32 protein-coding genes and 1 pseudogene (1 of these 33 only partly in view) are annotated in these 57,671 nt (G+C 72.3%); 11 read left to right on the top strand and 22 right to left on the bottom strand.

The annotated features are described in order from the left end of the window. Positions 1–83 precede the first annotated feature (83 nt). The 4 genes from N5I75_RS15750 to N5I75_RS15765 form a co-directional block, all read right to left on the bottom strand. Positions 84–1,712 (bottom strand): Na+/H+ antiporter subunit D, encoded by a 1,629-nt coding sequence (locus N5I75_RS15750; protein WP_476678012.1) that lies wholly within the window; start codon positions 1,710–1,712, stop codon positions 84–86. Further along, complete coding sequence (locus N5I75_RS15755) at positions 1,709–2,284, bottom strand: Na(+)/H(+) antiporter subunit C (RefSeq protein ID WP_476678013.1); 576 nt, start codon at positions 2,282–2,284, stop codon at positions 1,709–1,711. The genes N5I75_RS15750 and N5I75_RS15755 overlap by 4 nt, the downstream gene beginning before the upstream one ends. Beyond that, positions 2,281–5,172 (bottom strand): Na+/H+ antiporter subunit A, encoded by a 2,892-nt coding sequence (locus N5I75_RS15760; protein ID WP_476678015.1) that lies wholly within the window; start codon positions 5,170–5,172, stop codon positions 2,281–2,283. The genes N5I75_RS15755 and N5I75_RS15760 overlap by 4 nt, the downstream gene beginning before the upstream one ends. Positions 5,173–5,358: 186 nt before the next feature. Further along, a complete protein-coding gene (locus tag N5I75_RS15765) occupies positions 5,359–6,600 on the bottom strand; it encodes a ricin-type beta-trefoil lectin domain protein (RefSeq protein WP_476678016.1) in 1,242 nt (413 codons plus the stop codon). Positions 6,601–6,932: 332 nt separating this feature from the next. On the opposite strand from N5I75_RS15765, the gene N5I75_RS15770 reads away from it, so the two are divergent. Next, on the top strand, positions 6,933–8,153 hold the full coding sequence (locus N5I75_RS15770; protein ID WP_476678018.1) for an oxygenase MpaB family protein: 1,221 nt from the start codon (positions 6,933–6,935) through the stop codon (positions 8,151–8,153). A 132-nt stretch (positions 8,154–8,285) separates the two neighbouring features. Here the strand turns inward: N5I75_RS15770 and N5I75_RS15775 are convergent, their stop codons facing one another. Continuing rightward, a complete protein-coding gene (locus N5I75_RS15775; protein ID WP_476678019.1) occupies positions 8,286–8,630 on the bottom strand; it encodes a hypothetical protein in 345 nt (114 codons plus the stop codon). 324 nt (positions 8,631–8,954) lie between these two features. Here N5I75_RS15775 and N5I75_RS15780 point away from each other — a divergent pair, with 324 nt between their 5' ends. Beyond that, positions 8,955–9,587 (top strand): histidine phosphatase family protein, encoded by a 633-nt coding sequence (locus N5I75_RS15780; RefSeq protein WP_476678021.1) that lies wholly within the window; start codon positions 8,955–8,957, stop codon positions 9,585–9,587. 185 nt (positions 9,588–9,772) lie between these two features. Here N5I75_RS15780 and N5I75_RS15785 read toward each other — a convergent pair whose 3' ends face one another. From N5I75_RS15785 to N5I75_RS15810, 6 genes are all read right to left on the bottom strand, one after another. Continuing rightward, positions 9,773–10,462 carry a type 1 glutamine amidotransferase domain-containing protein gene (locus tag N5I75_RS15785; protein ID WP_476678023.1) on the bottom strand — a complete coding sequence of 230 codons (690 nt, stop codon included), beginning with the start codon at positions 10,460–10,462 and terminating at the stop codon, positions 9,773–9,775. Positions 10,463–10,553: 91 nt separating this feature from the next. Beyond that, complete coding sequence (locus N5I75_RS15790; protein WP_476678024.1) at positions 10,554–11,150, bottom strand: TetR/AcrR family transcriptional regulator; 597 nt, start codon at positions 11,148–11,150, stop codon at positions 10,554–10,556. Between the two features lie 69 nt (positions 11,151–11,219). After that, a complete protein-coding gene (locus N5I75_RS15795; protein WP_476678026.1) occupies positions 11,220–11,849 on the bottom strand; it encodes a 4'-phosphopantetheinyl transferase family protein in 630 nt (209 codons plus the stop codon). A 100-nt stretch (positions 11,850–11,949) separates the two neighbouring features. Beyond that, complete coding sequence (gene metK, locus N5I75_RS15800; protein WP_476678028.1) at positions 11,950–13,185, bottom strand: methionine adenosyltransferase; 1,236 nt, start codon at positions 13,183–13,185, stop codon at positions 11,950–11,952. Positions 13,186–13,275: 90 nt separating this feature from the next. Next, the gene (locus tag N5I75_RS15805) at positions 13,276–13,884 is read right to left on the bottom strand and encodes a nucleosidase (RefSeq protein WP_476678029.1); all 609 of its coding nucleotides are present in this window, start codon (positions 13,882–13,884) and stop codon (positions 13,276–13,278) included. A gap of 68 nt (positions 13,885–13,952) precedes the next feature. Beyond that, positions 13,953–14,303 (bottom strand): DoxX family protein, encoded by a 351-nt coding sequence (locus N5I75_RS15810; protein ID WP_476678030.1) that lies wholly within the window; start codon positions 14,301–14,303, stop codon positions 13,953–13,955. A gap of 184 nt (positions 14,304–14,487) precedes the next feature. Between N5I75_RS15810 and N5I75_RS15815 the strand changes: the two genes are divergently transcribed. Next, entirely contained in the window at positions 14,488–15,108 is a 621-nt protein-coding gene (locus tag N5I75_RS15815) for an HAD family hydrolase (protein ID WP_476678032.1), read from the top strand. Between the two features lie 39 nt (positions 15,109–15,147). On the opposite strand, the gene N5I75_RS15820 is transcribed toward N5I75_RS15815, so the two are convergent. Then, complete coding sequence (locus tag N5I75_RS15820) at positions 15,148–16,512, bottom strand: acyltransferase (RefSeq protein WP_476678034.1); 1,365 nt, start codon at positions 16,510–16,512, stop codon at positions 15,148–15,150. A gap of 325 nt (positions 16,513–16,837) precedes the next feature. Between N5I75_RS15820 and rfbH the strand changes: the two genes are divergently transcribed. Continuing rightward, entirely contained in the window at positions 16,838–18,139 is a 1,302-nt protein-coding gene (rfbH, locus tag N5I75_RS15825) for a lipopolysaccharide biosynthesis protein RfbH (RefSeq protein WP_476678036.1), read from the top strand. Between the two features lie 61 nt (positions 18,140–18,200). Here the strand turns inward: rfbH and N5I75_RS15830 are convergent, their stop codons facing one another. After that, positions 18,201–19,406, bottom strand: a complete 1,206-nt coding sequence (locus N5I75_RS15830) for a macrolide family glycosyltransferase (protein WP_476678038.1) — start codon at positions 19,404–19,406, stop codon at positions 18,201–18,203. Positions 19,407–19,458: 52 nt separating this feature from the next. Next, a complete protein-coding gene (locus N5I75_RS15835) occupies positions 19,459–20,055 on the bottom strand; it encodes a dTDP-4-dehydrorhamnose 3,5-epimerase family protein (protein WP_476678040.1) in 597 nt (198 codons plus the stop codon). A gap of 205 nt (positions 20,056–20,260) precedes the next feature. Here N5I75_RS15835 and N5I75_RS15840 point away from each other — a divergent pair, with 205 nt between their 5' ends. Next, positions 20,261–21,265, top strand: a complete 1,005-nt coding sequence (locus tag N5I75_RS15840; RefSeq protein ID WP_476678041.1) for an NAD-dependent epimerase/dehydratase family protein — start codon at positions 20,261–20,263, stop codon at positions 21,263–21,265. A 38-nt stretch (positions 21,266–21,303) separates the two neighbouring features. On the opposite strand, the gene N5I75_RS15845 is transcribed toward N5I75_RS15840, so the two are convergent. The 4 genes from N5I75_RS15845 to N5I75_RS15860 all read right to left on the bottom strand — a co-directional run bounded on the left by N5I75_RS15845 (position 21,304) and on the right by N5I75_RS15860 (position 24,672). Then, positions 21,304–22,095: an AfsR/SARP family transcriptional regulator gene (locus tag N5I75_RS15845; protein WP_476678043.1), complete on the bottom strand. Its 792-nt coding sequence runs from the start codon at positions 22,093–22,095 to the stop codon at positions 21,304–21,306. Beyond that, on the bottom strand, positions 22,089–23,096 hold the full coding sequence (rfbB, locus tag N5I75_RS15850) for a dTDP-glucose 4,6-dehydratase (RefSeq protein ID WP_476678045.1): 1,008 nt from the start codon (positions 23,094–23,096) through the stop codon (positions 22,089–22,091). The genes N5I75_RS15845 and rfbB overlap by 7 nt, the downstream gene beginning before the upstream one ends. Before the next feature lie 71 nt (positions 23,097–23,167). Further along, the gene (locus tag N5I75_RS15855; RefSeq protein ID WP_476678046.1) at positions 23,168–24,415 is read right to left on the bottom strand and encodes an activator-dependent family glycosyltransferase; all 1,248 of its coding nucleotides are present in this window, start codon (positions 24,413–24,415) and stop codon (positions 23,168–23,170) included. A gap of 11 nt (positions 24,416–24,426) precedes the next feature. After that, the gene (locus tag N5I75_RS15860) at positions 24,427–24,672 is read right to left on the bottom strand and encodes a ferredoxin (protein WP_476678048.1); all 246 of its coding nucleotides are present in this window, start codon (positions 24,670–24,672) and stop codon (positions 24,427–24,429) included. 256 nt (positions 24,673–24,928) lie between these two features. Between N5I75_RS15860 and N5I75_RS15865 the strand changes: the two genes are divergently transcribed. The 6 genes from N5I75_RS15865 to N5I75_RS15890 all read left to right on the top strand — a co-directional run bounded on the left by N5I75_RS15865 (position 24,929) and on the right by N5I75_RS15890 (position 36,527). Further along, positions 24,929–26,176 carry a cytochrome P450 gene (locus tag N5I75_RS15865; protein WP_476678049.1) on the top strand — a complete coding sequence of 416 codons (1,248 nt, stop codon included), beginning with the start codon at positions 24,929–24,931 and terminating at the stop codon, positions 26,174–26,176. Positions 26,177–26,238: 62 nt separating this feature from the next. After that, positions 26,239–27,459, top strand: a complete 1,221-nt coding sequence (locus tag N5I75_RS15870) for a cytochrome P450 (protein WP_476678051.1) — start codon at positions 26,239–26,241, stop codon at positions 27,457–27,459. Between the two features lie 7 nt (positions 27,460–27,466). After that, a complete protein-coding gene (locus N5I75_RS15875; protein WP_476678052.1) occupies positions 27,467–28,876 on the top strand; it encodes an acyltransferase in 1,410 nt (469 codons plus the stop codon). Between the two features lie 244 nt (positions 28,877–29,120). Then, complete coding sequence (locus tag N5I75_RS15880) at positions 29,121–32,009, top strand: AAA family ATPase (protein WP_476678053.1); 2,889 nt, start codon at positions 29,121–29,123, stop codon at positions 32,007–32,009. Positions 32,010–32,492: 483 nt separating this feature from the next. Continuing rightward, a complete protein-coding gene (locus N5I75_RS15885) occupies positions 32,493–35,390 on the top strand; it encodes a helix-turn-helix transcriptional regulator (protein ID WP_476678055.1) in 2,898 nt (965 codons plus the stop codon). Between the two features lie 543 nt (positions 35,391–35,933). Further along, complete coding sequence (locus N5I75_RS15890) at positions 35,934–36,527, top strand: helix-turn-helix transcriptional regulator (RefSeq protein WP_476678057.1); 594 nt, start codon at positions 35,934–35,936, stop codon at positions 36,525–36,527. Between the two features lie 189 nt (positions 36,528–36,716). Here N5I75_RS15890 and N5I75_RS15895 read toward each other — a convergent pair whose 3' ends face one another. The 4 genes and pseudogenes from N5I75_RS15895 to N5I75_RS15910 all read right to left on the bottom strand — a co-directional run. Then, positions 36,717–46,220, bottom strand: coding sequence for a type I polyketide synthase (locus N5I75_RS15895; RefSeq protein ID WP_476678059.1), 9,504 nt, complete (start codon positions 46,218–46,220; stop codon positions 36,717–36,719). A gap of 63 nt (positions 46,221–46,283) precedes the next feature. Next, positions 46,284–52,700, bottom strand: a complete 6,417-nt coding sequence (locus N5I75_RS15900) for a type I polyketide synthase (RefSeq protein ID WP_476678176.1) — start codon at positions 52,698–52,700, stop codon at positions 46,284–46,286. A gap of 246 nt (positions 52,701–52,946) precedes the next feature. Further along, a pseudogene (locus tag N5I75_RS15905) lies at positions 52,947–56,579 on the bottom strand (type I polyketide synthase); the annotation flags it as partial. Between the two features lie 241 nt (positions 56,580–56,820). Further along, positions 56,821–57,671, bottom strand: the 3' portion of a protein-coding gene (locus tag N5I75_RS15910) for a 1,4-dihydroxy-6-naphthoate synthase (protein WP_476678061.1). It continues 10 nt past the right edge of the window; 851 of the gene's 861 nt are visible here — the last part of the coding sequence; its start codon lies beyond the right edge, outside the window; the stop codon is at positions 56,821–56,823.

The raw sequence follows: 57,671 nt of genomic DNA on the forward strand, positions 1-57,671 counted from the left end.
CCAGAGCAGCATCCAGATGACCGTGAGCCAGGCGATGAGCGGAAGGTCGAGACGGCGGGTGCGGGGGCGCGCAGTGGAGGTTCTCACCGGCCGGTCACCGCCTTCACGTACGGGGTTCCGGCCAGGATCTCGGCGGCCGCGCGGTCGGCGAGACCGGTCAGCGGGGTCGCGAGCACGGTGTAGGAGAGACCGAGGGCGACGGCGGCGACGGTCGCCGCGGTCATCGCGCGCGGCAGCCGGGCGGTGGTGCGGACACAGGTGTCCGCCACGGAGCCGCCGCGGAGGGAACTGCCGACGGCCTCCGCGCCCTCGTTGTCTTCGGTAGCGTCGTCGTCGGTGGCGTCTGTGTCGTCGGTGGCGTCCAGCACGTCTCCTTCCGGCGCCGACCGCTGCGGCGCGGCCCGCCAGAACGCCAGGTTCCACACCTTCACCGTCACGTAGAGCGTCAGCAGGCTGGCGACGGCACAGGCGCCGAGCAGGATGTACGCGGCGGGTCCGGCGTCCGCCGCACCGGCCCGCATCAGCGCGAGCTTGCCGAGGAACCCGGACAGCGGTGGGATTCCGGCGAGGTTCATGGCGGGCACGAACCAGAGCGCGGCAAGGAGCGGCGCGGCGCGGGCGACTCCACCGAGCCGCGTCAACTCCGTTGTTCCGTACCGCCGTTCAAGGAGCCCGGCGGCGAGGAACAGCGTCGTCTGTACGGTGATGTGGTGGGCGGTGTAGACGATGGCGCCGCCGATGGCGCCCCGGCTGCCGAGCGCGATCCCGTACAGCATGAAGCCGATGTGGCTGACGAGGGTGAACGAGAGGAGCCGTTTGAGGTCGGTCTGGGCGACGGCGCCGAGGATGCCGATCAGCAGGGACGCGAACGCGACGGCCATCAGCACGGAGGAGAGACGGTTACCGGGGAAGAGCAGCGTCTCGGCGCGCAGTATCGAGTACACGCCGACCTTGGTGAGCAGCCCCGCGAAGACGGCCGTCACCGGCGCGGGCGCGGTCGGATAGGAGTCGGGCAGCCAGGCGGCGACCGGGAACGCGGCCGCCTTGACGCCGAACACGGTGAGCAGCAGCACCTCAAGGAGGGTCCGTACGCCGAGGGGGACGTCGGACAGGCGGACGGCGAGCTGCGCCATGTTGGCGGTGCCCGTGGCGGCGTAGGCGACGGCGATGCCCGCGAGGAAGAGCAGCGAGGAGACGAGGGAGACGACGACGTAGGTCGAACCGGCCCGCAGGCGGGGTTCGGTGCCGCCCAGGGTGAGCAGGACGAAGCTGGCCATCAGCATGATCTCAAAGCCGACGAAGAGGTTCAGGAGGTCGCCCGCGAGGAAGGTGAGCGAGACGCCGGAGACCAGGACCAGATAGGCCGGGTGGAAGACCGCGATGGGGGCGCTCTCCTCGCGGTCCGCCATGTCCTGGCCGAGGGCGTAGACCAGCACGATGAGGGTGACGGCGCCGGACACGGTCAGCATGAGCGCGGCGAGCCGGTCGGCGACCAGGGTGACGCCGAGTGGCGGCGCGAAGTCGCCGAGGTGGACGACGAGCGGCCCGGTGCGGTCGGCCTCGACGAGCAGCACGAGGTCGGCGACGAGGACGACGGCGAGGACGCCGATGCCGATGATCCGGTGCAGCACGCGCAGCCGGGGCCCGATGAACATGCTGACGCCGCAGGCGGTGAGCGGCAGCACGACGGGCAGCGGGACAAGTGCGTTCACGTCGGGTCCTTCTCCTGCCGGGCGGTATCGGGGGACGGCTGCGGGTCCGCGCCGAGGATGTCGTCCCACAGGTCGCCGGTGGCGTCGCGGGCGCGGGCCTGATAGGCGCGGTCGGCGCGGATCCGGTGGCGCTGTTCGCGGCGCGCCCCGCGCCAGGCGCGCAGCCCTTCGCCGCGATGGCGTTCGCGCAGTTCGGCGCGTTCCTCGGCGATCTCCGCGCGCAGGACGACGCGCCGGTCCTCGACGTCGTCCGGCACGAAGTCCGAGCCGGACAGCCGGCCGCTGCGGTACGCCATCGCGAGCACGAACGCGGTGGTGGCGAGCGTGATGACGACGGCGGTCAGCGCGATGGCCTGCGGCAGCGGGTCGGTGACCCGGGCGTGTGGGACACCCGGGTACAGCAGCGGCGGGTCCCCGGCGCGGCCGGTGGTGGTGAGGACGAAGACGTTGACGCCGTTGCCGCAGACGATGACGCCGATGAGGACGCGGGTCAGGCTGCGGGTGTGGATGAGGATGCCGCCGACCCCGGTGAGGACGGTGGCGCAGACGAGCAGGGTCAGGCTGACGGTCACCGCTGCGCCTCCCCCGCGAGGGCGAGCCCGGCCCGGTGCTCCGTGCTCTGGTCGATCTTCGCGCCGAGGGCGCGGGTCACGTCGAGGACGGCGCCGAGGACGAGCAGGTAGACGCCGAGGTCGAAGAGGACGGCGGTGCCCATGTGCCAGTCGCCGATCAGCGGCAGGTGTCCGTGCCACGTCCAGGCGTGCAGCACCGTTCCGTCGGCGAGGCCGAGGAGCGCGACGCCTGTCGACAGGGTGAGGCCGAGTCCGGTGAAGAAGCCGGGGTGCACGGGGGCCGCGGCGGCCAGTTCGTGGCGTCCGCCCGCGAGGTAACGGATCATCAGGGCGACGCCCGCGACGAGTCCGCCGACGAAGCCGCCGCCCGGCAGGTTCTCGGCGCACAGCAGCAGGTACACCGACAGGGTCAGGATCGGGTGGAAGACGAGCCGGGCGACGACTTCGAGGACGACGGAGCGGTGTTCGGGCGCGAGGGTGTCCCCCGCCGTGAGCCAGCTGCGTCCCGGCGCGGTCCGGGTGTAGGCGTCCGGCACCCGGATGGCGCGCGAAGCCAGGGACCAGGCGGTCACCCCGCCGGGCAGCGCGGGCGGCGCGCCGGGGGAAGGACCTTGTCTGCGGTGGACGTACAGCAGGCTGGTGACGCCCAGGACCGCGACGGCGAGGACGGCGGACTCGCCCATGGTGTCCCACGCGCGGAAGTCGACGAGGATCGTCGCGACGACGTCCTTCAGGCCGTGGTGCGCCGTCTCCTCCGTCATCGCGGCCCCGGCCGGCGCGGCGGTCCTGGCGCTCGCGGCCAGCCACACCGCGCAGGCGAGGGCGGCGGCGCTGCCGAACGCGAGCAGCACGGCGGCCGTGCGGCGCCACGAGCGTGCGGCCTCGCCGAAGTTCACGGGCAGGCGCCGCATGACGAGGATCAGGACGACGGTCGAGACGGTCTCGACGCCGAACTGCGTGAGCGCCAGATCGGGCGCGCCCTGGACGACGTACAGCAGCGCCGTGCCGTAGCCGGTGAGGCCCGCGAGGACGGCGGCCTTCATGCGGCGCTGCACGGCGAGGCACATCACCGCGCACGCGCAGGTCAGCACGGTGACGGCGGCCTGCCACGGGGTGTCCCAGGCGCGGGGCGCGGAGGCGTGGCCCCAGGGGCGGTCCTTGGCGAGGACCGCGAGGAGCCCGGCGAGCACGACACCGAGGACGGTGGCCACGTAGACGGGCAGTGAGCCCTTCTGCACCGAGCCCGTGACCTGGAGGGCGGTCCGCTCCAGGCCGAGCACGGTGCGGCCGAACGCCTCGTCCGCCTTGGGCCAGGCGAGCCGTCGGCCCAGTTTCACGACGCCCTCCCTGCCGAGGAACAGCGCCACGCCGCCCGCCCAGGTCAGCGCGGACAGCCAGAGCGCGGTCCCGAACCCGTGCCACAGCGCCAGGTGGTAGGGGTGCGCGGGGACGGGGTACTGCGCGGCGTACGCCTCGAAGAGCGGCGCCACCGGGCCGATCCCCGGGCCGAGCAGGAGGCAGCCGAGGGCGAGCAGCGCGGGCGGCGCGAGGAGGCCGGGGCCGACGCGGTGCACCGGCGTGTCGGCCAGGCCCGGCTTGCGGGCGAAGGCACCCCACAGGAAGCGCAGCGTGTACGCGGTGGTGAGCGCGGAGCCGACGACGATCAGGGCGAGCACCCACCGCTCGGCGACCGTGCCGTGCAGCAGCGCGTCGAACGCGGCCTCCTTCGCCACGAAGCCGAGCAGCGGCACCAACGCGGCCATCGAGGCCGCCGCGAGCACGGCCACGGCGCACACCCACGGCAGGGCCCGCCCCACTCCGGAGAGGCGCCGCAGATCCCGTGTCCCGGCCGCGTGGTCGACGATCCCGGTGACGAGGAACAGCGGCGCCTTGAACAGCGCGTGGCCGAGGATCATCGCGGCGGCGGCGAGCCCCGCGTTGTACGTGCCGTCGCCCGCGAGCACGGTCAGGAAGCCCAGCTGGCTGACGGTGCCGTACGCGAGGACGAGCTTGAGGTCGTTCAGGCGCAGGGCGCGCCAGCCGCCGAGCAGCATCGTCGCCGTGCCGAGGGTGAGGAGCAGCGGCCGCCAGGGCGTGACCTCGGCGAACGCGGGGGCGAGCCGCGCGATGAGATAGACCCCGGCCTTCACCATCGCGGCGGCGTGCAGATAGGCGCTGACCGGGGTGGGCGCGGCCATCGCGTTCGGCAGCCACATGCTCAGCGGCCAGATCGCCGACTTGGTGAGCGCCCCGGCCAGGATCAGTACCAGGGCGGCCGAGAGCGTGCCGCTCGCGCCGGGCGGCGCCTCCAGGATCCGGGAGATCCGGTACGTGCCCGCCGCGTGCCCGAGCATGAGCAGCCCGACGAACATGGCGAGCCCGCCGAGCGAGGTGACCGTCAGTGCCTGCAGCGCGGAGCGGCGGCTCGCCCGCTTCTCACTGTCGTATCCGATCAGCAGGAACGACAGGACGGTCGTCAGCTCCCAGAACAGGTAGAGGATCATCAGGTCGTCGGCGAGCACGAGGCCGAGCATCGATCCCGCGAACCCGAGCAGGTTTCCGGCGAAGGGCCCCAACTGCCGCGTCCCGGGGGCGAAGTAGCGCACGCAGTACAGCAGGACCAGCGCCCCGACACCGGCGGCGAGCACCACCATGAGCAGCGCGAGCGCGTCGAGCCGGAACGCCACCTGGACGTCGTAGGCCTCGACCCACGTCCACGCCTCGCTCCGCGCCCCGCCGCCCGTGACCGTGGACCACTGGCACAGGGCCCAGACGAGCGCGGCGGCGGGCGGCAGGGCGAGCACGAGGAATCCGCGCGGGCCCGCTCGGCGGATGAGCGGGGCGGCGCAGAGGGCGAGGACGAGGTGGGCCAGGACCAATACGGTCATTGACCATGCATATCGGCAAAAAAGGTACATGCCATGCGGGCGCGCCGAGATGACACACGCAAACGCGGCCCAGCCCCGCGAGGGACACGCGGGGCTGGGCGTCGGGCGGCCGACGAGGCCGCGCAGGTTCGGCCGCGGTGACCGGAGCCGCCGGCCGGGGCCGGGCGCGCTCCGGTCAGAGGCGGGTCAGCCCACGGTCCACTTCTGGTTGGCGCCGCCCGAGCAGGTCCAGATCTGGAGCCGGGTGCCGTTGGCCGAGTTGTTGCCGGTCACGTCCAGGCACTTGTTCGCCTGGGGGTTGACGATGTCGTTGGCCGAGCTGACCGCCCACTTCTGCGCGGCCGTCCCGTTGCAGTCCCAGAGCTGTACGGGGGTGCCGTCGGCGGTACCGCCGCTGGTCACGTCCAGGCACTTGCCGAGCGCGCGGATCGTGCCGTCAGAGCCCACGGTCCACTGCTGGGCCGCGGTGCCGTTGCAGTCGTAGAGCTGTACGGGGGTGCCGTTGGCGGAGTTCGCCGCGGCGACGTCCACACACTTGCCCGCGAGGCCCCTGATCGCGCCACCGGAGGGCGCGTCGCTCGTGGTCACCGACACCGAGTCCACGACGAGCTGGGCGGGGAAGGCGGTGGAGCTGTTGGGGTCGCCCGGCCAATAGCCGCCGACCGCCAGGTTGAGTATCAGGAAGAACGGCTTGTTGAACGCCCAGGTCTTGCCGCTCACGTCGGCGGGCGTACGCGTCTGGTAGACGACGCCGTCGACCGACCACTTGATCGAGTTGGGCGCCCAGTCGACGGCGAAGGTGTGGAACGCGTCCGCGAAGGCCTGGCCGCCGGGCAGCGTGTATCCGGCGCCGACACCGGCCGATCCGGAGTAGCCGGGGCCGTGGATCGTGCCGTGGACCGTGGAGGGCTCGAAGCCGACGTTCTCCATCACGTCGATCTCACCCGAGTTGGGCCAGCCGACCGAACCGATGTCCGTGCCGAGCATCCAGAACGCGGGCCACATGCCCTGCCCGCGCGGGATCTTCATGCGCGCCTCGACGTGCCCGTACTGGGCGCTGAACTTGCCCGAGGTGTTCAGCCGCGCCGAGGTGTACTGGCACGTGCCGTACCAGCACTGGTAGTTGGCCGGGTTCTCCTTCTTCGCCGTGATCACCAGGTGGCCCTGGCCGTCCAGGGCGGCGTTGTTGGTGCCGGACGTGTAGTACTGGCGCTCGTGGTTGTTGACGTTGTCGCCGGTCTCCAGCGTCCACTTCGACGCGTTGACCGCGCTGCCCGCGGCGCCGTCGAAGGTGTCAGAGAACGTCACCGCGGCGGCGGCGGCGACGTCCGAGGGTTCCGCGCGCGCCACGCCGGTCGCGGCGGACGCGACCAGCGTGGCGGACAGAGCGGCGAGCAGACATCTGCGAAGCAGACGGTGGGAGGTCACGTCTCGGTCCTTCCTGAGCGGCCGGGCGTTGAGGGGGAGCCGGCCGAGGTGGAGGTGAAGGTGAAAGCGTTTCGCCCGTTGATTTAAGGAGTGAAGTAAGGGGGCGTCAAGACATTGGTACGGGCCAAGCGTTGAGGCGCCCTCCGGCGTGCGCCCGGAGGGCCTGTGGAGCGCGCGATTCGGGACATCTTCGTAGCGCCTCTGGCAACCCCGCGCGCTTGTGGTCCCCTACCTGTCAGAAACAGAGAGCGCGCTTCTGTTTCATCGTAACAAGCAAGCACGTGGACGAGCCCCTCCCCGGCCATGACCCCATCGCGAAGGAGTGCAAGGCAATGGATGTGAGCAGACGGAAGGTGCTGTTGAACGGCGGAGCGCTGGGCGCCATCGGGGCGCTGAGCACCACCTCGCCCGCCGCCGCGCGATCCCTGTGGACGTGGTCCCCGGCCTCCTCGGTGGCCGGAGCCGGTGCGGGCGCCGACCCGCAGTGGGTGTGGGACGACGAGGCCGACCCCGTCCTTGCGGCCGTCATCGAACGGGGCGACGTGGCCCGGGTGAACGCGGCGCTCGCCCAGTGGACCCGCAACGACCAGGCCCTGCCCGACGGACTGCCCGCGGACGTGCGCGACTTCATGGAGCACGCCCGGCAACTGCCGACCTGGGCCGAACGGACCCTGCTCGACCGCGGATCCCGCTTCAGCAAGACGAAGGGCATCTACGTCGGCGCCCTCTACGGACTGGGCAGCGGCCTGATGAGCACCGCCATCCCCCGCGAGGCGCGCGCCGTGTACTACTCCAAGGGCGGCGCGGACATGAAGGACCGCATCGCGAAGACCGCGCGGCTCGGCTACGACATCGGTGACACCGACGCCCACCGGCCGACCGGGTCGATGGTCGTGACCTGTGTCAAGACCCGCATGGTGCACGCGGCCGTCCGGCACCTGCTGCCGCAGTCCCCCGGCTGGACACAGACCAGCGGGGGCCAGACCATCCCGATCAGCCAGGCCGACATCCTGGTCACCTGGCACAGCCTGGCCACGTTCGTCATGCGCAAGCTCAAGGACTGGGGCGTACGCGTCAGCACCCCCGACTCGGACGCCTACCTGCATGTGTGGCAGGTGAGCGCGGCGATGCTCGGTGTCCGGGACGAGTACATCCCGGCGAGCTGGGCGGCGGCCAACGCCCAGTCCAAGCAGGTCCTCGACCCCATCCTGGGCGCGAGCGCCGAAGGGGTGGCCCTGACCAAGGTCCTCCTGGACATCGTCGCCGAACTCGACCTCGGCCTCACCCGCCCGCTCATCAGCGCGTTCGCCCGGTACACGCTGAGCGACCGGGTCGGCGACATGATCGGCCTCTCCAGGGAACCGCTCCTCGAACCGCTGATAGCGACCGCCTGGCCCCTCCTCGTGGCCTTCCGCGAAGGGCTGATCGCCCTCCCCGTCATTCCGTCCGTCGCGTGGACGCTGGAGGAGGCCCTGCGCCAGTTCGTCCTGCTCTTCCTCGGTGAGGCCAGACCGATCGCCATCAGCATCCCGGACACCAACCGCCCTGGCTGACAACGGGAGTTCGGCGCGTCCGGACGGTCGCGGCCGCGCGGTGGACCGCGTCCAGCATGCCGTCCTGCACCACGTACGGCGCGAAGGGCTCGTGCTCCTGCCGCCTCCCGCGACGGCAGGAACACACGCTCCCTACTCGCAGTGCAGCCGCAAGGTGTCCATCCCGTTCCAGCCGTGCCGGTGCAGCCGCTCGGGCAGCCGGAGTCCGGGACCGGCCACCACGCACAGACTCTGCGGGGTGCGCAGGGTGCGGGCGAAACCGACCAAGGTCGCCAGGGTGCTGTCGGAGAGGTGCTCGACGCGGGTGAGGTCGACGGTGATCTCGTCGGCCCGCCGCGCGCACTCGGCGACCGCCGTCACCAGCGGCACCTGGTGGGTGCCGACGACTTCCCGGGCCAGCTCCACCCCCTCCTCGTGCCGCAGAGGAGTGATCAGGCACAGGTCGTCGACGAAGAAGTCATCCATCACAAGTCCCATGACAGCCGTGCACCGCTTCCGAGAACAGCGAGAGCGACGACGAGGACGACAATCGCGGTGGTGGAGGTCGGCCCGTGCTGAAGCTCGCTGGTGCGGTGCGTATGGGGCGGGCGCCGAGTCCCGCGATAGCAGCCGCTGGCGTAGGGACCCGTCCACGGGCCCGAGAGGTCGCCGAAACCAGAACCCGCCGCGCTGACGACGAGGCAATTCACGGACTGCCCCTCACGCTACTGCCGTACGGGCCCGAACGACAGCCCCTCGCCGGAGGCAGAATGCCTGCCGTGTCCGGCGGCCGCCGTGCACTCTAAAGGAAGGCACGCACCGATGCGCACTCTGTATGTCGTCAGCCACCCGGAGGCGACGCACCACGTCGAGGGAGTCGTCGGCGGGTGGCACGACTCCGAGCTGACGCCCGCCGGGGTCCGCGCGGCGGTCTCCATCGCGCAGGCGTTGCGGGCCCGGATCCCGGACGGCGCCGAGGCCGAGCTGTTCTCCTCGGATCTGCGGCGCACTCTGCGGACGGCCGAGGAAGTGGCCGAACTGTTCAATGTGCGGCCGGTGTTGGACCGTCGGCTGCGGGAGAAGTCCTACGGCGAGGCGGGGGGAAGGCCGCAGGCGTGGCTTGACCGGCGCTTCGTCCCGCCGCCCGCTGTCGGCGAGCGTATGGACCACGACGAGGGCGTGGAGGGGGCCGAGACCAAGGCCGCGTGGGCGCAGCGCATCTATGCGGCCATGGACGACATCCTGAGCAGCGACTGCGAGCACCAGATCGTCGTGACGCACGGCGGTTCGCTGACCTTCGTCGTGGCGTCCTGGATCAGGATGCCGCTCAAGTCGGCCGACTACGTCAGTTTCCGGGCCCCCTCGGGCAGCATCACCACGCTCCGGGAGGACGACTTCTTCCACAACCGTCAGGTCGTCAGCCTTGGTGACACGTCGCACCTCGGTGCCTCATAGCCCGCTCGACCTCACCCACGAGCAGCCGGTCGGAGCCGGGCGCCCGTGCGGATCAATGCCGCGCGGCGAGCGGGTGTCCGGCGGTCACGTGATCCGAGGACACCGAGGCCCGTCCGGGCCGGATCTGCGGCCATGGCGGCGATCCGGCCCGGGCGGTCCGCAACTCGTCGCGAGGGTAGGCCTGTTCAGGCACCGACCGTGCCGGTCAGCTTGATCAGAGCCTCGGCCGCCGGGCCCGAGGACGCCGGGTTCTGGCCGGTGATCAGGAGGCCGTCCTGCACGACGTAGGGCTGCCAGTCCTCACCCTTGGAGTAGTCGCCGCCCAGACGCTTCAACTCGTCCTCGACCAGGAAGGGGACGACCTCGGTCAGCTCGACGCCCTCCTCCTCCGAGTTGGTGAAACCGGTGACCTTCTTGTCCCGCACCAGCGGAGTGCCGTCCTCCTGGACCGCGTGGCGCAGGACGCCGGGTGCGTGGCAGACCAGGGCGAGCGGCTTGCCCGAGCGCAGGGTCGCCTCGATCAGCCGTACGGAGTCGGTGTCCTCGGCGAGGTCCCACAGGGGACCGTGGCCGCCCGGGTAGAAGACGGTGTCGAAGTCCTCGGCCGAGACGGAGTCCAGACGGACGGTGTCCGCGAGCGCGGCGGTCGCCTGCGCGTCGGACTCGAAGCGGCGGGTCTGCTCCGTCTGGAAGGCGGTCTCGTTGCTCTTGGGGTCCAGGGGCGGCCGGCCGCCCTTCGGAGAGGCGAGGGTGATCTCCCAACCGGCCTCCTGGAACTGGTAGTACGGAGCCGCCAGCTCCTCCAGCCAGAAACCGGTCTTGCGGCCGGTGTCGCCCAGCGTGTCGTGCGAGGTGAGAACGATCAGAACCTTCATCACACAGCTCACTTTCCAGTAGACCAGTCGTCTACTGAGGGGTGGAAGAACACCGCGTCCGGCACGGCGCCGGACACGGAAGTGCGGATCCTTAAGCGTGCAGCAGTCTGCGGGTCATCGCCACAGTGACGTCGAGGGGGTCCAGGCTGCGCTGGATCTTGGCCATCACGCTGGCGCCGAGCCACATGCCGTAGAGGCTCTGCGCCAGTTCGCGCGGCGCGCCCTCGATGGTGACCGAGCCGTCCGCCAGCCCGTCGGAGATGGCCCGTTCGAGCCGGTCGACGATCGCGCCCGTCCCCTCCTTCAGGGCCAGCCGCATCGGCTCGGAGAGGTCGGCCACCTCGGCGCCGAGCTTCACGGCCAGGCACTTGCCCTGACATGCGTCGAAGCTCTGCGTGTCCCGCCACAGCCGCCAGTAGTCCATCAGCCGCTCGGCGGCCGACCGGCCGGGCCGCGCCAGCACGCGGTCCATGTCGGCCAGGTACTCCTCGAAGTAGCTCTGCAGGAGAGCCTCGCCGAAGGCGTCCTTGGAAGCGAAGTAGTGGTAGAAGGACCCCTTGGGCACGCCCGCCTCCGCGAGCACCTCATTGAGGCCGACCGCGGAGTAGCCCTTGTGTGCCATTATCCGCCGGGCGGTGTCGAGGATGCTCCGACGCGTGTCGACGCTGCGCGCTGTCGTGGCTGGCATGGGTGAAACCGTACCTCATCAGTAGACCAGTCGTCTAGGAATACCCGATCCCCAAGTTACCGGTGCCTCTCACGCCGCGATGGCAGTGATCAGCAGGCCCTTGTCCGCCATCCAGCGGCCCTCCAGCCGAGGCGCCGCCGGAATGCGCAGCCGCGCGGTGAACACGGGGCTGTCCGCGTCGAAGGTCAGCTCGGCGTCCGGGAAGTCCAGGCGGTCACCCGTGTGCGGATACCAGCTCTTGTACACCGCCTCCTTCATGCTGAACAGGGCCCGGTCCCAGCGCACTTGAGGGCGACGGATGAGCAGATGCCGTACGAGTCGCAGTTCCGAGGGGAGCGCGATGGATTCCAGTACGCCTCGCGGGAGCGGCGCGTCGGGCTCGGCGTCGATGCCGAGGAGCCGCAGGTCGGCGGCGGGGGCGACGACGGCGGCCCGATAGCCGGTGCAGTGGGTGAGGCTGCCGAGCACCGCCGCGGGCCAGCGGGGCGCCCCGTGCCGATCGGGAAGGATCGGCACGGGGGGCAGGCTGAGCCGGGCCAGCGCCTCGCGGGCGCACCGTCGTACCGTGGCGAACTCCTGCCGGCGCGGTGCCACGGCCTGCGCGACGATGCGGGCCTCCTGCGGATAGAGGTCCGAGGCCGGTGCGTCGCGGAAGGCCTCGGCGACCGCGACCCCCTGGGGGAGGATGTGCTCGATCATGCCGCCCGTCCCCGCGAAGCCGCGTTCACCATCGGTTCTTGCGCCGTCATGCCTCTTCCTTCACCGTCCATCACAGCCGGCCGGCCTCTGCCGGGCGCCCCTACGATGCGGGCGCATTGCCCACCGCCTTGCGCAGGGCGTCCACGCGGTCGGTCCTCTCCCAGGTGAACTCGGGCAGCTCGCGGCCGAAGTGGCCGTAGGCGGCGGTCCGGGCGTAGATCGGGCGCAGCAGGTCGAGGTCGCGGATGAGCGCGGCCGGGCGGAGGTCGAAGACCTCGTCGATGGCCCTCTCGATGCTTTCCGTCTCCACCTTGTGCGTGCCGAAGGTCTCCACGAACAGGCCCACCGGCTCCGCCTTGCCGATCGCGTACGCCACCTGCACCTCGCAGCGCGAGGCCAGGCCGGCGGCGACGACGTTCTTGGCCACCCAGCGCATGGCGTAGGCCGCGGAGCGGTCCACCTTGGAGGGGTCCTTGCCGGAGAACGCGCCGCCGCCGTGGCGGGCCATGCCGCCGTACGTGTCGATGATGATCTTGCGGCCGGTCAGGCCCGCGTCGCCCATCGGGCCACCGATCTCGAACCGGCCGGTGGGGTTCACGAGGAGACGGTAGGTGTCGGTGTCCAGTTTGATGCCGTCGTCGAGCAGCGACTTCAGCTCCGGCTCGACCACGTGCTCCCGGATGTCGGGGGCGAGGAGCGACTCCAGGTCGATGTCCGCGGCATGTTGCGAGGAGACCACCACCGTGTCGAGGCGCACCGCGGTGTCCCCGTCGTACTCGATGGTCACCTGTGTCTTGCCGTCCGGGCGCAGGTACGGGATCGTGCCGTTCTTGCGGACCTCCGCCAGCCGGCCGGACAGCCGGTGCGCCAGGAAGACCGGCAGCGGCATGAGGGTGGGCGTCTCGTCCGTCGCGTAGCCGAACATCAGGCCCTGGTCGCCCGCGCCCTGGCGGTCCAGTTCATCACCTTCGCCCCCGTCGGAGGCGCCCTCCACCCGCGACTCGTACGCCGTGTCGACGCCCTGCGCGATGTCCGGGGACTGCGCCCCGATCGACACCGACACCCCGCAGGAGGCGCCGTCGAAGCCCTTGGCGGAGGAGTCGTAGCCGATTCCCAGGATCGTGTCGCGGACCAGGGTGGCGATGTCCGCGTAGGCCTTGGTGGTGACCTCGCCGGCCACGTGGACCTGGCCGGTCGTGATCAGTGTCTCCACGGCGACCCGGGAGGCCGGGTCCTGCCGCAGGAGCGCGTCGAGGATGGTGTCGCTGATCTGGTCAGCGATCTTGTCGGGGTGGCCCTCGGTCACGGACTCCGAGGTGAACAGGCGTCGGGACACGTCTCTCCAGTGGTTGCCGCGGCGGCCCGGGGCGGGCACCGCACGGACGGGAGGGCCGGGGCGCGGGCCCGGACCCCTGGGGTGATGAGGTCAGGCCAGATGTTCCTGGATCCAGTCGGCCAGCACGCCGGAGGCCGCCGCCGCCGCTTCCGGCCAGGCTGCCGGCGCGGACGCGTCGGCCCGGTCGCTGACGTACTTCACGATGCGCACCGGCAGGGCGAACCGCTCGGCCACCGAGGCGATCGCGTAGCCCTCCATGTCGACGAGGTCGGCGTGTTCGGCCAGCCGCGTGCGGGTGAGGCCGTCGGCCACGAAGGCGTCGCCGGTGGCCAGCGTGGCGCCCGGGTGCGGGCTGATGGTCAGCGGGCGGCCGTAGTGCGCGCCGCTCAGCTCGTGGAGTACGGCGTCGGGCAGGTCGTGCTGGATGACCCGGGACACCTCCACGATGCCGCCGAGGCCGTTCTTGAGCGCCCCGGCGGTGCCGAGGTTGACGACGGCTCGCGGCCGGGCCGTCGAGAGCGCCCGCGTCAGCTCCATGGCGGCCCGCACCTTTCCCATGCCGGTGACGAGCACGGGGCAGGTGTCGCCGAAGCGGGCCGCCTCCGCCTCGGCCGCCGTCACGATCAGCGGCCGGTCGCGACGGATCTCGCCGCGGAGCCGGGCGGCGAAGGAGGGTTCTGACAGGGGGGCTTGCAGCATGACGTGTCAGTCCTGTCGGAGGGAGGGGAGGCCGAGGGGGACGCCAGTCGCGGGCGGCTCGGTCGCGGTCAGGTGTTCTGCAGGGCCAGCAGACTCACGAAGAGGGCGACGAGCGTCAGGGCGCCCGGTGCGATGAGCCCCTTGCGGTCGTGCGCCCGTACGTGGAAGACGACGGCACCGGCGAAGTAGAGGACCACCCCGACTCCGGCGGCCACCGCCAGCGGGCGGAACGCCAGGCCGACGAGGAGGCCGACGGCGCCCGCGATCTCCAGCGCGGCGAGCCGGGGCAGCCAGGCGTCGGGCACGCCGAGCCCCCGCATGGTCGTGACGAGGGACTGCTGCCGCCTCAGTTTGGCCACCGCCGAGCCGACGAGGACCAGCGACAGGACGACGGTGAGGAAGACGTAGTTGGCGCTCACGGTGCTCCAAGAATGACGGCGGCTGACCGACGTTGACGGCCGCTGTCCATGTTTGCGCTTCAGACACGAGGAGATCCCTAGAGCGTGCGCCGACGGACCGCCGACGGACCGCAAGGATGGGAGGCAACGATCGTTTAATGCCTGGTGCGAGCCTTCGCACCGGTGGCATACTCGAACAACTGTCATGTTTGCTCATACCGCCGCCGTGTTCTTCTCCGTGGACTGTGTGCTCGTCCAGGGAGACAGCTTGTGCCGCCTGGTCGAGGAACGCCTCGGGCTGAGCGGACCCGTCAGCGTGCACGAAACAGGGGACACCGATCCGGCTCGCTGGGCAGGGGTCACCGAGAAGGCGCTGCACACGCGACTCGCCGATCTGCCGCTGCTGCCCGGCATCGAGGAGACGACCCGCTGGTGCTGGAGCAACGGTCTCGTGCCGGTCGTCTCCAGCCTCGTCTGGGCGCCGATCGGTGCCCATCTCGCCGAGCGCTTCGGCTTCCACTCCTACTTCGGGCAGCCCCTGGACGCGGTGTACGGCCGCTTCACGGGGAACGCCGGTGACGCGCCGAAGCCCCCGGCCGAGCGGGAGTTCGCTCTCCGGCGCGCGGACGAACTGGGCTTCTCGCCGCGGGAATGCGCGGCGGTGGGCGCCTGTCCGGCAGACGATCCCCTCTTCGACTCCGTCGGCCTGAGCATCGCCTTCAACGCGCGGGCCGAGGCGCGGGCCCGTACGGCGACTTCGGTCCAGGGCGACGATCTGCGTGCCGTGATCCCCGCCCTTGAATGCCTGACGGCCTCCAGGGTCTGATGCCGGGCTCCTGCGCCGCCCTGATGAATTTCGTTCAGCTCACAGCGGGCGCAGACGCTCGGCGGGCTCGTGCAGCCGCGCGGCCCACTCGGGCGTGCGCAGGGCGTCGGCGGCGTCGCGCGGAACGCTCAGGTGGACGTCGCGGCTGTGGTCGTCGGCCGGGGTCGGCGTGATGAGCACCGTCCACGGGATGGGGCTCGCAGGGTACTCGAACCAGAACGGCCGTCCCGCGCCGAACTCGATGTCGTAGACGGGCAGGCGGCTGGAGTTGTTCAGGGCGACCGTGCCCTCGAAGGCGTCCAGGGACATCCGGCTGAACACCCGCCCCGAGCGGCCGGCCGAGCGCTGGGCCTCCAGGTAGGCGGTCTCCTGGCGCACCCGGTCGGGGGTGACGCGGTCCAGGGCCGCGCGCAGCGCCGTGACGGTGTGCGCGAGGGGTTCGCGGCGCAGCTCGCCGGCCGGGAGCGCGGCCGTGGTGTTGGAGACGGCGTTGCCCCAGTAGCCGTCCGGGAGGCGGTCCTTGAGCGCGGCGCGCAGTCCGACCACGATGCCCAGGCGCTCTTGCGCGGCCGGGTCCCGGTCGCGCAGTGCGCCGAGCACACGCCACAGGTGGGCGCCGAGCGCGTCGCCGCTGGAGGCGGCCTGCTGGTCGGTTCCCTGTCCCGTCCGGGCCGTCTCGCGCAGTGCGAGGACCTCGTCGGCGGTGAAGCGGGCGGTGATCGTGCGCAGCCGCCGCGAGCCCGCGTTGACCTTCCAGATGAACCCGAACTTCTGGCGGCCTGTGATCACGCGGTACTGCGGATCGTCCGGCGCGGCGGGCACGCCGTCGGCGAGTCCGTCGAGCAGGGCCCGGTCGTACGGCGCGGCGGGGCTCTCCTCCCCCGCGTGCGTGCGCGACCAGTGGAGCAGGAAGTCCAGGTAGCCGCCCCCGTCGACCACGGCGTGGTTGATGGACACGCCGAGCACGGAGCCGCCTCCGCGCATGTGGGTGACCTTGACGGACAGCAGCGGGGTGTCGTGGCCGACGACGCGGAAGGCGTTGACGGAGTGCAGGTAGCGGCGCAGGTCCGCGCGGGCGGGCCGGTCGGGGCCGTAGTCGGGCATGGGCCGGTCTGAGTGGGCGACCGCGAAGACCGCGCCCGCGTCGTCGCAGGCCACGCTGAGTCCGCCGTCCGGGTCGCGTTCGAGGCGTCCGGTGAGCAGCGGGTACTGGGCGAGCGTGCGGCGCAGGGAGTCCTCGACGGCGTCGGCGTCCAGGGTCCGCCGGTAGAAGAAGGTGCGCGGCGTGGCGAACGTGCCGTTCATCAGGTCGTGCACGCCGAGCCGCACCCGCCCGCCGGAGGGGCCTCCTCCACGCAGGACGACGGTGCGCGCGGAGGTGCCCGGCGGGCGGCCGTTCTTCATCGGTGTCTCCAGGGATGGGCGGACGACCCACACGGGCCGGTCGCTCCAGACTGCCGCGCGCGGAGCCGGGAATCCCCTAGAACCGGGGCGGGCGGTCTTCCGGGCCGGTACGCCGGGCCGGCCCCCCATCCGGCCTGCCGACCGGTCCTCCGGGCGGCCGATGTTTGGTGGATCCCTAGATTCGGCCGACGTATCTGGCCCGCGGGCGGGGGCCCGTGCTGATCTGGGGTTCTCCCGATCGAACGATACGGGCGTGGGGACCCGCTTCGACTGCGAGCCGGCCGTCCGTCTCGTCCCCACCGGCACACACAGGAGGCCATCAGCCGTGGGGAACGACAAGTCCGAGATCCTCGACCTGGTCCGCGAGTACCACCGCTCCACTGTCTCGTCGGGGTTCGTGCCGGGCATCACCCCGGTGCTCGCCTCGGGCGCCGTCCTGACCGAGGACGACCGCGTGGCGCTGGTGGAGGCCGCGCTCGACATGCGGATCGCCGCCGGTGTCAGCTCACGCAGGCTGGAGCGGTCGCTGGCGAAGTACTTCCGTCTGCGCAAGGCGCATCTGACCAACTCCGGTTCGTCGGCGAACCTGCTGGCGCTGAGCAGTCTCACCTCACCGCAGCTCGGCGAGGACCGGCTGAAGCCGGGCGACGAGGTGATCACGGTCGCGGCCGGGTTCCCCACGACGGTCAACCCGATCCTCCAGAACGGGCTGACCCCGGTCTTCATCGACATCGAGCTGGGCACCTACAACGCCTCGCTGGAGCGGGTGGAGCAGGCGATCGGCCCGCGCACCCGGGCCATCATGATGGCGCACGCCCTCGGCAACCCCTTCCAGGTGCGCGAGATCGCCGAATTGGCGCGAGACCGCGACCTGTTCCTCATCGAGGACAACTGCGACGCCCTGGGCAGCACCTACGAGGGACAGCTGACCGGAACGTTCGGCGACCTGGCGACGGAGAGCTTCTACCCCGCCCACCACATCACGATGGGCGAGGGCGGCTGCGTCCTGACGGACAACCTGATCCTGGCGCGGATCGTGGAGTCGATGCGGGACTGGGGCCGCGACTGCTGGTGCGAGCCGGGCGAGGACAACCGCTGCTTCAAACGGTTCGAGCACCAGATGGGGACCCTGCCCGAGGGCTACGACCACAAGTACATCTTCTCCCACGTGGGCTACAACCTGAAGTCGACGGACGTGTCGGCGGCGCTCGGCCTGCAGCAGCTGAGCCGGATCGACGAGTTCGGCGCGGCCCGGCGGCACAACTGGGCGCGGCTGCGCGAGGGTCTCGACGGGCTGCCGCACCTGCTGCTTCCGGAGGCGACGCCGGGCAGTGACCCGAGCTGGTTCGGCTTCGCCCTCACGGTCCGGCCGGACGCGCCGTTCGAGCCGGGCGCGCTCATCGACCACCTGGAGTCGAGCAAGGTCGCCACCCGCCGCTTCTTCGCGGGCAACCTGACCCGCCACCCCGCGTACGAGGACCGGGAGTTCCGGGTCAGCGGACCGCTCACCAACAGCGACATCACCACCGAGCGGACCTTCTGGATCGGGGTGTACCCGGGCCTGACCGACGAGATGATCGACCACAGCATCAACACCGTCAGCGAGTACGTGACGCTGCCGCACTGAACGCCATGAGAAGAAGGGGCCGGCACCGGACGGTGCCGGCCCCTTCTTCGTCCAGCGGGGCTCAGGCGGAACGGTCGGACCAGGTCTCGAGGACGTCGGCGGCGCGGGTGGCACCGCCCGCCTCCCGTACGGCGTCCCGCATCCGGGCGAGGGCGGCCGGTGTCCCGGGGTCGGCGAGCAGACCGGCGACCGTGTCCGCGAGGCTCTGGGCGCTCAGGCCCGTCCTGGACAGGGTGCGGCCCACCCCGCACTCCTCCAGCCGTTTGGCGCTGAGATCCAGTTCGTGGGCGCGGGGCAGTGCCACCACGGGCGTGCCGTAGGCAAGGGACTCCATCAGGCTGCCCATGCCCGCGTGGCAGACGAACACGTCGGCGTGCGGCAGCACGGCTGGGTGCGGCAGCCAGGGGTGCGCCTCGACGTGCGGCGGCAGCGGTCCGAGGGCGGCGGGGTCGGTGTCCCGGCCGAGCGTCATGACGACATGCCAGTCCTCGGCGGGGAACGCCCGCGCACACAGCCGGAAGAAGTCGCCGCGGTCCGACGACTCCGTGCCGAGGGACACCAGGGCGACGCGGCGCCCGTCCGAGGGCGGCGCCCACAGACCGGGGCCGGGCTCGGCGAAGGTGGGGCCGACGAAGACGAACCGGTCGTCGAAGCTGTCCCCCTCGATCTGGAAGGCGCGGGGCAGGAAGACCAGATTGCGCTCGTCCCACTCGGTGCCGTAGCGGCCCATCTCCTCCAGGCCGATGCCGTGTTCGCCCATGAAGCCGATGAGCACCTTGGCGCCCTCGGCCATCAGCGGATGCCCGGGGTCCCACATCTGGGCGCGCAGCGAGAACGTCTCGTTGGCGGCGTGGCTCGGGCAGACCTGGACCGGTACGGCGCCCAGGACGCGGGCGGCGACCCGGCCCGCGGCGACCGTCTCGAAGTCGTAGAGCAGCACGTCCGGCGGGTCGGCGGCGAGCGCGTCGCGGGCGGCGGGGAAGACGGTGCGGACGGTGTCGACGAGGAGGTCGTAGCCGTCGCGGGCGAGCCGGTCGGGGCTGGGGTCGGCGGCGCGGTAGAAGTCGCCGCGGGCGGAGGTGTAGGTGACCGCGCGGGCGCCGCACTCCTCGACGAGCGGTGCGAAGCGTTCGTCGACGACGTAGGTGACGCGGTGGCCGCGCGCGATGAGTTCGCGGGCCACTCCCAGGGTGGGGGCGATGTGGCCGAAGTCCGCGAAGAGCAGCAGGGCGTAGTGACGGGCGGGGGTGGGGGTGCCGGGCGGCATCGGCTCTCCGGTGGGTGTCGGCCGGCCCGCCGGGGGCCGGGCGGCCAGTGGGTCAGCGGGCGTCGGCGGCGCGCAGCGCCTCGTAGTGGGTCAGGCAGTCCTCGTAGCGGGCGAGGAGTCCCGCCTCGCGGGCCTCGGCAACCGAGACCGCGGACGCGTCCTTCTGCGACATCAGCGGCGCCTCCGACAGGCCCCAGGGCAGGTCGAGTTCGGGGTCGAAGGGGTCGATGTCCACCTGTGTCCCGGGCACGAACACGGTGGAGCACAGGTAGGAGACACAGGTGTCGTCGGTGAGGGCGAGGAAGCCGTGCACGAGGCCCTCGGCGACGAACAGGGTCTCCCCCGAGTCCGCGGACAGCCGGTTCACCTCGTGCACTCCCCAGGTCGGGGAGCCGATCCTCAGGTCCACGACGATGTCGAGGGCCTCGCCGCGCACCACGCTCACCACCTTGGCCTGCCCGGGCGGCAGCAGCGTGCCGTGCAGTCCGCGCAGGGTGTTCCGGCGCGACACCGAGTAGTTCACCTGCGCCACGGGCACGGGCCTGCCGATCTCCTCGGCCAGCCTGTCGTGCCGGAACGACTCGTAGAAGCTGCCGCGCTCGTCACGGAGCTGGTGCGGGGTGATGTGGTACGCGTCCGGCACAGCCATCTCTCGAACCTTCATGGTGGCCACACCGTAGGGCTTCCCGATCAAGGACGGATCGAGGACCGTCGGTGACCCGCTCCACTCGATCCGTCCTCGCGCGCTCCTCGAACGGCGGCTGCTTCAGTGGAGAGGTCGCACCCCGCGTTCTCGGCGGGACGGCACACGCTGGACGGGCGCGCACCGCGCGGGACCGGGAGGAGTAGGGGACATGGCGGAGGTCGGCGCGCCGGAACGGCCCGACGCTGCGGACACGGGGTCCGGCCGGGTGGTGGTTCTCGGGGCGACCGGATTCGTCGGCCGCCATGTGGGCAGCGCCCTGGAGCGCGCGGGCTACGAGGTCATCGCCGTGGCCCGGCAGCCCCGCAAGACGCCCGCGTCCTGGCGCTTCCACCCCATGGATCTGGTCGACTCCGGGCCCCGGGCGCTGGTCGACCTCATCGACGGGACGGGCCCGGTCGCCGTCGTGAACGCCGCGGGCGAGGTGTGGTCCCCCACCGCCGACGGAATGCGCCGCAGCAACCAGCTCCTCGTGGACCGTCTGCTCGCCGCGCTCGCCACGGCCCGCCACCGGCCGCGCCTCGTGCAGCTGGGATCCGTCCACGAGTACACGCCGCAGCCGAACGGGGTGTGGCTGACCGAGTCCTCGCCGGAGGAGCCGGCCAACGACTACGGGCGGACGAAACTGCACGGGACCCGGGCCGTGCTGCGGGCCGTCGAGGCGGGCGCCGTGGACGCGGTGGTGCTGCGGTTGTCGAACGTGATCGGCGCCGGTACCCCGCGCGGCAGCCTCCTCGGACAGGTGGCCGCGCAACTGCTCGACCAGGCGGCGCAGGGGCGACCCCCTGAGGTGCGGGTCTCCCCGCTGCGCAGCAGCCGGGACTTCGTCGACGCGCAGGACGTGGCACGGGCCGTCGTGGCGGCCGTGCGCGCGCGGGGCGCCGCCGGGCGCGTGGTGAACATCGCGAGCGGCGCCTGGCAGCCCGTGCGGGACATGGTGGACCTGCTGATCTCCCTCAGCGGCCGGCCCGCCCGGCTCGTGGAGCGGCCCGTCGCGGGCGCGCGGGCGCTGCCGGACACCGACTGGATGGCCGTGGACATCTCGGCCGCGCGTACGGTCCTGGGCTGGGAGCCGCGACGCACCGCCCGCGACATGGTGGAGGACCTGTGGCGGGCCGCCGCGGAGCAGCACGCGGCGCCCGCTGCCGGTGCGTGAGCGGCCGACGTGGACCCGCCGCCCGGTGACCGGAGAGGTCAGCCGGGCAGCAGGTCCAGGTCGGCGGTGCTGACCGCGTCGGTCAGGACGTGCTGGCGCAGGCGCTGGAGACCGGGTGAGGGGTCGAGGCCCAGCTCGTCCCGCAGTTGCGCCCGCAGGCGCTGATAGACCCCCAGCGCCTCGCTGCGCCTGCCGCACCGCTCCAGGGCGATGATCAGCGTGCCCTGGAACCACTCGTGCAGCGGGTGCGCGCAGGCCAGTTCCTTGAGTTCGGCGACGAGTTCACGGTGCCGGCCGAGCCGGAACCCGGCGGTGATGCGCAACTCCTCGGCCTGGAGGTGCAGTTCCTCAAGGCGCAGGGAGTAGCCGTGCAGCGCGGGGCCGTGGACGACGTCCGCGAACGGCGGCCCGTCCCAGAGCGGCCGGGCCCGGTCGAGGAGCGCGACGGCACCGGCCGGATCGCCGTCGGCCAGCGCCGCCCGCGCCTGCTCGGTGAGGAGCGTGAACTCCTCCGCGTCGCACTCCCCAGGCCCCACCCGCAGCAGGTAGCCGTGGGCGCGCGTGGCGAGCGGGCCCTCCTCGCCGGGGCCCGGGTCCTCGCCGCCGTGCAGCGCCTTGCGCACCTGGTACGCGTAGGTCTGCACGGTGGGAACGGCGCTGCGCGGCGGCTGGCCCGGCCACAGTTCGGCCGTGAGCACCGACAGCGGGACGACGGTGTTGCGGCGGGCGAGCAGCACGGCCAGGACCTGGCGGACCTTCGGCGCGGTGGGGGTGACATCGCGGCCGTCGGACGAGACCCGCAGCGGGCCCAGAGTGTGCCAGGTCAGCACGGTGCGGCCCCCGCCCCCGTCCGGCCGGGCTGCGTCGCGTTGCCCCATACCTGGGGGTTGTCCCGGTACCAGTCGACCGTCTCGGCGAGGCCCTCGGCGAAGTCCTTCTGCGGCTTGTAGCCCAGTTCGACGTGGGCCTTGCGCCAGTCCACGGAGTAGCGGCGGTCGTGTCCCTTGCGGTCGGTGACGTACTCGACGCTGTCCTCGTCGGCGCCGCACGCCTCGATGAGCAGCGCGGTCAGGCCCCGGTTGTCGAGTTCGGTGCCGCCGCCGATGTTGTAGATCTCGCCGGCCCGGCCGCGGGTGCGGACCAGTTCGACGGCGCGGATGTGGTCGTCGACGTGGAGCCAGTCGCGCACGTTCAGGCCGTCGCCGTAGAGCGGGACCTTCTCGCCCGCGAGGAGGCGGGTGACGAACAGCGGGATGATCTTCTCGGGGAACTGGTAGGGCCCGTAGTTGTTCGAGCACCGGGTGACACGGACGTCGAGGCCGTGGGAGCGGTGGTAGGCCAGGGCGATCAGGTCGCTGGAGGCCTTGGACGCGGCGTAGGGCGAGTTGGGGTTCACGGGCTGCTCCTCGGAGCAGGAGCCCTCGGGGATGGAGCCGTAGACCTCGTCGGTGGAGACGTGCACGAACCGGTCGATGCCGTGGCGCAGCGCGGCGTCGAGGAGGGACTGGGTGCCGAGCACGTTGGAGCGCACGAACTCGGTGGCGCTGGCCAGGGACCGGTCCACGTGGGACTCGGCGGCGAAGTGCACGACCTGGTCGTGCTCGGCCATCAGCCGGTCGACGAGGTCGCTGTCGCAGATGTCGCCGACGACGAGCCGGTAGCGGTCGCTGCCGGCCACCGGGTCGAGGTTGGCCGGGTTGGCGGCGTAGGTGAAGGCGTCGAGGACGGTGACCGTGACGTCCTGCGGGCCGAGGGGGCCGAGGAGTGTCCGGACGTAGTGGGAGCCGATGAAGCCGGCCCCGCCGGTCACCAGGATGCGCGTCTTACTCATGCTGGGTGCGGCGCGTCACCGGGCGGGCCGAGCGGGCGCCGTCCTCCTTCCTAGGATGTGCGGGTGGTGGTTCAGCGGGCCGCGACGAGCCGTTCGAGCTCCCCGACGACGGCGTGCGGGGTGGGCAGTGCCGCGGACTCGTCGCGCAGCCGGGCGGCCGCGGCGGCGTGGGAGGGGTCCTCCAGGAGCCGCCGGGTGAGGTCCGCGACCCGCTCGGGGGCGGCGTCGGTGTGGTGCAGGAAGAGGCCCGCGCCGCTGTCCTCCAGGCTGCGGCCGCGCAGTTCCTGGTCGGCGACGAGGGTGGACAGGGCGAGCTGTGGCACGGCGTTGACCAGGGCGGTGGAGAAGGTGCCCCAGCCGCCGTGGTGGACCACCGCGGAGCAGGTGGGCAGCAGCGTGCTCAGCGCCACGCCGCTCGCGGCGAGGACGTTGGGCGGCAGGTCGCCGAGGTGCTCGGCCTGTTCGGGCATGAGGGCGGCGACGATGTCGGCGTCGAGCCGGGACAGGGCGCGCAGCAGACCGGGGACGTCGACGTAGTCGCCGCCGTAGGCCTCGGTGTTGGTGCGGCCGAGGGTGACGCAGACGCGGGGCCGCTTGGGCTGCTCACGCAGCCAGGCCCACTGCACGGCCGCGCCGTTGTAGGGCACGTACCGCATGGAGACCTGGTGCAGGTCGCTCGGCGGGCGCAGGCTCTCGGGCAGCGTGTCGAGGGTGAACTGGCCGCTGAGCAGCTCCTCGTCGCAGGAGACGCCGTAGGCGCGGCCGCGCTCGTCGATCCAGTCGGCCAGCGGGTCGACGCGCTGGTCCGCGGGGACGTCCTGGGCGAGCTCGACGAAGGTGCTGCGGGCCTGCCCGTAGACGTCGGCGCACCACAGCAGGCGGGCGTGGGCGGCGCCGCAGGCGCGGGCCGCAATGGCGCCCGCGTAGGCGATGGGGTCGCGGATCACCAGGTCGGGCTTCCAGTCGCGGGCGAGGGCCACGAGGTCGTCGACGACCGGGTCGTTGTAGCGGGCGAACCCGTACGGGACGCTGATCGAGTAGCGCTCCACGAGGCTCGCGTGGTCGACGTCGCCGTAGCCGAGGCGGCTCCAGTTGGCGACGTCGGCGTCCTGGGAGTCCCGGGCCTGGGCCATGTCCTGGTGGACGTCGTGGTCGGTGCCGACCGGCGCGGCCACGAGGCCCGCGCCGGTGACGGCATCGCTGAGGGACGGCGCGTTGGCCATGAGCACCTCGTGCCCGGCGGCCGTCAGGGCCCAGGCCAGCGGCACCATCGTGAAGACGTGCGACTTCTCCGGCAGACCGGCGAACAGGACGCGCATGGGTTCCTCTCCTAGTCGGATCCGTGGGGGCGCCCCGGGGCGGCGCTCACGCCGTCCGTCGCGCTTGCCTCCGCCACGGAGATGGCGCTCAGCGGGCAGGACTCGGCGGCCTCCCGCACGGCGGGGGCCTGCGCGGCGCCGGGCCGCTCGACCAGCAGCAGCGCCATTCCGTCGGCGCGCTGGTCGAAGACCTCGGGGGCGATCAGCGCGCACTGTCCGGCGCCGATGCACTTGTCGTGGTCGATCGCGATGTCCATGCGGGCCTCCTGCGCGCTCGCCGCTTCGACCGGATGCCGGAGCGAGCCCATCTTGCGGTGCCGGCGCCGGGGCGAAGGGCCCCGAGCCGCCAAGACTCGGTGAATCCCTAGACAGCGCCATGCGCGCTGGCCCGCCGCGAAGCCCCCGTGCTGGAGTGGCCGGGCGATCGGACGAGCAGGGCCCTTCCGACGGATCCCCGCTGATGGATCTCCGTGGCCGAAGCCGTCGTACGACACCTGTGAAAGGGGACCCTGGGTGGCCCAGCAAAGCACCTCGGACGTGCTCGACCCGGCACCCGAGGCGGACTCCGGCCTCGGCAGCCCGTCGGCCGTGGAACCCGGACGTCCGCCGGCCGTGGAACCGGACGGCGGCACCACCCTGCTTGCCTGGGCGGCCCGGATGCGCGCGGAGCGCCCCGTGTGGTGCGACGGCAGCGGCAACGTGCACGTCTTCCGCCACGCGGACGTGCAGCGGATCCTCGCCGACCCCGCGACGTTCTCCTCCGACACGGTGGGCAGGCTCTCCGGCGGCGAGAAGCAGGCCCCGCGCGGCACGCTGCTGCTCCTTGACCCGCCGCTGCACGGCAAGATGCGCCGCCTGGTGAGCAAGGCGTTCACCCCGGGTCTCATCGCCGGCCTCGAACCGTGGATCACCGAACTGACCGGGCAGCTCCTGGACAGCGCCGCCGAGGACGCCTTCGACCTCGTGGACACGCTGGCCAACCCGCTGCCGGTGACGGTCATCGCGCGCATGCTGGGCGTCCCGACCGAGGACCGTGGCCGCTTCCAGGGCTGGGCGGACCAGCTCCTGTCCACCGACCCCGAGGACCCGGAGAGCGTGCGCCGCATGGAGGAGACGGCGGTGACCATCTCCGCCTACCTCCAGGGCTTCATCGAGTCCCGCCGCAAGGAGCCGCTCGACGACCTCCTGAGCACCCTGGTCGGCGCCGAACTCGACGGTGAGCGCCTCGACGACGAGGACATCGCGAGCTTCGCGACCCTGCTGCTGCTCGCCGGGCACATCACCACCTCGGTCCTCGTGGGCAACGCGCTGCTGTGCCTGGACCGCGACCCCGAACTTTTCGCGAAGGTGCGCGCGGACCGCTCGCTGATCCCGGCCGTGATCGAGGAGACGCTGCGGCTGCGCCCGCCCTTCACCCGGATCGAGCGGGTCACCACGGCCACGACGACGCTCGACGGTGTCGAGGTCGCCCCCGACACCCTGATCCACCTGTGGCTCCTCTCGGCCAACCGCGACGACGCGGTCTTCGAGGGCGCGGACGAGTTCCGTCCCGGCCGCTCCAACTCCCGGCAGGCCGCGTTCGGTCACGGCATCCACTACTGCATCGGCGCCCCGCTCGCCCGCCTCGAGGGCCGGATCGCCCTCGACGCCCTGCTCGACCGCTACGACCGTATCGGCGTCGACCCCACGGTGCGGCTCAGCTGGCACGGCACCAACGTCTTCGGCGCACGGCACCTGCCGCTGCGCGTGCACCGCGCCTGAGCCCGCCGCGCCCCGCTCCTCCCCCCATTCGCCCCTCCCCTCTTCGCCGACGGAGTGAGTCCATGAAGACCAGGCCCGACCCGCCCGTGATCCCCTCCGAGCGCGGGAAGTGCCCGTTCGACCCGCCTGCCGCGTACGCACGGCTGCGCGCCGAGGAGCCGGTCAGCCCCGTCACCTTCCAGGTGGCGCCCAAGGACACGTCCGGCTGGCTGGTGACCCGCCACGACCTCGTCCGGCAGATCCTCGCCGACGACCGCTTCAGCCACCGCAACGAACTCCTCGCCCACGTCGTCGCGCCGCCGTTCCCGATGACCGAGTACGCGCCGCAGCCCTCGCCGCCCGGCTCGTTCGCGAAGATGGACGCCCCCGAGCACACCAAGTACCGGCGCCTCCTCGCGGGCCACTTCACGCTGCGCCGCATCAAGGAGTACGAGCCGCACCTGACGCGGATCGTCGACGAGGCCCTGGAGGAGATGGCCGCCAAGGGCTCCCCCGCGGACCTGGTGAGCGACTTCGCGGAGAAGGTCAGCCTGCGCTCGGTGTGCTCGCTGATGGACGTCTCCCCGGAGCTGATGGACGGCATCCAGGAGCACTTCTCGGCGCTGATGACGCTCACGTACACGCTGGAGGAGTTCATCCACCACGTGGAGTCCATGGACGGGCTCATCCGTCCGATGGTCAAGGAGCGGATGGAGCGGCAGGGCGAGGACTTCTTCGGACGGCTCTCCGCGACCGGCGAGCTGACCGAGGACGAGCTGGTCAACCTGGCCGTCCTCACGCTGGGCGGCTCGCTCGACACCACGCCCAACATGCTGGCCCTGAGCACCTTCGCACTGCTCGAACACCCGGACCAGCTGGCGCTGCTGCGCACGCGTCCGGAGCTGTGGGACGCGGGCGCGGTCGACGAGCTGCTGCGCTATCTGACGATCTCCCAGATGGGGTCGAGCCGGTGCGCGATCGAGGACGTCGAGATCGGCGGCACCACCATCAAGGCCGGTCAGACGGTGGTCCTCTCGCTGCCCGCCGCCAACCGCGACCCCGAGGTCTTCGACGACCCCGACCGCCTGGACGTGACCCGCATCCCGCGCAAGCACCTCGCCCTCGGCTTCGGCGCGCACCAGTGCCTGGGCCAGCACCTGGCCCGCTCCAGCATGCGGATCGGGCTGCGCTCCCTCTTCGAGCGGTTCCCGACGCTGCGCCTCGCGACCCCGGCCGACGAGGTGCCGCTGCGCGACCGCGCCGTGCACTACGGCGTGGACCGGCTCCTCCTGGCCTGGGACTGAGGCGGCCGTGACGAAGAAGAACACCGCTCCGGGCGACGGGAAGAAGGGGGCCACCGCGTTCCGTACGGTCGTGGACAGCCGCGTGGAGCGGGTGCACACCGTCCGCGCCGGTGAGGCGGACGGCCGCCGCGTGCGGCTCAGCGGCTACGACCTGCTGACCGGCCCGTGGTACACGCCGCTGACGTTCTTCTACCGCGAGACCCTCGACGGCGCGGCGCTGCGCGACTCCCTGGCGCGCGTCCTGCGCCGCTACCCGCTGCTCGCGGGGCGCCTCGAACGGGACGCGGACGGCGGACTGAGCGTCGTCTGCAACGACGCGGGCGTCCGGTTCACCGAGGCGTCCTGCCCCGACCCGATGCGGGACTACGGCCACGGGCTGCGCGCCGCGCCGGTGATCGGGAACATGCTGCGCGAGGTGAGCGCCTTCGGTGTCGTCGGCCGGGACACCCCGCTGCTCAAGGTCCGGCTGACCCGGATGCGCGGCGGCGGTTCGGTCCTCGGCGTGCTCATCAACCACAGCCTCGCGGACGGCGGCAGCACCGTCGCCTTCCTGGAGAGCTGGTCGCGCGAGCACCTCGGCCTCCCGTGGGACGGTCCCTCCCACGCCCGCGAGATCCTCGACGGTCTTGGCCGGCCGTCGGCGGACCCGGCGACGCGGCAGGGGCGCGCGTTCCTCGGCGTGGGCCGCCTCCGGCACCTGACGACCACGCTGCGGGCGGGCAGCAACAAGCTCGCCACCGTCACGACCCGGTTCGGCGCGGGGGAACTGGCCGCGCTCAAGGCGGAGGCGCAGCGCACCCTCCCCGAGCCCGGCGCCTGGGTGTCGACGAACGACGCGCTGACCGCCCACCTGTGGCAGATCCTCGGCGCACTGCGGGCCCGCCCCGCGGAGGCCGCCGAATGGCTCGGCCTCATCGTCGGCGTGCAGCACCGTCTCGGCGGCGCGCTGCCGGCGTCGTACTGGGGCAACTGCGTCAGCAACAGCTGGACCTCGCTCACGGCCGGCCGGCTGCGCGAAGCGCCGCTGGGCACGGTCGCGTGGGAGGTGCGGCGCTGTCTGGAGAGCAACACCGAGGACAAGATCCGCGACGAGATCGCGTTCCTCAACTCCTGGCGGCGCAAAGGCGTTTCGCGCCATGTGATGTCGGTGCGGGCGCCCGACGTGGCGACATCGGGCATCTCGGTCAACAACTGGTCGCAGTTCCCGCTGTACCGGATCGACCTGGGCGGGGGACGGCCGTTCTGGTACGAGTTCCCCGACCTTCCGGTGCCGACCGTGCACATCGCGCCGACGCCCGAGGAGGACGGGGACCGGGACGTCTACCTGTGCCTGCCCGAAGCGGACGCCGCCCTCGTGGACACCGCTCCCTGGCGCGAGCGCCTGCACGCGCACAGCGGGTCAACTGCCGGTCGATGAAGCGCAGTTGGGCGCGTCCGGTTTCGGTGGCCGTGGCGCATCCCGACTCGGACGAGAACAGGTGGGATGAAGAGCCCAACTGTGGGAAGGGAGTGATCTGACACTCCTCCCGGCCTGCAATGGGCCAGGATAGCCAGGACCGGGGGAAGTGCGGGGTCCGGCCGGCGGTCTTCACGCAACCTCCCCTCGGACCGCACACACATGTCCCGGACCGCCGCCGGTGTTCCGGAGGGAGGACAGGGTGATGACCGCTGCGCACGGGGACAGACCCGGGGACCGGCCGAGCGACGGACCGGACCCGGAGCCGGTGGAGCGCGAGCACGAACTCGCCCTCCTCGCCGAACTGACCCGGCACACCGCGGCCGGCGGATCCTCCCTGGTCGTCCTCGAAGGCCCCGACGGCATCGGCAAGACGACCCTGCTGAACGCGCTGCTCGCCCAGGCCCGGACGCGGGGCCTGCACATCGCCCACACCCAGGCCGGACAGGCGGCACACCGGCTCCCGCTGAGCACCGCGCACTCCCTGCTGACCGCGCTGAGCGCGAACGGCGCGGCCCGGCTCCCGCCGACCGCCTGGCCCAGCGCGCCCGGCCGCCCCGAGGGCCGCCCGCGCGCGCTCCCCTGCCACGACGTCGACGCCTCGACGGTCTCCTTCGGCGTGCTGGCCGAACTGCACGAGAGCGTCCGGTCCGCCGCGGCGAACGGCCCGCTGGTCATCGCCGTCGACGACGCCGACGACGCCGACCCGGCGTCCCTGCAGTTCCTCGCCCACACCGCGCGCCGTCTGGCCGGACTGCCCGTACTCCTTGCAGTCGCCAGACGCAGCGGCAGCCATGTGCCGCCCTTGAACGAGGTGGCGGCCCTGCCCCTCTGCCACATCCTGCGGCCCCGGCCGCTCACCAGCGACGGCATCGGCCGCCTGGCCCGCCGGCTCATCGGGACGGAGACCGACGCCGACTTCCAGGAGTCCTGCCTGGCCGCCACCAATGGCAACCCGCTGATGGTGACCCGGCTGCTCATGGCGCTGCGCGACGAGAAACTGCCGCTCACGGCGGACCGCTTCACATCGATGGGCGAGCACGACGTCCCCGCGTTCCGGCTGCGGGCGGCGCGGCTGCTGCACCGGCAGCCGGAGGCCACCGTCCAGGCCGCCCGGGCGCTGGCCGTGCTCGGCGACGGCGCGACCTCGGAGACGTGCGCGCGCCTGGCCCATCTGGACAGCACCGCGTTCGCCCGCTCGGTCCTCATGCTGATCTCCATCGGGCTCGTCACCTCGGGCGGCGACGGAACCTGGTCCTTCTCCCACGCCCTGCTGCGCAACGTCGTCCTCGGCGACCTGCCCGAGGACGAACGCGCCCGCGCCCACCGCCGGGCCGCACGGCTGCTGCACGACAGCGGGGCGCGGCCCGCGGACGTGGCCGAGCACCTGTGCCGCGCCCCGGACGCCGCGCGCCAGCCGTGGGCCCGCGAGGTGCTGCGGGAGGCGGCCCGGGAGGCGATGCGGCGCGCCGCGCCCGGCCGGGCGGTGGAGCTGCTGCGGCCCTGCGTGCCCGAGGGCACCGAGGATGCCTGCGAGCCGAGTCTGCTGGTCGAACTCGGCGTGGCCGAGATACGCGTCGACCCGCGGGCCAGCGTCCGCCATCTGATGGCGGGCCTCGAGCGGGCGTCCTCGTCGGAGGTGCGGGTGACGGCGCTGGGCGCTCTCGCCGAGGCGCTGACGCGGCAAGGGCAGGTGGCCCGCGCGATGGAACTGCTCGGCCGCTACCCCTCGGACGCGGCGACACCGGCGTCCGGCGTCGCCGGCCGGCAACTGATCGAGGCGCAACTGCTGCTGGCGGCCACGGCCAACCGGGTCGGCTACGGCGAACTCCTGCAGACCGTGGCCCTCGACCTCTCGCTGCCCGGCGACACGGCCGAGGAGCGGGCCCTGCTCGCGGCCCGCGCCGTCATCTGCGTCTCCCGCCTGGACCGCGTCGCCGAATCCGTCGCCGCCGCCCGCCTCGTCATCGGCCGCGGCGCGTCGACCACCGACGCCACCGCCTTCCTCGGCTCCGCGGCCTCGGTCTTCCTCTACGCCGACCTGCCCCACGAGGCGGAGCGGGTCTACCGGCGGCTCCTTGACGCCACCGACCCGCTGCTCGACCAGACCTATCCGAGCCTGCTCGCGCTCCGCGCGGAGGCGCACCACCGCCTCGGAGCGCTCGACGAGGCGCTGCGCGCCACCGCGACGGTCCTGGAGGACGTGGCCGTCCCGCGCGCCACCGCGCGTCACGCGTCCGCGCTCGCGGTGCGTCTGCACACCCTCCTCGACCAGGGCGACATGGCGGGGGCGTCCGCGCTGGAGAAGGAGATCCCCGACCCCGCACCGGACGACGCCTGGCAGTGGAACGAGGTGCTGTGCGCCCGCGGGCGACTGCATCTGGCGACGAACGACCCCAAGCGGGCCCTGTCGCACCTGGAGGAGTGCGGGCGTAGACAGGCCCAGTGGCAGCGCCTCAGCCCCGCCCTCTCGTCCTGGTGGTACTGGGCCGGGCACACCCATCTCGCCCTCGGCGACCAGCGCGCGGCCCTCGCCCTGGCCGAGGAGGCCGTCGGCCACGCGCGGGCCGCGGACCTGCCGTGCGCGCTGGGCTCGGGGCTCGCGCTGTGGGCGCAGGCGGTCGGCGACGACGAGCGGCCGCCGCTCCTGGAGGAGGCGGAGCAGGTCCTCGCGGGCACCGAGGCGGCGCTGTTGCGCGCCCGGGTCCGGGTCGCGCGCGGGCAGGCGCTCCAGCGGCTCGGCTACAAGAAGGCCGCCCGCGAGGTACTGCGGCTGGGCTGGGAGGAGGCGTACACGATCGGCGCCAAGTCCCTGCACACGGTGGCCCACCGGGCGCTGCTCGCCACCGGGGCCCGGCCGCGCCGCCCGGTCTCCCGTGGCCTGGCGGCGCTCACGCAGAGCGAGTCCCATGTGGCCCGTCTCGCGGCGGACGGCAGGTCCAACGCATGGATCGCGGAGACGCTGTTCGTCACGCAGCGGACCGTGGAGGTCCATCTGACCTCGGTGTACCGCAAGTTGGGGCTGTCCGGGCGGCGTGAGCTGCGGGACGCCCTGGAGTCCGCGGACGCCAGTGCCGGCGCGCGGAAGAAGTGACCGACCGTAGGCGGTACGGGCACTGAGCGCCGCGGCCACGCGAAATCCGGTCCCGACTTCGCGCAGCGGGCCGTTGTCGGCGTCCATTTGAATGCCCGTCAATGCATGCGGGGCGCCCGGAGGAAACCGACAGCGTTTCGACAGGAAAGGCTCCGCGCCGGTCGGCGGATCCGCCCTGGATTTCGGCCGGCCCGCCCTGACCTGCTGCGTCGGGGTCCGCATGGCCCCCGCCACCAGCAGGCAAGCGCTTTTTGCAATTTGGCGCATAAACGAGTTGCGCTATTGTCCTTTTTTCTCCTCTTGCTGATACACCCCTCGCCGTGATCTGCTGACGCTCAAGATTTCAAGCAACACTGAGTGCACCCCCGGGACTCCACCTGGCATGAGCCGCTTCTCGCATTGTCCGCACCCGGTTCCCGGGCCACGCGCCGTCGGCCTCACCGCACCCCGCCCCGCCGGCGCACATGAGGGAGTACCAGCACCTTGTTGCTAGAACGCGAGTCGGCCCTGGCGCAGGCCACCGCAGCACTGCGCCGCGCAGTGAACGGGCAAGGCTCGCTCCTGGTCGTCCAGGGCCCCATGGGCACAGGCCGGTCGGCGTTCCTGGAGGCCCTGGCCACCCTCACCCACGAGCAGGGCATCCTGCTGCTCAGGGCGCAGGCGTCGGCCTCCGAGGAGAAGTTCCGGCTCGGCGTGGTACGGCAGTTGGTCGACTCGCTGCGCTGGGTCACCCCGCCCGAGGAGATCGCGGACCTGCTGCGCCGAGCGGCCGAAGCGCTGCCCGAGGACACATCGCCCGCGAACCCGCCCGACGACCCCTCCACGGGGCGCCCGCCCTGGTCCGCGCTCACCTGGCAGCACGCCCCCCGATGGCTCGCCGCCCTCCTCGGCTCCCTCGCCGAGGACCGGCCCCTCGTCCTCATGGTGGACGACCTCCAGTGGGCGGACATCGACTCGCTGCAGGCGCTCGCACTGCCCCTGGCGCACCGCGCGCGAAGACGGATCCTGTTCGTGTTCTCCGTGCTCCCCGGCGACGTCCGCGGCAACCGGCAGCACGTACGCGACCTCCTCGCCCCGCTGGACGGCACGGCGGGGCCGACCGTCGCCGCCGAGGACCCTCACGAGGCCACCGACGAGACGCACGACCGGACCCTGGAACTGTCCGCACTCGGCCGCAGCAGCGTGCGCCTGCTCGTGGAGAAGGCCCTCGGGGACACCACGGACGCGGTGTTCGTGGACTGCATGGCGGTACGGACCGGCGGCAACCCCCTGCTGCTGCGCACCGTCCTGGACGAGGCGCACTACCTGCGGCTGCGCCCCACGGCGGCGGACGCCGCCGTCGCCGCGACCCTGCGCCCCGAACGCGTACGCCAGCGCCTCGACGCCTTCCTGCGGTCACAGCCCGACCATGTGCGCCGCACCGCCTACGCGCTGACGGTCCTCGGCTCGGCCGCGGACGGGCAGTCCGTCGCCCGCCTCGCCGAACTCGACCACGCAGGGCTCACCGAGGCCCTAGACGTGCTGCGCCGCGTCGGCCTCGCCGACCCGCGCGCCTGCCGGCTCACCTCGGGCACGGTCCTGCGGGACCTCCTCGAGGAGAACATGCCCCCCGAGGAGCGCACCGCCATGCGCGGCGTCGCGGCCGAACTGCTGCACCGCACCGGGCACCCGGCCGAACTCGCCGCGGAGCAGCTCATGGGCGCGATCTCCCTGAGCGGCCCGGAGGCGGTGCGGATCCTGCGGACCGCCGCGGACAGCGCTCTGCGCCGCGGTTCGCCCCGGGACGCCGCACGCTATCTGCGGCGCGCCCTGCTCGACTCCTCGCTCTCCGGGCACGACCGGGCCCGGCTGCTCGTCGACCTCGCGACCGCCGAACGCAGCTTCGCCACCGCCGCCTCGCTGCGGCACGTGGTGGAGGCCATGCCGCTGCTCGGCTCGGTACGGGAGCGGGCCGAGGCGATCGTGCGGCTCGGGCCGCTCCAGATGGACCCGCCGACGTTCCGCATCGACACCATCCGGGCCGCCGTCGCCGACGAACTGCGGCACTCGGACACCGAGGACTGGATGGAACGCGAACTGGCCCTGCGTCTGGAGGCGCGTGAGCACGTCGCGTCCGCGCAGGACCCCCGGCACATCCAGCGGGCCCTGCGCCGCTTCCGCGATCTCGGCCCGACGCCCCGGCTCGCCACGACGGGCGAGAGGGAACTCGTCAGCTCCCTGATGCACATCGCGTTCGTGGCCAACGCCGCGCCCGCACACCAACTGACATCGTTGTCCACTCGTCTCCTCGAACGCGAACCCCCCACCCCCGAACACGTCCACAGCACCGTGCCGCTGGTCGTGAACATCCTGGCGGGCGCCGGACAGGTCGAGGGCGCGGCCCACTGGCTCCGCGAGGCCAACCGGCTCGCCCAGCGCCGCGGCAGCGACGTGGAACAGGCCGTCATCCGCTGCGAACAGGCCCTGGTCGCCCTCGCCGACGGCCACCGGACCTACGCCCGGGACAAGATCATCCAAGCCGACGCCCTCGCGGGTCCCGAGACCGGCGGGCTGCCCACCGTGTGCGCGGCCATCCTGGCGATCGTCGCCATGAACACCAGCAGGCCGGAGCTGGCCGAGCAGATACTCACCCAGCACCGGCTGCACGCCGAGAACGAGCATCTGGCGGCCATCCTGCACGTCGCGCGCGGATCGCTCGCGGCGCGGCGCGACGAGCCCAGGGCCGCGCTCGACCACTACCGGATGGCGGGCCGGCGCATCGAGCAGATCGGCTGGCTCAACCCGGTCGCCGTGCCCTGGTCCTCGTGCGCCGCCCTCATGCACCGCCGCCTCGGCGAGCACGAGGAGGCCATGGCGGCGGCGCGGCTGGAGGTCGACCGGTACCGCGTCTGGGGGGCCGACTCCCGGCTGGGCCGCTCCCTGATCGTCCTGGGCCGGGTCACCGCCGGACGAGCGGGCATCGAGGCGCTCGACGAGGCCGTCGCACTGCTGACGAAGGGCAACGACGGTTACGACCTGTGCAGGGCGCTGTACGCACTCGCCACCCACCAGGAGACGAAGCACAAGCGGAGGGTGGCGACCCTCAAACGGGCCCTGGAGCTCGCCCAGGACCACGACCTGCCCCGGCTGGCCGAGCAGATACGCGGCAAACTGGCCGAGCGGACCGGCGGATCCGAGGCGCCCGGCAGCCGGCTCACCCCTTCGGAGCGCAAAGTCGCCCGCCTCGCCGCGAGCGGCCTCAGCAACTCCGAGATATCCGGTCAACTGGGCACCTCTTCCCGCATGGTGGAGAAACATCTCACCAACTCGTATCGAAAACTCGGGATATCCGGGCGACCCGAACTGCAGACCGCACTCAAAAGGCTCGGCGGGGATCCGTGATCCCGAATCGGGCACGATACGGACACCGTCGGACGGGAAACGGGCGGGCATCCATGCGTCTCGTTCCGGCCGCCACCGCGGCACGACACACAGCCGACCCGAACCCGTCATGAAGACGAGGCGAACACCTCACTATGAGTGACCAATGCCCGCTCAGACGGGGTGCGGGTCACCCGGCGACGCCGCCCCGGTCCCTCCCCCACCGCACCACCGAACCACCGAACCACAATGTTTTGCGGCCACGCAAAAGTTTGCTTGACCCGTCCGCTCGAGCATTCCTAGGCTCAACCTCAGTTGATCAGAGGCGCTCATGACGGGCCATCGACCAATGTTCACGACCCCGGCACGCAGCACCGCCTCCGATCGAATCTGCCCACAGGCAGAGATCCCCCACAGGTGAATGCAGAAAGACGGTGCGTCGCAGTGACCACGCGAATAGCAGGCCCCTGGCACAACAGAGACAGGACGGCGGCTCCGCACACTTCCTCAGCTCCTCAGCGGGCGCAGCACGACGGCCGGCCACACCCACCGGCCAACCGCCGCATGTACACCGCGCACATCGACACCGATATGCACATCGTGGCGGCGGAGCCCGACTTCTCCGTCCCGTTCGGCCGCACCTCGGTCGACGTCTGCGGCCGGAATCTGTTCGAGCTTCTGCACCCCAGCTCCCCTTCGGTGCTCAAACGCCACTTCAACCGGCTCTCGGAGGGGCGCTGCAATCGTTTCGCCTCGCGCATGGTCGGGCTGCACGAGGAGGGCCGGGCCTTCTCCGGTGAGCTGACGGGCATCGCCGTGCAGAACACCACCGGGCTCCTGGCCGGCATCGTCGTGCAGGTGCGGCCGGACGAGGCCGTGGACGGCACGGACCCCGACGAGCCCGTCCTCAACCCCAAGGAGCGGCTGCTCAGCAAGCTCGACGCGCAGGTTCTCGAGGGAGTGGCCAGCGGCGCGTCGACGGTGCAGCTCGCGTCGCGGCTCTACCTGAGCCGGCAGGGCGTCGAGTACCACGTCGGTCTCATGCTGCGGAAGCTCAAGGCACCCAACCGCGCCGCTCTGGTGGCGCGCGCCCACTCGCTGGGCATGCTGTCGGTCGCGCAGTGGCCGCCGCGGGTGCTGCCGGAGTTCATCAAGTAACGGCGCTTCGCCGTTCCGCTTCCGCACCTCTTCTCGTCGCGGCGAGGCCGTACTGGGCACAACACCGCGACACCCGCTTTGTCTGCGTTGCCAGCGACACCTGTGTCATCCCCGCAGGGCCACGGCGGCCGTACCGACGCCGACTGTGCCGGCGTCGGTACGGCCGCAGTGCGTTACCGCTCCGCCCCGCTACTGCTCCAGCTCGCGGCTGATGAGGTCGAACAGTTCCTCGTCGCTGGCGCCCTCCAGGCGGTCACCGAGGGAGGGACCGTCCGTCTCGTCACCGGTGTCCGCCGCCTCGATCTCGCCCAGGAGCGACCTGAGCCGGGCACTGAGCAGCGCACGGGCGTCCTGGTCGGGTCCGGCCTGCAGAATGCGGCCGATCCCGGCCTCCAGGTCGGCCAGCATCGTCGCCATCGTCCCTCCTCTTCCGGCGAGTTGGGCGTCGAGATGCTGGGCGAGGGCGGCGGGCGAGGGGTGGTCGAAGACCAGGGTCGTCGGGAGCGCCAGGCCGGTGTCCTTGATCAGGGCGTTGCGCAGCTCGACCGCGGTGAGCGAGTCGAACCCCATGTCGCGGAAGGCCCGCTCGGCGCCGACGGCGGTGATGTCGGCGTGCCCGAGGGCCTGCGCGGCGGCGCGCCGCACATGAGCGAGCAGGGCATCGGCGCGCCCCTGCGGCGACAGCGCGGCGACCTGTTCGACCAGTGCGGGCAGTGCTCCGCCGGACGCGGGTGCGGCCTCCTGGGCTCCTGTCACCGCGTCGGCCTGGGGCAGGCCGGTCAGCAGCGGGCTGGGGCGGCGGCTGGTGAACGCCGGGACGAAGCGCTGCCACTCCACGTCGGCGACGACCACCGGCCCCTCGCTCCGGGCCGTCAGAGCCCTCTCCAGCCCCACGAGGGCACGCTGGGGGTCCATCGTCCGCAGGCCGCGGCGCTCCAGCTCCGCCGCGCCCGTGTCCGAGACCATCCCGCCGCCCGCCCAGGGCCCCCAGGCCACCGAGGTACCCGCCGCGCCGCGCGCACGACGCCGCTCGACCACGGCGTCGGCCCACGCGTTCGCCGCCGCGTACGCCGCCTGGCCGCCGCTCCCCCACACTCCTGCGATCGACGAGAACACCACGAACGCGTCGAGGTCCCGGTCGCGCGTCAACTCGTCCAGGTGGACCGTGCCGCGCGCCTTCGCCGCGACGGCCCGCTCCACCTGAGCGGGCGTCATCGTGTCGATCGGGCCGACATCGAGGACACCGGCCAGGTGGGCGATGCCGTCGACACGGTGCGCCGCGAGGAGTGCGGCCACCTGGGCACGGTCGGCGACGTCGCACGCGACGACCTCGACGTGGTCCGCGCCCGCCGCCTCCAGCCGCGCGACCGTGCCGGCCGACCCGTCGGCGTCCGGACCCCCGCGGCTCACCAGTACGAACTGCTTGGTCCCGTGCTCGGCGAACCACTCCGCGACCCGCACGCCGAGCGCGCCGGTCCCGCCGGTGACGAGGAGGCTGCGCGGTATACGCGGGCTGCCGGCGTCGCCGGAGGTGGCGGCCGATGCCCGAGCGGGCAGCTCAGGTACTGCCGGGCGCAGACGGCGGGCGTGAACGGTCGTGCCACGCAACGTCACCTGGTCCTCGCCACCACTGGCCAACACGGCGACTACGGAAGCGAGTTCATCGTCACTCGGCTGCGAGGTCAGATCGATCAGGCCGCCCCAGCGCTCCGGGTGCTCCAGGGCCGCCACGCGTCCCAGCCCCCACACGGCGGCCTGCGCCGGGTCGTCGGGCGCCCGTTCGGGCCCGAATCCGGCGCGGGTGGCGACCCACAGCGGCGCCGACGCCTTGATCTCGCCGAGAGCCTGAACGAGCGCCATCGTGGTCACCACGCCGTACTGATCCGACTCGGGCCCGGACTCCGGCCCGGATCCGGACTCTGGCCCGGATCCGGACTCAGCCGCGCTGGTGCGGGGCAGCGCCAGGCAGGACAGCACACCGGCCGCTTCCGCGCCTACGAGGGCCGGTTCCAGCGCCCGAACGAGCCCCTCCCGGTCCGAGGCATCGCAGGTCAGCCGCTCAAGACCGGGAACGAACCGCTCCAGCCCCGCCAGCGGCTCGGTTCCGGGCGCTTGCAGCAGAAGCCAGCGTCCACGCAGGGAGTCGGCGGACGGCAGGGTCACCGGCTCCCAGGTGACGCCGTAGCGCCAGCGGTCGACCTCGGCGCGCTCCACCTGTCCACGGCGCAGTTCGGTCAACGCAGGCAGTACGGCGTTGAGCGCGTCATGCGGCACCCCCAACGTGTCGGCCAGGTCCTGCGCCCCGTCCTCGACGATCGACCAGAACGACGCGTCGTCCCAGGAGCCCGGTCCGGCCGCCGCCGCGGCGGCGGCACCGGTGACAGTGGGCCAGAAGTGCGTGCGCTGGAACGCGTAGGTGGGCAGGTCCACCGGTTCGGCGGCCGGGCCGTCACCGAGTACGGGGGCCCAGCTCACCTCCCCACCGTCCACATGAAGCTTGGCCAGCGCCCGGAGTACGGCCACGTACTCGGAACCGTCCTTGCGGAGGACGGGTACGGCCAGGGCGTCGCCGTCCGGGACGCAGTTCTGCGTGAGGGCGGTGAGGGTGGCGTCCGGACCGATCTCCAGGAACCGGGTCACGCCTTCGGCGGCGAGCGCGTCGACACCGTCGGCAAAGCGGACGGCCTGGCGGACGTGGCGGACCCAGTAGTCGGCCGACGCCAACTCGCCCTCGGCAGCCGTCTTTCCGGTCACGTTCGACACGACGGGGATCGACGGGGGCGCGTAAGCGATTCGCTCGGCCACCTCGCGGAAGGCGTCGAGCATCGGCTCCATGAGCGGTGAGTGGAACGCGTGCGAGACGCGCAGTGGGGACGTGCGCCGCCCCTGCCGCTTCAGCTCCTCGGCGACCGTGAGGACGGCCTTCTCGACACCCGCGATCACGACGGCTTGCGGGCCGTTGACGGCGGCGACGGACACCTCGTCGACCAGCAGGGGCAGCACCTCGTCCTCGGCCGCCTCCACGGCCACCATCACGCCACCGGCAGGCAACTCCTGCATCAGCCGGCCACGCGCGACCACCAGGGCACACGCGTCCTCCAGCGACATCACTCCGGCCACATGCGCGGCAGCGATCTCACCGATGGAGTGACCGATGAGGAAGTCGGGACGGATCCCGAACGACTCGATCAGACGGAACAACGCCACCTCGACCGCGAACAACGCGGGCTGCGTCCATTCGGTGCGATCGAGGCGCTCGGCGTCGTCGCCGAACACGACGTCCCGCAACTCCTCGCCCACGTGCGCGCACACGGCGTCGAAGGCGTCCGCGAACACGGGGAAGGCGTCGTACAGTTCACGCCCCATGCCGAGCCGCTGCGCACCCTGCCCCGAGAACAGGAAGGCCGTGCGGCCACCGCTGCGGGCCTCTCCCACGACAGTGCGCAGGCCCGTCTCACCCGAGTGCAGGTTCCGAAGCTCCTCCGCGAGCTCTTCGTGCGTGGAGGCGAGGACGACGGCGCGCTGCTCGAAGGAGCTACGGGTCGTCGCCAGAGCCCGGGCCATCCGGACGGACGCGGCGATGTCGCGCTCCTCGATCACGGTGAGCAGCCGCCCGGCCTGGGCGCGGAGAGCGGCCTCGCTCCGTCCGCTGAGCAGCCAGGGCAGTGCGGCGCCGCCGTCGTCCGGCGCAGAGGACTGGGGGGCGGCGTCGGCAGGCGCCTCTTCCAGGATGATGTGGGCGTTGGTGCCGCTGAGACCGAAGGACGACACACCCGCACGACGCGGACGATCCTCCGACGACGGCCACACCTGCCGCTCAGTGAGCAACCGCACCGCACCCGACGACCAGTCCACGTGCGAGGACGGCTCCTTCGCGTGCAGGGTCGCGGGCAGCACCTCGTGACGGAGTGCCTCCACCATCTTGATGACACCGGCGACACCCGCAGCGGCCTGTGTGTGCCCCAGGTTCGACTTCACCGAGCCCAGCCACAACGGACTGCCCTCGGCGCGTTCCCGCCCGTAGGTCGCCAAGAGGGCCTGCGCCTCGATCGGGTCACCGAGCTTGGTGCCCGTGCCGTGCGCCTCCACCGCATCCACGTCCGCGACCGACAGACCGGCCGCGGACAACGCGGCGCGGATCACCCGCTGCTGCGACGGCCCGTTCGGCGCCGTCAGACCATTCGACGCACCGTCCTGATTGACCGCCGAACCCCGCACCACCGCCAACACCCGATGCCCGTTGCGACGCGCATCCGACAGCCGCTCCACCAGCAGCACACCAACGCCCTCACCCCAGCCCGTGCCGTCTGCGTCATCGGAGAACGCCTTGCACCGGCCATCACCCGCAAGCCCGCCCTGCCGGCTGAACTCCACGAACGCACCCGGCGTCGACATCACCGTCACACCGCCCGCCAACGCCAGCTCACACTCCCCCGCCCGCAACGCCTGCGCGGCCAGATGCAGAGCCACCAGCGACGACGAGCAGGCGGTGTCCACCGTCACCGCCGGACCCTCAAGACCCAGCACATACGACACCCGGCCCGACGCCACACTCGCCGCGTTCCCGGTCCCGACATAGCCCCCGAAGTCACCCTCGGACAGGCTCAACAGCGCCGGATAATCCTGACCGTTCGTCCCGGCGAACACACCCGTACGGCTGCCCCGCAACGACCGCGGATCGATCCCCGCCCGCTCCACCGCCTCCCACGACGCCTCCAGCAACAGTCGCTGCTGCGGGTCCATCGCCAGCGCCTCACGCGGCGACACCCCGAAGAACTCCGCGTCGAAACCGCCGACGTTCGACAGGAAGCCGCCCTGGCCGTAGTCCGGAGTCCCGCCGTCAGCCTGCGCGTAGCGGTCGTAGATGTTCTCCAGAGCTGACCATCCTCGGTCGGCGGGGAAGTCGGTGATGCCGTCGCGGCCGTCGAGGAGCAGGTCCCACAGGTCTTCGGGCGACTCCACGCCGCCCGGGAAGCGGCACGCCATTCCGACGATCGCGACCGGCTCGTCCACCGCCGCCACGGCTGTTGCGGCGGCCGAGGTCGGCTCGTCCTCGAACAGTTCGTTGTAGATGTGGGCCGCGAGGGCCTGGGGCGTGGGGTGGTCGAAGACCGCCGTCGCCGGGAGCGTCACGCCGGACACGGCCGCCAGGACGTTGCGCAGCTCCACCGCGATCAGCGAGTCCACGCCCAGATCGCGGAACGCCCGCTCGGCGCCGACCTGTTCGGGACCGTCGTGTCCCAGCATCACGGCCGCGAGCCTCTGCACCTCCTCCAGCACGAGACGCTGTCCGGCGTCGCGCGGCAGGCCGGCCGCTCTTGAGCGCAGATCGTCTCCGGGCCCGTCGGCACCTCGCGTTTCCGCGGCGGGACGCGCTGGGGCCAGTGGCGTGAGGAGTGCGCTGGGGCGGGCGGTGGTGAAGGCGGGGACGAAGCGGTCCCAGTCGGCGTCCACGATCAGTTCGGTGGCCGCTCCCGCGTCGAGCACGGCACCGAGGGCCGAGAGCGCGCGGCGGGGGTCGAGCGCCGTCATGGCGCCCTGGCCGCGGCGGCGCCCGCCGGACCCCGCCGCCATGCCGTCGCCGGCCCACGGGCCCCAGGCGATGGAGGTGGCCGGAAGACCTTCCGCGCGTCGCCGTTCCGCGAGCGCGTCGAGGACGGCGTTGGCGGCGGCGTAGGCCCCCTGACCCGGGCTCCCCAGCGCGCCGGCCAGCGAGGAGAAGAGAACGAACGCGGAGAGGTCGTGGCTCCGGGTCAGTTCGTCGAGGAGGAGGGCGCCCGTCGCTTTGGGGGCTCGCACCTTGTCGAGGCGTTCGGCGTCGGCCGCCAGCAGCGTGCTGTCGTCCAGGACACCGGCCGTGTGGAAGACCGCGTCGATCCGGTGCTCGGCGAGCAGCGCGGCGAGTTGGTCGCGCTCGGAGATGTCGGCGGCGGCCAGCGTGACCTCGGCGCCCCTCTGCTCCAGTTCCGCGCGCAGTTCGTCGGCGCCCGGTGCCGCATCGCCCCGGCGGCTGACGAGGAGCACGGACCGGGCCCCTCGTTCCACCGCCCAGCGGGCGACGTGCGCGCCCAGGGCTCCGGTGCCTCCGGTGACGAGCACCGTCCCGCCGGGCGTCCAGCCCACCGTCCGCGCGGGCAGTGGCGCCGCCGCTGACAGCCTGCGGCCGAAGATGCCGTGCGCCCGTACGGCGAGCTGGTCCTCACCGGGCTTCAGACGTGTCAGGGCGACGGCGAGCCGCGCGCACACCCGGTCGTCCACCCGGGCGGGCAGGTCGATCAACCCGCCCCACACGTCCGGGTGTTCCAGGGCGGCGACGCGCCCCAGCCCCCACACCGCGCTCTGCTCGGGCCGGACGACGGGATCGGCACCTCCGACGCCGACGGCGCCCCGGGTAAGGGCCCACAGTCGTACGCCCGGTTCCGACGACTCGGCGACCGCCCGCAGCGCGGACAGGGTGCCGGCGGCCGGGTCACCGGACGCGGCGAGACCGAGCAGGGACAGGACTCCGTCCAGGCGCTGCCTGGCGTCGGGCTTCGCGGCCCCTGCGATGGCTTCGGCACAGGCGGCAGGGCCGGTGGGGCCGGTGAGGTCGGTGGGGTCCACTTCGGCGACGTGCGCCGTGAGCCCCTGCTTGCGCAGGCCCTGGAGGAGGTCGTCTGCCATGGTGCGCGACTCGGGATCCAGGTCGGCGGGTATCAGCACCGCCCAGTGTCCGGTACGGGACTGACCGCCCATGCCGGTTGTCTCGTCGTCCCGGGTCAGCGGACGCCACGAGACCTCGTACCGCAGCGCGTCGAGCGCCGCCCGGTCCTGGCGCTGCCGGTACCACTTCGACAACGCCGGTACCACCGGGCCCAGGGCCTCCGGCTCCAGGGCGAGATCGGCGGCCAGCGACGGAAGGTCCTCGCGCTCGATGGCGGCCCAGAACTCGGCGTCGACCACCGCGGAGGCCCGCGCCGGTCCTGCGGGGGCGCCGGGGGACGGTTCGTTCGGGGCGAGCCAGTAGCGGCGGCGCTGGAACGGGTACGTGGGCAGCTCGACCGTACGGTCACCGCCACCGGTCCTCAGCACGGCAGGCCAGTCGATCTCCCCGCCGTCCACATGGACCTGCGCCATCGCGCGGAGGACAGCGGTGTGTTCCGGGTCGTCCTTGCGCAGCATCGACACGAAGAGGGAGGTGTCGTCGTCCGGGACACCGTTCTGGGCGAGGGCGGTGAGGGTGCCGTCGGGGCCGATCTCCAGGAACCGGGTCACGCCCTGCTCGGCCAGCGCACCCACACCGTCGGCGAAACGCACCGCCTCTCGCACATGTCGCACCCAGTAGTCGGCCGACGCCAACTCGCCATCTGCGGCCAGCTTTCCCGTCACGTTCGACACGACCGGGATCGACGGGCGCGCGTAGGTAATCCGCTCAGCTACCTCGCGGAAGGCGTCGAGCATCGGCTCCATGAGCGATGAATGGAACGCGTGCGAGACACGCAGACGGGACGTACGCCGGCCCTGCTCTGCGAGTTCGGAGGCGACCTGCTCGACAGCCGCCTCAACACCCGCGATCACCACAGCCTGCGGACCATTCACGGCAGCGATCGACACACCGTCCCGCAGCAGCGGAAGCACCTCCGCCTCCGCCGCCTCGACGGCGACCATCACGCCACCGGCGGGCAACTCCTGCATCAACCGCCCACGCGCCACCACCAAGGCGCACGCGTCCTCCAGCGACATCCCCCCCGCCACATGCGCGGCAGCGATCTCACCGATGGAGTGACCGATGAGAAAGTCCGGGCGCACCCCGAACGACTCCACCAGGCGATAGAGCGCGACCTCGACCGCGAACAGCGCGGGCTGCGTCCACTCCGTACGGTTCAGCCGCTCGGCATCATCACCGAACACGACATCCCGCAGCTCCTCCCCCACCTCCGCGCACACGGCATCGAAGGCCTCCGCGAACACCGGGAAGGCCGCGTACAGTTCACGCCCCATACCCGGACGCTGCGCACCCTGGCCAGAGAACAGGAACGCCTGCGGCTGGTCTCCACGGTCTTGCCCGATCGTGAACTTCGCTCCTGCCGTGCCGTCGGCGAGGGCGGTGAGGGCGTTCGTGAGTGCCGGGGTGTCGTCAGCGATGACGACCGCGCGGTGCTCGAAGTGCGTACGTGTTGTCGCCAGGGCGAGGCCCACCCGGGCAGGCTCGACAGCGGGGTGGCTGTCGGCGAAGGCCGCGAGGGCGCGGGCGTGGGCTCGTAGGGAGTCCTCGGTTCGGCCCGAGAGGGGCCAGGCGGTCGGGCCGGAACGGGAGATCTCGACCTGCGGTTCCGGCTCCGGGGCCTCCTCCAGGATGACGTGGGCGTTGGTGCCGCTGAGACCGAAGGACGACACGCCCGCACGACGCGGACGATCCTCCGACGACGGCCACCTCTGCGGCTCGGTGAGCAGGCGGACCGCACCGGACGACCAGTCCACGTGCGAGGACGGCTCGTCCGCGTGCAGGGTGGCGGGCAGCACTCCGTGCCGCAGCGCCTCGACCATCTTGATCACACCCGCGACACCGGCCGCCGCCTGCGTATGACCCAGGTTCGACTTCACCGAGCCCAGCCACAACGGACTGTCCCCGGCCCGCTCTCGCCCGTATGTCGCCAAGAGGGCCTGCGCCTCGATCGGGTCACCGAGCTTGGTGCCCGTGCCATGCGCCTCGACCACGTCCACGTCCGCCGCCGACAGACCCGCCGACGCCAACGCCGCACGAATCACCCGCTGCTGCGACGGACCGTTCGGCGCCGTCAGACCATTCGACGCACCGTCCTGATTGACCGCCGAACCCCGCACCACCGCCAGCACCCGATGCCCGTTGCGACGCGCGTCCGACAGCCGCTCCACCAACAGCACACCAACGCCCTCACCCCAGCCCGTACCGTCGGCGTCGTCGGAGAACGCCTTGCACCGGCCATCACCCGCAAGCCCGCCCTGCCGGCTGAACTCGCCGAAGACGTCGGGCGTCGACATCACCGTCACACCGCCCGCCAACGCCAGGTCGCACTCCCCCGCGCGCAGTGCCTGCCCCGCCAGATGCAGAGCCACCAGCGACGACGAGCAGGCGGTGTCCACCGTCACCGCTGGACCTTCGAGGCCCAGCACGTACGACACACGGCCCGAGACGACGCTCGCGGCATTGCCGGTCAGCAGGTGGCCCTCGATGCCCTCGGGCAGGTCGTCGTCGCCGGAGACCGCGCCGTAGTTCTGGTTGCTGCATCCGACGAACACGCCGGTACGGCTGCCTCGTACGGAGGTGGGGTCCAGGCCTCCGCGTTCGAGGGCCTCCCAGGACGTCTCCAGGACGAGGCGTTGCTGCGGGTCCATCGCCAGTGCCTCACGCGGCGACACCCCGAAGAAGTTGGCGTCGAAGTCGGTCGCCGTGGTGACGAAACCGCCCTGCCCGGTGACGTTCCGCGCGGCGTCGCCCGCCGTGTCCCACCCCCGGTCCGCCGGGAACGGGGTGATGGCGTCGACGCCGGACAGCACCAGCTCCCACAGCCGGTCCGGGTCGGTGACGTCGCCCGGGTAGCGGCAGGCCATGCCGATGATGGCGATCGGCTCGGAGGCGGCGCGGGCGAGTTCGTCGTTCTGCCGGCGCAGGCGCTCGTTCTCGGAGAGAGAGGCGCGCAGCGCGGCGACGACGCGCTCTTCGGAGGTGGACATGCTCAGCTCCACTGGTTCGTGGTCCGTACGCGGGCGGACGGGGAGGGGCGGTGGGCAGGTGTTTCAGGGGGTGGAGTCGCCCAGGGCCAGCTGAACGAGTGCGTCGACGTCCATCGCGTCGATCGCGTCGGGATCGTCGGGCGCGGGTGTGCCGTCGGGCCGAGTGAGGACGCGGGCGGTGCCGTACCCGGTGGGCCCGGCCGGCCCGTTCGCGGCGTCGGCGGCGGCGCCCGAACCCGAACCGGTCCGCGCCAGGGACAGGACGGCCGTGAGCAGGCCGCTCTCCTGCCAGCGGGCGAAGGGGATCGCGGCCAGGGCGGTGCGCAGCGAGGTCTCGTGGTCGCTCTGTGCCGCGTCCGCGTCGGTCGCGCCGATCGTGTCGGCCGCGTCGGCGAAGAGCTCCTCGTGCAGCCGGTCGGCGAGGTGTCGTGGCGTCGGGTGGTCGAAGACGAGGGTCGTCGGGAGCCGCAGTCCGGTCTCCTCGTGGAGGTGGTTGCGGAGCTCCACCGCTGTGAGGGAGTCGAAACCGATGTCCCGGAAGGACCGGTCGAGGTCCAGGGCCGTACCCGTCGAGCGGCCGAGCACGGCGCCCGCACGTGCACGTACGAGGTCGTGCAGGGCCCGTCGGCGCTCCTTCTCCGGACGGTTCGCGAGGCGTGCGACGAGGGCGGCGCGGGCGTCACCGGCATCGGGGTCCGTAGTGGCGGCGGGGGTGACGGCGTCGACGCCGGGAAGGCCGGTCAGGAGCGGGCTGTCGCGGCGGACGGTGAACGCGGGAGCGAAACGTTCCCACTCCACGTCGGCGACGACCACCGAGCCGCCGGGCCCCTCCACCGCGCCCATGGCATCCATCGCGTTCTTCGTGTTCATCGCGTTCATCGTGTCCATGGCGGACGCGAGTGCCAGCAGGGCGCGCTCGGGTGCCATGACCCGCAGCCCCTGCCGTCGCAGCTGCGCGGCGCCCGCGCTCGACACCATCCCGCCGCCCGCCCACGGGCCCCACTGCACGGAGACAGCGGCGTGCCCGGCGGCGCGGCGGTCCTCCACCACGGCGTCGGCCCAGGCGTTGGCCGCCGCGTAGGCGCCCTGGGCACCGCTTCCCCAGACGGCGGCGATCGACGAGAACATCACGAACGCGCTCAGGTCCCGGTCCCGTGTCAGCTCGTCCAGATGGACGGCGCCGTGCGCCTTCGCCCCTGCTGTCCGCTCAAGGTGCGCGGTGTCGATGGCGTCGAAGGGCATGTGGTCCGGGACCCCCGCCGCATGGAAGACGGCGTCGAACCGGTGCCGGGCGAGCAGCGCGCCGACGGCGTCCCGGTCCGCGAGGTCGCAGGCTTCGACGCTCACCTGCCGCGCTCCCAACGCACGGAGCTCCGCGCCGAGTTCGGTCGCACCGTCGGCCTTCTCGCCGCGGCGGCTGGTGAGAACCAGTTCTTCGGCGCCCTGCCGGACGAGCCATCGGGCGACATGGGCGCCGAGGGCACCTGTGCCACCGGTGACGAGTACGGGTCCGGAAGGCTTCCAGCCCTGCCCGGTGCCTTGCGGTGCCATGTCCTGCCGCAAGCGCCTGGCGAAGACCCGGCCGTCCCGTACGGCGACCTGGTCCTCCTTCGTGGAGGCGACGATGTCCGCGAGAAGGCGGGCGGTGTCGCTGTCGGAGGTCTCCGGCAGGTCGACGAGTCCGCCCCAGCGCTCGGGGTGCTCCAGGGCGGCGACGCGGCCGAGCCCCCAGACAGCGCTCTGCTCAGGCCGCAACGGGCCGTCAGCGGACCGTCCGGCCTTGACCGCTCCCTGGGTGACCCACCACACGGGTACGCCGATCTCGGCGTCGCCGAGTGCCTGCGTGGCGAGGAGCGCCTGCGCCACCGTTCCGGGCAGCACCAGCACTCCCGCGACCCGCTCCCGCGTCTGCGCGACGGTCTCGACGACGGCGGCGGTCAGCTCCGCCCGGTCGGGGTGCTCGGGGAGGGGCAGGAGCAGTGGTCCGGGCAGGGCCGCGGTCACGGTGTCGACCAGCGCCGCGTCGCCCTCGGGGTGGAGTACGAGCCAGCGGCCCGTACGGCCCGCGCCGGCCACCGGAACCACTTCCTCCCAGTCGACGCGGTACCGCCAACCGTCCACCGCGGCCCGCGCCGTCCGCTCCCGGCGCCGGGCGGAGAACCCCGAGAGGACCTCCTGCACGACGTCCTCGCTGATGTCCAGCACGCCGGCCAGTTCGCGCGCTTCCTCGATCCCAGCGGGCTCCCAGGCGTCGAGGCTCGCGCTCGGGGCGGTCTCGCTGCGCTTGGTCTGCGGCCAGAACCGCTCACGCTGGAAGGCGTACGTGGGCAGGTCCACGCCGACCGTCGGGCCGGCCCCGGTCACGGCTGACCAGTCGACAGGGACGCCGGCCGTGTAACCGGCGGCCATACCCGACACGAGGGCGTCCACCTCGTCGCGGTCCTTGCGCAGGAACGAGACGAAGAGGGAGGCGTCGTCGTCCGGGACACCGTTCTGGGCGAGGGCGGTGAGGGTGCCGTCGGGGCCGATCTCCAGGAACCGGGTCACGCCCTGCTCGGCCAGCGCACCCACACCGTCGGCGAAACGCACCGCCTCACGGACATGCCGCACCCAGTAGTCGGCCGACGCCAACTCGCTCTCGATGGCGAGGTGTCCGGTCACGTTCGACACGACCGGGATCGACGGGGGCGCGTAGGTGATCCGCTCAGCTACCTCGCGGAAGGCGTCGAGCATCGGCTCCATGAGCGATGAATGGAACGCGTGCGAGACACGCAGACGGGACGTACGCCGCCCCTGCTCCTTGAGTTCGGAGGCGACCTGCTCGACAGCCGCCTCAACACCCGCGATCACCACAGCCTGCGGACCATTCACGGCAGCGATCGACACACCGTCCCGCAGCAGCGGAAGCACCTCGGTTTCGGAAGCCTCCACGGCCACCATCACCCCACCAGCAGGCAACTCCTGCATCAACCGGCCACGCGCCACGACCAAGGCACACGCGTCCTGGAGCGACATCACCCCCGCCACATGCGCGGCAGCGATCTCACCGATGGAGTGACCGATGAGGAAGTCGGGACGGATCCCGAACGACTCCACCAGACGGAACAGGGCCACCTCGACCGCGAACAATGCGGGCTGCGTCCACTCCGTACGATTCAGCCGCTCGGCGTCATCACCGAACACGACATCCCGCAGCTCCTCCCCCACCTCCGCGATCACGGCATCGAAGGCCTCCGCGAACACCGGGAAGGATGCGTACAGTTCACGCCCCATACCCGGACGCTGCGCACCCTGCCCCGAGAACAGGAACGCCGTTTTTCCGTGTCCTGTCGACGACCCACGGGTCACATTGGCCGCCTGGTCGTTCTGGGCCAGGCGTTCGAGCCCCTCCAGGAGTTCCGCACGGTCGCGGCCCCGGACGACGGCACGGCTCTCGAAGGGCGTCCGGCTCGCGACCAGGGCTCCGGCGACGGCCTCTGGGGCGATGTCGGTATTGGCCTGTGCATAGGCGTGCAGGCGGGCGGCTTGGGAGCGCAGGGCGTCGTGGCCGCGGCCGGACAGCACCCACGGCACCACCGGCATGGCAGTCGGCACCACCGGCTGCTCCACACTCTCCCGGGGCGCCTCTTCCAGGATGACGTGGGCGTTGGTGCCGCTGAGACCGAAGGACGACACACCCGCACGACGCGGACGCTCCTCCGACGACGGCCACACCTGCCGCTCAGTGAGCAACTGCACCGCACCCGACGACCAGTCCACGTGCGAGGACGGTTCGTCCGCGTGCAGGGTTGCGGGCAGCACCCCGTGGCGGAGTGCCTCCACCATCTTGATGACACCCGCGACACCGGCCGCAGCCTGCGTGTGACCCAGGTTCGACTTCACCGAGCCCAGCCACAACGGACGGTCCCCGGCCCGCTCTCGCCCGTATGTCGCCAAGAGGGCTTGCGCCTCGATCGGGTCACCGAGCTTGGTGCCCGTACCGTGCGCCTCCACCGCATCCACATCCGCCGCCGACAGACCCGCCGACGCCAACGCCGCACGGATCACCCGCTGCTGCGACGGACCGTTCGGCGCCGTCAGACCGTTCGACGCACCGTCCTGATTGACCGCCGAACCCCGCACCACCGCCAGGACGCGATGCCCATTGCGACGCGCATCCGACAGCCGCTCCACCAACAGCACGCCGACACCCTCACCCCAACCCGTACCGTCGGCGTCGTCGGAGAACGCCTTGCACCGGCCGTCACCCGCAAGCCCGCCCTGCCGGCTGAACTCCACGAAGGCGGCAGGCGTGGACATCACGGTGGCGCCCGCGACGAGGGCCATGGAGCACTCATCGGCGCGCAGCGACTGTGCGGCGAGGTGGAGGGCGACGAGGGAGGACGAGCAGGCCGTGTCCACGGTCACCGCCGGTCCTTCGAGACCGAGTACGTACGACACTCGGCCCGATGCCACGCTCGCCGCGTTGCCTGTGCCGACGTAACCGCCGAAGTCGCCCTCCGACAGGCCGAGCAGGGTGGGGTAGTCCTGGCCGTTGGTTCCGGCGAAGACACCGGTGAGGCTGGAGCGCAGGGAGCGCGGGTCGATGCCGGCCCGCTCCACCGCCTCCCACGACGCCTCCAGCAACAGTCGCTGCTGCGGGTCCATCGCCAGTGCCTCACGCGGCGACACCCCGAAGAAGTCCGCGTCGAAGGCGCCGACGTCCGAGAGGAAGCCGCCGAGTCGGGTGTAGGCCGAGGGGCCGGAGCCGTCGGCGTCCAGGTCGCTCAGGGCGTCGAGGTTGTCCCAGCCTCGGTCGGCGGGGAAGTCGCCGATGGCGTCCTCCCCTTCGAGGAGAAGCTCCCAGAACTGTTCGGGGGTCTCGACGCCGCCCGGGAAGCGGCAGCTCATGCCGATGATGGCGATGGGCTCGTCGGCGGGCGAGGCCACCTTGGCGGTACGGGCCACTACGGAGGCGTCGGCCGACTCGGCGGGTGCCAGTTCCGAGAGGAGGAACTCCATGACCGCTTCGGGGGTGGGGTGGTCGAAGACCAGGGTCGCCGGCAGGGGGACGCCTGTCGCGTGGGCAAGGGAGTTGCGCAGTTCGAGGGCGGTCAGGGAGTCGAGCCCCAGTTGCCTGAAGGGCGTGTCGAGGCTGATGGCCGTACCCGGGGCGTGTCCCAGCACGGTGGCCAGCGCTGTGCGGACGAGTTCGCCGGCCGCGTCCCTGCGGCGCGCCTCCGGCAGACCGAGGAGCCCGAGGGCGGAACCCGGACCCGTCTGCCCGGCGGACGCGGCGGACGCGGCGGCCGTACGCAGCGCGGGCCGGCCGGCCAGGGCGCGCAGCAGCGGGGGAAGCCGGTCGGCGGCCCGGCGCAGTGCCGCACGGTCGAGGCGGAGCGGCAGGGGCACGCTCCCGGTGTGCGACAGGGCGCGGTCGAAGAGGTCGAGGGCGTCCTCGGTGGGCAGGGCGCCGATGCCGTTGCGGGTGGCGCGAAGGTGCGCGGCGTCGGTGCGGCCCCGCGTCATCGTGCTGTCCGCTTCCCACAGGCCCCAGGCGATGGACACGGCCGGGCGGCCCTCCGCGCGCAGGCGGCCGGCGTAGGCGTCGAGGAAGGCGTTCGCGGCGACGTAGTTGCCCTGCCCGGGGCCGGAGAACGTGGCGGCGGCCGAGGAGAAGAGGACGAACGCCGAGAGGTCGAGGTCGCGGGTCAGTGCGTGGAGGTTGACCGCCGCGTCGACCTTGGGGCGCAGCACCGTGGCGAGCCGGTCGGGGGTCAGCGAGGTGATGACGCCGTCGTCGAGTGTGCCCGCCGCGTGCACCACGGCGCCGAGCGGGTGCGCGGGCGGCAGGCCGTCGATCGCCTGGGCGAGGGCGTCGCGGTCCGTGACATCACAGGCGACGACGGCGACCCGGGCTCCGAGGGCGGTGAGTTCGGCCGTGAGCTCGGCGGCTCCGGGGGCCTGCGCCCCGCGTCGGGTCACGAGGAGCAGATGGCGCACTCCGTGCCGGGTGACGAGGTGGCGGGCGACCGCCGATCCGACGCTTCCGGTGCCTCCGGTGATGAGGACGGTGCGGTCGGCTGGGAAGACGGCGCGGTCGGCCGGGAAGAGGGCGCGGTCGGCCGGGAAGAGGGCGCGGTCGGCCGGGAGGACGGCGCCGCTCGGGTGCTCGACGGCGGCCGGGGCGAGCGAGAGGCTCGGGGCAAGCAATTGCCCGTCGCGCAGCACGAGTTCGTCGTGGCCGTGCCGTGCGGCGTCCTTCAGCTCCTCGTCGGTGGGGGCGGCATCGGCGTCGAGGAGCAGGATCCGGCCGGGGTTCTCCGAGGCGGCGGACTTGAACAGGCCGCGGACGGCGGCGCCGGTCAGGTCCGTCACGGTCTCGCCGTCGAGGGCGGCGGCCGCGCCTCGCGTGAGCACGAGCAGGCGCGCGCCGGCCGTTCGAGGGTCGGCGAGCCAGTGCTGGAGGAGGGTGAGGGCTTGGGAAGTGGCGGTGTGCACTTCGGCTGCCAGGTCCGAGTCGGACCCGGACTGGGAGGACTCCCACGGGACGACGACCAGGTCCGGGAAGGAGATATCCGGTACCCCTGCCAGAGCGGCGAGCAGTTCGTCCGGGGTGTGGTGCGCGAAAGTCGCGTCCGGTGTCCCGGTAGCGGCGGCGCCGACCGGGCTCCATGTGACGGTGTACAGGTCGCTTCCGCGCGTCCGCGCGGGGGCGGGGAGCCGGTCGGGGTCGAAGGGCAGGACGGCGACGCCGCGGGCGGTGAGGACCGGCGCCCCGTCGGCGTCCAGGAGCCTGAGCGCGGCTTCGGTCTCCGAGCGCGCGACGATGTGCAGCCGTACGTTCGCGGCACCGGTGGCGTGGACGGTGAGGTCGGACCAGGACACGAGGTGCGGAACGGGGCCGCCCAGCGCGCCGAGCGCCACCAGTGCGTTGTCCAGGAGCGCGGGGTGCACGGCGAATCCGGCACCCTCGGCCGCCTTCGTCTCCGGAAGCGCGGCCTCGGCGAACACCTCGTCGCCCAGACGCCAGGCCGCGGTCAGTGTTTGCGGTACCTCTGCCGCCGTCGTCAGGTCCAGAGCTGCGTACAGCTCGTCCAGGTCCACGGGCGTCGCGCCGGGCGGGGGCCACGCCTCACCGGCCCCTGTACCGGACGTGTCTGCCAGGTGGGAGACGGTGGCGAGTGTGCCATGCGCGTGCCGAATCCAGGGCCGGGACTTGTCGGCGAGGTCGGCGTCAGGCTCGAACGGCCGTGCGTAGAGGGTGAAGGTCCAGCGCTGTCCGCCGCCCGCCTCCAGCTCGGTGACGGTCTGTATCTCGGTCTCGCCGACAGGGGCCAGCGGCAGCGGCTCGTCGACATGGAGCTCGGTGAGACGGTGGGCGCCGAGCGTGCGTCCCGTGTGCAGCGCCAGGTCGGTGAGGACGGAGGCCGCGACGAGGGATCCGCCGCCGGTGGCGAGTTCGGCCAGCCAGGGTTGCGTGCGTGCCGAGAGACGCCCGGTCGCCACCACGCTCGTGGAGTCGGCGAGGCCGATCCCGGCGGTGAGCAGCGGGTGCTCGCCCCGGGGTCCGACGCGGCCCGCGACCGGGTCCAGCCAGTAGCGGCGCCGCTGGAAGGGGTAGGTCGGAAGCAGGACGGGGTCCGAGGTTTCCGGCAGCAGGGCGCTCCAGTCGACCGCGCGGCCGGAAGCGTGCAGCGTCGCGAGCGCGGCGACCGCCGTACGGGGCTCGTCGCGGTCCTTGCGCAGGACGGGAACGAGCACGGCGTCCTCGGCCTTGTCGCCGAGGACGGTCCGCGCGAGGGCGGTGAGGGTGCCGTCGGGGCCGATCTCCAGGAACCGGGTCACCCCTTGCGCGGCCAGGGCGTTCACACCGTCGGCGAAACGCACCGCCTCGCGGACGTGCCGCACCCAGTAGTCGGCCGACGCCAACTCGCCCTCGATGGCGAGGTGTCCGGTCACGTTCGACACGACCGGTATCGATGGGGGCGCGTAGGTGATCCGCTCGGCCACCTCGCGGAAGGCGTCGAGCATCGGCTCCATGAGCGATGAATGGAACGCGTGCGAGACACGCAGCCGGGACGTACGCCGGCCCTGCTCTGCGAGCTCGGAGGCGACCTGTTCGACAGCCCCCTCAACACCCGCGATCACCACAGCCTGCGGGCCGTTGACGGCAGCGATCGAGACACCGTCACGAAGCAGGGGAAGCACCTCGGTTTCGGAAGCCTCCACGGCCACCATCACGCCACCAGCAGGCAACTCCTGCATCAACCGGCCACGCGCCACCACCAGGGCACACGCGTCCTCCAGCGACATCGCCCCCGCCACATGCGCGGCAGCGATCTCACCGATCGAATGCCCCATCAGGACGTCCGGGCGCACCCCGAACGACTCCACCAGACGGAACAACGCCACCTCGACCGCGAACAGCGCGGGCTGCGTCCACTCCGTACGATTCAGCCGCTCGGCGTCATCACCGAAGACGACATCCCGCAGCTCCTCCCCCACCTCCGCGCACACCGCGTCGAACGCCTCCGCGAACACCGGGAAGGCGCCGTACAGTGCACGCCCCATCCCCAGCCGCTGCGCCCCCTGCCCCGAGAACAAGAACGCCGTCCTGCCTCCGCGTCGGGCGGTGCCGGTGACGACGTCAGGTGAGGTGGTGTTCTGGGCCAGTGATGTGAGGTTGGCAGTGAGGCTGTCGCGGTCGGTTCCGATGACGACGGCGCGCTGTTCGAACAGGGAGCGTCCCTCGGCGAGGGTGTGGGCGACGGCCCGGCAGTCGGTGTCGGGGTGGGCGTCGAGGTGCGCGAGGAGGGCCGCGGCCTGGTCCTTCAGGGCCTCGGTGGTGCGTGCGGAGAGGGTCCAGGGGATCACCGGCGGGAGCGGGCGCGGGGCGGGGGTCTCCTCTTCCCGCGCCGTCTGGATCTCGGGGGCCTCTTCCAGGATGACGTGCGCGTTGGTGCCGGAGACGCCGAACGCGGAGACTCCCGCGCGCCGGGGGCGGTCGGCCTGCGGCGGCCAGGCGACGGGGTCGGTGAGGAGACGTACGTTGCCCTCGGTCCAGTCGACCTTCGTGGTGGGGGCGTCGACGTGCAGGGTGCGGGGCAGGTTGGCGTGGCGCAGGGCCATGACCATCTTGATGACGCCACCGACACCGGCGGCCGCCTGTGTGTGGCCGATGTTGGACTTGAGGGAGCCCAGCCACAGCGGCTGGTCCTCCGCGCGGTTCTGGCCGTAGGTGGCGAGCAGGGCCTGCGCCTCGATGGGGTCGCCGAGGCTGGTGCCGGTGCCGTGGGCCTCGACGGCGTCGACGTCCTGGGTGGTGAGCCCGGCGGAGGTCAGGGCCTGGCGGATGACGCGTTGCTGGGAGGGGCCGTTGGGGGCGGTGAGGCCGCTGCTGGCGCCGTCCTGGTTGACGGCCGAGCCGCGGACGACGGCGAGTACCTGATGTCCGTTGCGGCGGGCGTCGGAGAGGCGTTCCAGGAGCACGATGCCGGCGCCCTCGCCCCAGCCGGTGCCGTCGGTGGCGTCCGCGAAGGACTTGCAGCGCCCGTCGGGAGAGAGGCCGCGCTGGCGGCTGAACTCAAGGAAGGTGACCGGGGTCGACATGAAGGCGACGCCGCCTGCGAGGGCGAGGTCGCACTCGCCCTGGCGCAGGGACTGCACGGCGAGGTGCAGGGCGACGAGGGAGGAGGAGCAGGCGGTGTCGACGGTCAGGGCGGGGCCCTCGAAGCCGAAGGTGTAGGAGACGCGGCCGGACGCGATGCTCGCCGCGCTGCCGTTGCCGAGGTAGCCCTCGACGCCGGGGGGCGGCTCCGGGAAACGGGTCGCGTAGTCGTTGTACATGACCCCGGCGAAGACGCCCGTGGCGCTGCCGCGCAGGTCGGAGGGGCGCAGTCCGGCACGTTCGAGGGATTCCCAGACGAGTTCGAGCAGGAGGCGCTGCTGCGGGTCGGTGGCGAGGGCCTCGCGCGGTGACATGCCGAAGAAGGCGGGGTCGAAGTCGGCGGCGTCGTGGAGGAAGCCGCCTTCGCGGGTGTAGCAGGTGCCGGGGCTCGCCGGGTCGGGGTCGTAAAGGGTGTCGAGGTCCCAGCCGCGGTCGTCGGGGAACGGGGAGATGCCGTCGGTGCCGGTGTCGATGAGGTGCCACAGGTCCTCGGGGGTGCGGACCCCGCCGGGGTAGCGGCAGCTCATGGAGACCACGGCGATCGGTTCCGTGGCCCTGCCCTCGACCTGGCGCAACCGGGTGCGGGTGCGCTGCAGGTCGTTGGAGACGCGGGTCAAGAAGTCACGCAGCTTGTCCTCGCTCACAGGGCTCACAGGGCGGTCTCCCTTCGGCGGCGGGCGCGCTGGCTCCGCCGGTCGGCACGGGGGTATCGGGCGGGCCCCGGCGCCTTGTGGGCGCCGGGGCCGGTGAGGGGCGGGCGTGCCACCCGGTGCCCTCGCGGGGACAGGCCGTGGCGCTCCCGGTGCCGGGCCTGTCCCTGCGGCCGATTATGGGAAGGGTCATGCGGGTGTACGGGGTGCCGGCGGGGTGCTCTAAGAGAACTCCTAGCGTTGCCGGCCGCCGCGAAGAGGCGAGGCTCCCTGAGGAGGTCAGTGCTGGGAGGGGCCGGGGCTACAGCGCGAGGGTCGCGTCGAGGGCGCCCTCGGGGACGCGGGGCAGCAGGCCGAGGTCGGCGGAGCGGTCGAGCAGGGTGCGTACGGCGTGCAGGCCGTTCTCGCCGAGGTCGGCGGTGAACTCGTTGACGTACAGCTCGATGTGCTGGTCGACGACGTCGGACTCCATCTCCTGTGCGTGGCGCAGGACATGGGCGCGGGAGGCGCCGGGGTCCTGGCGGGCGGCGCGGACGGAGGCGCGGACGGCGTCGGCGAGGGAGCGCAGGACGGGGGTGCCGAGGGAGCGGCGGGCGACGATGGCGCCGAGCGGGATGGGCAGGTTGGTGCGCTTCTCCCACTCCTCGCCCATGTCGGCGGTGCAGTGCAGGCCGTAGCGGCCGTAGGTGAAGCGGGCCTCGTGGATGACGAGTCCGGCGTCCACGAGGCCGTCGCGGACGGCGGGCATGATCTCGTGGAACGGCAGGACGACGATCTCGCCGACGCCGCCGGGCACGGCGTCGGCCGCCCACAGCCGGAACAGCAGGTAGGCCGTGGAGGTGGTGCTGGGGACGGCGACGCGGGCCCCGGCGAGGGCGGCGGGTTCGCCCGGCTCGGCGACCAGGAGGAGCGGGCCGCAGCCGTGTCCGAGCGCGCCGCCGCAGGGCAGCAGCGCGTAGTCGTCGAGGATGTGCGGCAGGACGCCGTAGGAGACCTTGAGGATGTCCAGCTCGCCGCGCCGGGCCTGGCCGTTGGTGATGTCGATGTCGGCGAAGGCGAGCCGGACCTCGGGGGCGTCGGGGAGCAGCCCCTCGGTCCAGGCGTGGAAGACGAAGGTGTCGTTGGGGCAGGGCGAGTGCGCGAGGGTCAGCG

Source organism: Streptomyces sp. R818 (assembly GCF_056172735.1).

Coding starts and splice junctions, on each gene's coding strand:
- N5I75_RS15760 (WP_476678015.1), bottom strand. CDS start 5,172: ATGACCGTATTGGTCCTGGCCCACCTCGTCCTCGCCCTCTGCGCCGCC.
- N5I75_RS15770 (WP_476678018.1), top strand. CDS start 6,933: ATGGATGTGAGCAGACGGAAGGTGCTGTTGAACGGCGGAGCGCTGGGC.
- N5I75_RS15775 (WP_476678019.1), bottom strand. CDS start 8,630: ATGGGACTTGTGATGGATGACTTCTTCGTCGACGACCTGTGCCTGATC.
- N5I75_RS15780 (WP_476678021.1), top strand. CDS start 8,955: ATGCGCACTCTGTATGTCGTCAGCCACCCGGAGGCGACGCACCACGTC.
- N5I75_RS15785 (WP_476678023.1), bottom strand. CDS start 10,462: ATGAAGGTTCTGATCGTTCTCACCTCGCACGACACGCTGGGCGACACC.
- N5I75_RS15790 (WP_476678024.1), bottom strand. CDS start 11,150: ATGCCAGCCACGACAGCGCGCAGCGTCGACACGCGTCGGAGCATCCTC.
- N5I75_RS15795 (WP_476678026.1), bottom strand. CDS start 11,849: ATGATCGAGCACATCCTCCCCCAGGGGGTCGCGGTCGCCGAGGCCTTC.
- N5I75_RS15805 (WP_476678029.1), bottom strand. CDS start 13,884: ATGCTGCAAGCCCCCCTGTCAGAACCCTCCTTCGCCGCCCGGCTCCGC.
- N5I75_RS15815 (WP_476678032.1), top strand. CDS start 14,488: ATGTTTGCTCATACCGCCGCCGTGTTCTTCTCCGTGGACTGTGTGCTC.
- N5I75_RS15820 (WP_476678034.1), bottom strand. CDS start 16,512: ATGAAGAACGGCCGCCCGCCGGGCACCTCCGCGCGCACCGTCGTCCTG.
- N5I75_RS15830 (WP_476678038.1), bottom strand. CDS start 19,406: ATGCCGCCCGGCACCCCCACCCCCGCCCGTCACTACGCCCTGCTGCTC.
- N5I75_RS15835 (WP_476678040.1), bottom strand. CDS start 20,055: ATGGCTGTGCCGGACGCGTACCACATCACCCCGCACCAGCTCCGTGAC.
- N5I75_RS15840 (WP_476678041.1), top strand. CDS start 20,261: ATGGCGGAGGTCGGCGCGCCGGAACGGCCCGACGCTGCGGACACGGGG.
- rfbB (WP_476678045.1), bottom strand. CDS start 23,096: ATGAGTAAGACGCGCATCCTGGTGACCGGCGGGGCCGGCTTCATCGGC.
- N5I75_RS15855 (WP_476678046.1), bottom strand. CDS start 24,415: ATGCGCGTCCTGTTCGCCGGTCTGCCGGAGAAGTCGCACGTCTTCACG.
- N5I75_RS15860 (WP_476678048.1), bottom strand. CDS start 24,672: ATGGACATCGCGATCGACCACGACAAGTGCATCGGCGCCGGACAGTGC.
- N5I75_RS15870 (WP_476678051.1), top strand. CDS start 26,239: ATGAAGACCAGGCCCGACCCGCCCGTGATCCCCTCCGAGCGCGGGAAG.
- N5I75_RS15880 (WP_476678053.1), top strand. CDS start 29,121: ATGACCGCTGCGCACGGGGACAGACCCGGGGACCGGCCGAGCGACGGA.
- N5I75_RS15890 (WP_476678057.1), top strand. CDS start 35,934: ATGTACACCGCGCACATCGACACCGATATGCACATCGTGGCGGCGGAG.
- N5I75_RS15895 (WP_476678059.1), bottom strand. CDS start 46,220: ATGTCCACCTCCGAAGAGCGCGTCGTCGCCGCGCTGCGCGCCTCTCTC.